This window comes from Pseudoalteromonas sp. MTN2-4, assembly GCF_042848605.1.
In the GTDB taxonomy this organism is placed as follows: Bacteria; Pseudomonadota; Gammaproteobacteria; order Enterobacterales; family Alteromonadaceae; genus Pseudoalteromonas.
In genome coordinates, this window is sequence record NZ_BTGK01000010.1 from 57672 (window position 1) to 115342 (window position 57671).

The 57671-nt window shown below is 41.9% G+C and carries 53 protein-coding genes and 1 riboswitch (2 of these 54 cut by a window edge); of the genes, 39 read left to right on the top strand and 14 right to left on the bottom strand.

Annotated features, from left to right (window positions below; all coding sequences use genetic code 11):
* Positions 1-1631, bottom strand: partial view of a penicillin-binding protein 1A gene (locus ACGHEH_RS18445; RefSeq protein WP_390448314.1) — the 5' portion only. 820 nt of this gene lie to the left of the window's left edge; 1631 of the gene's 2451 nt are visible here — the first part of the coding sequence; it begins with the start codon at positions 1629-1631; its stop codon lies off the left edge, out of view.
* Positions 1632-1762: 131 nt separating this feature from the next.
* Here ACGHEH_RS18445 and ACGHEH_RS18450 point away from each other — a divergent pair, with 131 nt between their 5' ends.
* The 9 genes from ACGHEH_RS18450 to ACGHEH_RS18490 all read left to right on the top strand — a co-directional run bounded on the left by ACGHEH_RS18450 (position 1763) and on the right by ACGHEH_RS18490 (position 10903).
* Positions 1763-2842, top strand: a complete 1080-nt coding sequence (locus ACGHEH_RS18450) for a pilus assembly protein PilM (protein WP_390448317.1) — start codon at positions 1763-1765, stop codon at positions 2840-2842.
* Positions 2830-3402, top strand: a complete 573-nt coding sequence (locus ACGHEH_RS18455; protein WP_390448319.1) for a PilN domain-containing protein — start codon at positions 2830-2832, stop codon at positions 3400-3402. Before ACGHEH_RS18450 ends, ACGHEH_RS18455 begins: the two co-directional genes overlap by 13 nt.
* 12 nt (positions 3403-3414) lie before the next feature.
* On the top strand, positions 3415-4017 hold the full coding sequence (locus ACGHEH_RS18460; RefSeq protein WP_138478279.1) for a type 4a pilus biogenesis protein PilO: 603 nt from the start codon (positions 3415-3417) through the stop codon (positions 4015-4017).
* The gene (locus ACGHEH_RS18465; protein WP_390448322.1) at positions 4018-4560 is read left to right on the top strand and encodes a pilus assembly protein PilP; all 543 of its coding nucleotides are present in this window, start codon (positions 4018-4020) and stop codon (positions 4558-4560) included.
* An 18-nt stretch (positions 4561-4578) separates the two neighbouring features.
* Complete coding sequence (gene pilQ / locus ACGHEH_RS18470) at positions 4579-6630, top strand: type IV pilus secretin PilQ (RefSeq protein ID WP_390448325.1); 2052 nt, start codon at positions 4579-4581, stop codon at positions 6628-6630.
* Positions 6631-6792: 162 nt separating this feature from the next.
* A complete protein-coding gene (gene aroK, locus ACGHEH_RS18475; protein WP_390448328.1) occupies positions 6793-7311 on the top strand; it encodes a shikimate kinase AroK in 519 nt (172 codons plus the stop codon).
* A gap of 19 nt (positions 7312-7330) precedes the next feature.
* Positions 7331-8401, top strand: a complete 1071-nt coding sequence (gene aroB / locus ACGHEH_RS18480) for a 3-dehydroquinate synthase (protein ID WP_390448331.1) — start codon at positions 7331-7333, stop codon at positions 8399-8401.
* The gene (locus tag ACGHEH_RS18485; protein ID WP_390448334.1) at positions 8401-9873 is read left to right on the top strand and encodes an AAA family ATPase; all 1473 of its coding nucleotides are present in this window, start codon (positions 8401-8403) and stop codon (positions 9871-9873) included. Before aroB ends, ACGHEH_RS18485 begins: the two co-directional genes overlap by 1 nt.
* Positions 9874-10063: 190 nt before the next feature.
* Positions 10064-10903, top strand: a complete 840-nt coding sequence (locus tag ACGHEH_RS18490; RefSeq protein ID WP_390448337.1) for a Dam family site-specific DNA-(adenine-N6)-methyltransferase — start codon at positions 10064-10066, stop codon at positions 10901-10903.
* A 117-nt stretch (positions 10904-11020) separates the two neighbouring features.
* On the opposite strand, the gene ACGHEH_RS18495 is transcribed toward ACGHEH_RS18490, so the two are convergent.
* Both ACGHEH_RS18495 and ACGHEH_RS18500 read right to left on the bottom strand, forming a co-directional pair.
* Positions 11021-11188, bottom strand: a complete 168-nt coding sequence (locus ACGHEH_RS18495) for a DUF2970 domain-containing protein (RefSeq protein ID WP_390448340.1) — start codon at positions 11186-11188, stop codon at positions 11021-11023.
* A 20-nt stretch (positions 11189-11208) separates the two neighbouring features.
* On the bottom strand, positions 11209-11511 hold the full coding sequence (locus ACGHEH_RS18500; RefSeq protein ID WP_390448343.1) for a hypothetical protein: 303 nt from the start codon (positions 11509-11511) through the stop codon (positions 11209-11211).
* A gap of 228 nt (positions 11512-11739) precedes the next feature.
* Here ACGHEH_RS18500 and rpe point away from each other — a divergent pair, with 228 nt between their 5' ends.
* The 11 genes from rpe (at position 11740) to speD (ending at position 21933) form a co-directional block, all read left to right on the top strand.
* On the top strand, positions 11740-12423 hold the full coding sequence (gene rpe / locus ACGHEH_RS18505; RefSeq protein WP_390448347.1) for a ribulose-phosphate 3-epimerase: 684 nt from the start codon (positions 11740-11742) through the stop codon (positions 12421-12423).
* Positions 12420-13085, top strand: coding sequence for an HAD family hydrolase (locus ACGHEH_RS18510; protein ID WP_390448351.1), 666 nt, complete (start codon positions 12420-12422; stop codon positions 13083-13085). Before rpe ends, ACGHEH_RS18510 begins: the two co-directional genes overlap by 4 nt.
* 26 nt (positions 13086-13111) lie before the next feature.
* A complete protein-coding gene (gene trpS, locus ACGHEH_RS18515) occupies positions 13112-14116 on the top strand; it encodes a tryptophan--tRNA ligase (RefSeq protein WP_390448354.1) in 1005 nt (334 codons plus the stop codon).
* Positions 14117-14172: 56 nt separating this feature from the next.
* Complete coding sequence (locus tag ACGHEH_RS18520) at positions 14173-14760, top strand: anthranilate synthase component II (RefSeq protein ID WP_390448357.1); 588 nt, start codon at positions 14173-14175, stop codon at positions 14758-14760.
* A gap of 34 nt (positions 14761-14794) precedes the next feature.
* Positions 14795-15970 (top strand): HDOD domain-containing protein, encoded by a 1176-nt coding sequence (locus ACGHEH_RS18525; RefSeq protein WP_390448360.1) that lies wholly within the window; start codon positions 14795-14797, stop codon positions 15968-15970.
* Positions 15971-16269: 299 nt separating this feature from the next.
* Positions 16270-17481, top strand: a complete 1212-nt coding sequence (locus tag ACGHEH_RS18530) for an aspartate aminotransferase family protein (RefSeq protein WP_138478307.1) — start codon at positions 16270-16272, stop codon at positions 17479-17481.
* Positions 17482-17550: 69 nt separating this feature from the next.
* Positions 17551-18567, top strand: a complete 1017-nt coding sequence (gene astA / locus ACGHEH_RS18535) for an arginine N-succinyltransferase (RefSeq protein WP_390448364.1) — start codon at positions 17551-17553, stop codon at positions 18565-18567.
* Positions 18568-18582: 15 nt separating this feature from the next.
* Positions 18583-20055 (top strand): succinylglutamate-semialdehyde dehydrogenase, encoded by a 1473-nt coding sequence (gene astD / locus ACGHEH_RS18540; protein WP_390448367.1) that lies wholly within the window; start codon positions 18583-18585, stop codon positions 20053-20055.
* A 153-nt stretch (positions 20056-20208) separates the two neighbouring features.
* Positions 20209-20544 carry a DUF3802 family protein gene (locus ACGHEH_RS18545; protein WP_390448579.1) on the top strand — a complete coding sequence of 112 codons (336 nt, stop codon included), beginning with the start codon at positions 20209-20211 and terminating at the stop codon, positions 20542-20544.
* Positions 20545-20625: 81 nt separating this feature from the next.
* Positions 20626-21024, top strand: a complete 399-nt coding sequence (locus ACGHEH_RS18550) for an OsmC family protein (protein ID WP_390448370.1) — start codon at positions 20626-20628, stop codon at positions 21022-21024.
* 99 nt (positions 21025-21123) lie between these two features.
* Positions 21124-21933 carry an adenosylmethionine decarboxylase gene (gene speD, locus ACGHEH_RS18555; protein ID WP_058031119.1) on the top strand — a complete coding sequence of 270 codons (810 nt, stop codon included), beginning with the start codon at positions 21124-21126 and terminating at the stop codon, positions 21931-21933.
* Positions 21934-22041: 108 nt separating this feature from the next.
* Here speD and ACGHEH_RS18560 read toward each other — a convergent pair whose 3' ends face one another.
* A complete protein-coding gene (locus ACGHEH_RS18560) occupies positions 22042-24123 on the bottom strand; it encodes a TonB-dependent receptor (protein ID WP_390448374.1) in 2082 nt (693 codons plus the stop codon).
* Positions 24124-24310: 187 nt separating this feature from the next.
* Here ACGHEH_RS18560 and ACGHEH_RS18565 point away from each other — a divergent pair, with 187 nt between their 5' ends.
* The 8 genes from ACGHEH_RS18565 (at position 24311) to ACGHEH_RS18600 (ending at position 31768) form a co-directional block, all read left to right on the top strand.
* On the top strand, positions 24311-24700 hold the full coding sequence (locus tag ACGHEH_RS18565; RefSeq protein ID WP_390448377.1) for an acyl-CoA thioesterase: 390 nt from the start codon (positions 24311-24313) through the stop codon (positions 24698-24700).
* Positions 24701-24731: 31 nt separating this feature from the next.
* Entirely contained in the window at positions 24732-25178 is a 447-nt protein-coding gene (locus ACGHEH_RS18570; protein ID WP_390448380.1) for an META domain-containing protein, read from the top strand.
* Between the two features lie 32 nt (positions 25179-25210).
* Positions 25211-25311: riboswitch (TPP riboswitch) on the top strand.
* Positions 25312-25442: 131 nt separating this feature from the next.
* Entirely contained in the window at positions 25443-27392 is a 1950-nt protein-coding gene (gene thiC / locus ACGHEH_RS18575; RefSeq protein WP_390448382.1) for a phosphomethylpyrimidine synthase ThiC, read from the top strand.
* A gap of 71 nt (positions 27393-27463) precedes the next feature.
* Positions 27464-28474 (top strand): FAD-dependent oxidoreductase, encoded by a 1011-nt coding sequence (locus tag ACGHEH_RS18580; RefSeq protein ID WP_390448384.1) that lies wholly within the window; start codon positions 27464-27466, stop codon positions 28472-28474.
* Positions 28471-28665 (top strand): sulfur carrier protein ThiS, encoded by a 195-nt coding sequence (gene thiS, locus ACGHEH_RS18585; RefSeq protein ID WP_058031113.1) that lies wholly within the window; start codon positions 28471-28473, stop codon positions 28663-28665. The genes ACGHEH_RS18580 and thiS overlap by 4 nt, the downstream gene beginning before the upstream one ends.
* Position 28666: 1 nt before the next feature.
* Positions 28667-29452: a thiazole synthase gene (locus ACGHEH_RS18590; protein WP_390448388.1), complete on the top strand. Its 786-nt coding sequence runs from the start codon at positions 28667-28669 to the stop codon at positions 29450-29452.
* 34 nt (positions 29453-29486) lie between these two features.
* Positions 29487-31022 carry a thiamine phosphate synthase gene (gene thiE / locus ACGHEH_RS18595; protein WP_390448391.1) on the top strand — a complete coding sequence of 512 codons (1536 nt, stop codon included), beginning with the start codon at positions 29487-29489 and terminating at the stop codon, positions 31020-31022.
* Positions 31022-31768, top strand: coding sequence for a HesA/MoeB/ThiF family protein (locus ACGHEH_RS18600; protein WP_390448394.1), 747 nt, complete (start codon positions 31022-31024; stop codon positions 31766-31768). Before thiE ends, ACGHEH_RS18600 begins: the two co-directional genes overlap by 1 nt.
* 4 nt (positions 31769-31772) lie before the next feature.
* On the opposite strand, the gene ACGHEH_RS18605 is transcribed toward ACGHEH_RS18600, so the two are convergent.
* Complete coding sequence (locus tag ACGHEH_RS18605; protein ID WP_390448398.1) at positions 31773-33806, bottom strand: winged helix-turn-helix domain-containing protein; 2034 nt, start codon at positions 33804-33806, stop codon at positions 31773-31775.
* A 122-nt stretch (positions 33807-33928) separates the two neighbouring features.
* Here ACGHEH_RS18605 and ACGHEH_RS18610 point away from each other — a divergent pair, with 122 nt between their 5' ends.
* From ACGHEH_RS18610 to ACGHEH_RS18620, 3 genes are all read left to right on the top strand, one after another.
* A complete protein-coding gene (locus ACGHEH_RS18610) occupies positions 33929-35749 on the top strand; it encodes an alpha/beta hydrolase (RefSeq protein WP_390448401.1) in 1821 nt (606 codons plus the stop codon).
* A gap of 498 nt (positions 35750-36247) precedes the next feature.
* Positions 36248-36964 carry a substrate-binding periplasmic protein gene (locus ACGHEH_RS18615; protein WP_390448404.1) on the top strand — a complete coding sequence of 239 codons (717 nt, stop codon included), beginning with the start codon at positions 36248-36250 and terminating at the stop codon, positions 36962-36964.
* A 335-nt stretch (positions 36965-37299) separates the two neighbouring features.
* The gene (locus tag ACGHEH_RS18620; RefSeq protein WP_390448407.1) at positions 37300-37737 is read left to right on the top strand and encodes a hypothetical protein; all 438 of its coding nucleotides are present in this window, start codon (positions 37300-37302) and stop codon (positions 37735-37737) included.
* A 314-nt stretch (positions 37738-38051) separates the two neighbouring features.
* On the opposite strand, the gene ACGHEH_RS18625 is transcribed toward ACGHEH_RS18620, so the two are convergent.
* On the bottom strand, positions 38052-38774 hold the full coding sequence (locus ACGHEH_RS18625) for a helix-turn-helix transcriptional regulator (RefSeq protein WP_390448410.1): 723 nt from the start codon (positions 38772-38774) through the stop codon (positions 38052-38054).
* A gap of 74 nt (positions 38775-38848) precedes the next feature.
* A complete protein-coding gene (locus tag ACGHEH_RS18630; RefSeq protein ID WP_390448413.1) occupies positions 38849-39769 on the bottom strand; it encodes a manganese-dependent inorganic pyrophosphatase in 921 nt (306 codons plus the stop codon).
* A 198-nt stretch (positions 39770-39967) separates the two neighbouring features.
* Here ACGHEH_RS18630 and ACGHEH_RS18635 point away from each other — a divergent pair, with 198 nt between their 5' ends.
* Both ACGHEH_RS18635 and mutM read left to right on the top strand, forming a co-directional pair.
* Positions 39968-40453, top strand: coding sequence for a hypothetical protein (locus tag ACGHEH_RS18635; protein WP_390448416.1), 486 nt, complete (start codon positions 39968-39970; stop codon positions 40451-40453).
* 201 nt (positions 40454-40654) lie between these two features.
* Complete coding sequence (gene mutM, locus ACGHEH_RS18640; RefSeq protein ID WP_390448419.1) at positions 40655-41464, top strand: bifunctional DNA-formamidopyrimidine glycosylase/DNA-(apurinic or apyrimidinic site) lyase; 810 nt, start codon at positions 40655-40657, stop codon at positions 41462-41464.
* 63 nt (positions 41465-41527) lie between these two features.
* Here the strand turns inward: mutM and ACGHEH_RS18645 are convergent, their stop codons facing one another.
* The gene (locus tag ACGHEH_RS18645) at positions 41528-41713 is read right to left on the bottom strand and encodes a hypothetical protein (protein WP_390448421.1); all 186 of its coding nucleotides are present in this window, start codon (positions 41711-41713) and stop codon (positions 41528-41530) included.
* Positions 41714-41909: 196 nt separating this feature from the next.
* On the bottom strand, positions 41910-43046 hold the full coding sequence (locus ACGHEH_RS18650) for a M20 family metallopeptidase (protein ID WP_390448423.1): 1137 nt from the start codon (positions 43044-43046) through the stop codon (positions 41910-41912).
* A 188-nt stretch (positions 43047-43234) separates the two neighbouring features.
* Between ACGHEH_RS18650 and ACGHEH_RS18655 the strand changes: the two genes are divergently transcribed.
* Genes ACGHEH_RS18655 through ACGHEH_RS18665 form a run of 3 tightly spaced genes read left to right on the top strand, consistent with a single transcriptional unit; the run spans position 43235 to position 48139 of the window.
* Positions 43235-44170, top strand: a complete 936-nt coding sequence (locus ACGHEH_RS18655; protein WP_349285069.1) for an ATP-grasp domain-containing protein — start codon at positions 43235-43237, stop codon at positions 44168-44170.
* 3 nt (positions 44171-44173) lie between these two features.
* Positions 44174-45547 (top strand): RimK family alpha-L-glutamate ligase, encoded by a 1374-nt coding sequence (locus tag ACGHEH_RS18660; protein WP_390448426.1) that lies wholly within the window; start codon positions 44174-44176, stop codon positions 45545-45547.
* A gap of 12 nt (positions 45548-45559) precedes the next feature.
* Entirely contained in the window at positions 45560-48139 is a 2580-nt protein-coding gene (locus ACGHEH_RS18665) for a M14 family zinc carboxypeptidase (protein WP_390448429.1), read from the top strand.
* Positions 48140-48358: 219 nt separating this feature from the next.
* On the opposite strand, the gene ACGHEH_RS18670 is transcribed toward ACGHEH_RS18665, so the two are convergent.
* From ACGHEH_RS18670 to ACGHEH_RS18685, 4 genes are all read right to left on the bottom strand, one after another.
* Positions 48359-48955 (bottom strand): hypothetical protein, encoded by a 597-nt coding sequence (locus tag ACGHEH_RS18670; RefSeq protein ID WP_390448432.1) that lies wholly within the window; start codon positions 48953-48955, stop codon positions 48359-48361.
* Between the two features lie 363 nt (positions 48956-49318).
* Positions 49319-49798 (bottom strand): DUF3299 domain-containing protein, encoded by a 480-nt coding sequence (locus ACGHEH_RS18675; protein WP_390448434.1) that lies wholly within the window; start codon positions 49796-49798, stop codon positions 49319-49321.
* Between the two features lie 56 nt (positions 49799-49854).
* Positions 49855-51264 (bottom strand): ABC transporter permease, encoded by a 1410-nt coding sequence (locus ACGHEH_RS18680; protein WP_390448436.1) that lies wholly within the window; start codon positions 51262-51264, stop codon positions 49855-49857.
* On the bottom strand, positions 51261-51938 hold the full coding sequence (locus ACGHEH_RS18685) for an ABC transporter ATP-binding protein (protein ID WP_390448439.1): 678 nt from the start codon (positions 51936-51938) through the stop codon (positions 51261-51263). The genes ACGHEH_RS18680 and ACGHEH_RS18685 overlap by 4 nt, the downstream gene beginning before the upstream one ends.
* Before the next feature lie 224 nt (positions 51939-52162).
* Between ACGHEH_RS18685 and ACGHEH_RS18690 the strand changes: the two genes are divergently transcribed.
* Both ACGHEH_RS18690 and ACGHEH_RS18695 read left to right on the top strand, forming a co-directional pair.
* Entirely contained in the window at positions 52163-53263 is a 1101-nt protein-coding gene (locus tag ACGHEH_RS18690) for a phosphoribosylaminoimidazolesuccinocarboxamide synthase (protein WP_390448441.1), read from the top strand.
* 258 nt (positions 53264-53521) lie between these two features.
* Positions 53522-55837: an EAL domain-containing protein gene (locus ACGHEH_RS18695; RefSeq protein WP_390448444.1), complete on the top strand. Its 2316-nt coding sequence runs from the start codon at positions 53522-53524 to the stop codon at positions 55835-55837.
* A gap of 48 nt (positions 55838-55885) precedes the next feature.
* On the opposite strand, the gene ACGHEH_RS18700 is transcribed toward ACGHEH_RS18695, so the two are convergent.
* Complete coding sequence (locus ACGHEH_RS18700; RefSeq protein ID WP_390448447.1) at positions 55886-57049, bottom strand: capsular biosynthesis protein; 1164 nt, start codon at positions 57047-57049, stop codon at positions 55886-55888.
* Between the two features lie 243 nt (positions 57050-57292).
* Between ACGHEH_RS18700 and ACGHEH_RS18705 the strand changes: the two genes are divergently transcribed.
* Positions 57293-57671, top strand: the start of a protein-coding gene (locus tag ACGHEH_RS18705) for a sulfurtransferase (protein WP_390448450.1). It continues 455 nt past the right edge of the window; only the first 379 of its 834 coding nucleotides appear in the window; it begins with the start codon at positions 57293-57295; its stop codon lies beyond the right edge, outside the window.

Consider the following 57671-nt stretch of genomic DNA (forward strand, 5'->3'; position numbering starts at 1 on the left):
TCGGCAGAGCGCTGTAAACCAACACCTCTGAGCAATCTAACTGAGACGACGTTTTTTGATTGCGCTAATGCACGACGAATTCGAATCGGGCCACTATAAACTTCAGGACTATTTTTAGGTCGCCATGCCACACCTAAGCTTTTATCCCAGTGGTTGATAGGAGCATCATTTATAATTGAAGCAAGTGTGTAACCGTCTTCTAATGCCGCTGAATAAATAAAGGGTTTAATGTTTGAACCAACCTGACGCTTCGCTTGCACTGCACGGTTATATTGGCTTTGTGCGAAACTATAACCACCGACTAAGGCTTTGATGCGGCCATCTTTTGGATCTAAAGATACAATGGCACTCGATGCTTGCGGATACTGACTTAATTGCCAGCCATTATTTTCTCGTAACCAAATCTGCATACCAGGCGAAACTACATCGGCCGCAGTTTTAGGGGCATTACCTTGTCGTTTTTCGTTGATGTATGCGCGAGCCCATTTAAGGCCATCCCACTCAATGACTACAGATTGACCTGATTTTAATAGCACCTCAGCGCTTTGTTCATAAACATGCGTGACAATACCTGCGACGAGAGGAGCTATTTCATTAACGCTATTGAGTGTTTTAAGTAGCTCAGCTCGGGTAGGGGTTGGGTCTGTGTCGTGTTGCCATAACACGGCTTCAGGCCCTCGATAACCGTGGCGCATGTCGTAATCATGTAGGTTGTTAATGAGTGCTTGCTGTGCGGCAAGTTGAATTTCAGATTCAACACTCGTGTAAACTCTAAAGCCAGTGTTGTATGCTTTGTCAGCGCCGTAGCGCTCTACCATATACGCACGGACCATTTCAGAAATATAAGGTGCATAAAGCTCTATTTCAGCGCCGTGGCGTTTTGCAGTGATAGGGGCTTGTGTTGCCTCGTTATATTCACTGCGAGAGATGTATTTTTCTGTCAGCATTCGACCTAAAACCACATTCCTGCGAGATTTAGCGCGAGTCGGGTTACTGATAGGGTTTAGCGCTGAAGGAGCCTTTGGTAAGCCTGCGATCATGGCCATTTGCGCTAATGTAAGCTCGTGTAACTCTTTACCGTAATATACCTGTGCTGCAGCACCAATGCCAAATGAACGGTGGCCTAATTCAATCTTATTTAAATACAGTTCTAAAATTTCATCTTTTGATAGTAATTGCTCTATGTGAAGCGCAATGAATATTTCTTTTACCTTACGAATATAAGCCTTTTCGCGGGTTAAAAAGAAGTTTCTAGCCAGCTGCATAGTGATTGTACTGGCACCTTGTTTCTTTTGACCAGTGCTGATCAATACAATTGCTGAACGCACTATGCCTATTGGGTCGATACCAAAGTGTTCATAAAAGCGATTATCTTCTGTCGCTAAAAATGCATTGAGTAGTGGTTGAGGAATTTCATCTATTTTGACGGGAATGCGTCGCTTTTCACCAAATTGATTGATTAATTTTCCATCTTTGGTAAAAACTTGCATAGGTGTTTGAAGTTGAACTTCTTTTAAAACTTCAACACTAGGGATATCAGATTTTACGTAGTAATATAGTGCTAGTAACGTGAGTATGCCTAAAAGCCCGCAGACGATAATAAACTGTAAAAATCTTTTTAATAAAGTCACGTAATATTCCCTAGTTAGACTCCCAATTGTGGGTAGAGGCTGCTAGTATAGCTTGAACAAAATTCGATTAGTATTTTTTGTTCATAAATAATAACCTGTTTAAATTAAAATAAAGGATAAAAACACAGGGTATGTTAAGTAAATTGTTCAAAGCACACGCCCCCCTCATGGTTGGCATAGATATAGGCTCTCACTGTGTTAAAGCTGTTTTGCTTTCGCAAACTCACAGCGGTTATCGCGTTGAAGCTGTTGCTATTGAACCTATCCCTAAAGGTGCAATTACTGAACGAGCCGTACAAGATATTGAGGCGGTTGGTCGTGCTATCAGTAAACTAAAAAAACGCTTTCCAAAACATGCCCCTTTCGCAGCAGTTGCTGTATCAGGTCAAACGGTTATCACCAAAGTGATCTTTATGGATGTTTCATTAACCGATGCTGAACTAGAGTCACAGATCGCTATTGAAGCCGACAGCTTAATTCCATACCCATTAGACGAAGTTAGTCTAGACTTTGAGAAAATATCGGTCAATGAAGCCGACCCTTCGAAAGTGAATGTACTGCTTTCTGCTGCTAGAACAGAGAGTGTACTAGCAAGAGTGAGTGCATTAGAAGAGGCAGGCTACAAAGCTAAAGTGGTTGACGTTGAGAGTTACGCCTTGAGTCGTTCACTTGATACTTTATATGGTCAGCTTCCTTCCGATGCATTTGATAAAATCGTTGCGATTGTTGATATTGGTGCGGTGATTTCATTGATGAGCGTGGCTCAATCAGGCAAGACTATTTATACCCGAGATCAGGTCTTTGGTGGTGAGCAATATACCAATAGTATCGTTGCTTACTACAACAAAACGTTCGATGAAGCCGAGTTGGCAAAAACAACTGGGGACTTACCGCCAAATTATACTTTTGAAGTACTAGCGCCATTCCAAACGGCTTTATTGCAACAGATCCGCCGAGCAGTGCAGATGTTTATGACCACCAGTGGTAAAGACCATGTCGATTATCTAGTGCTATCCGGTGGCACGGCTTTGGTTGAAGGTCTCGATAGACTATTGGTCGATGAATTGGGGATCCACACGATTATTGCCGATCCGTTTTCAGATATGGAAATTGCACCTAAAGTAGACAGAAACGTACTGTTAAGGCACAAACCTCAGTTTACCCTTGCCACAGGTCTAGCGCTTAGGAGTTTCACCACATGCCACATATAAACCTCCTACCTTGGCGCGAGCAGCAAAGACAAGCTTCACAACAAAAGTTCCTAATTCTGATTGGCAGCATTGTGGGTGTTTCTTTATTTGTGATGTATTTGATCGGTAGCTTTTACGATAGCCTTCGCACAGGGCAAGAAATAAAAAATAACTACCTACAGTCTGAGATCCGAAAATTAGATACACGGATCCGAGAAATCAATGATCTAAATAAGCAAAAGGGTAATTTACAACGTCGTATTCGCTTAATTGAAGAGTTACAAGGTAATCGTAATCTTGGCACACAAATTATAGATGAAGTGGCGCGTGTTGTTCCATCGGGTGTTTACCTCACCAGTCTCCAGCGTGATGGCAACATGATAAAAGTGGTAGGTCGTAGTGAATCAAATAATCGTTTGTCGCAAATGCTAAGGCAGGTTGAGTCTTCTTATCTATTAGAAAAGCCTACGATTCAGGGGATTATTGCAGGTGAACAAACTAATCGTTTGTTGAGCGATTTTACCATGCACTTTTACGTCAAGTCTTATCAAGATCTTGAAGATGCCAAAGAGAAAAAGTGAGGGAATGGTTAGATGAACTTTGATCTTAAAGCGTTACAAGACATCGATTGGAATGAGATTGAGCTAGATAATATTGGTGAATGGCCAAAGCCTGTCAAAGCCATGTGCGTCGTTCTGGTTACTGTGATCATGTTGTTTATTGGCTATTCAATTTTAGTATCTTCAGCAATTGATGAGTATGACTTTGCAGTAAATAAAGAGCAAGAACTGAGAAATTCGTATCGCTTCAAGTATGCAAGGGCGAACAATTTAGATTTATACAAGCAGCAAATGCAAGATATGGAAGCGCAATTTTCTCAACTCTTACAACGACTCCCTACCTCTAACGAAACACCTGGCTTATTAGATGACTTGACCTATGTGGGCACCTCAAGTGGCCTAACATTTTTAAAGATTGGTTGGATGCCAGAGATAAAGAAAGAGTTTTATACAGAATTACCGATTAATCTTGAGGTGGTCGGCACTTACCATGAGTTTGGTGAGTTTGTTGGCAAGGTTGCTCAATTACCACGAATTGTCAGTTTGCATGATTTTAGAATAGAACGAGCTAATGACCGTGACTTAGTATTTAGTGTTGTTGCAAGAACGTATCGCTATGAACAAGGAGCTAAATAAATGCACCTTAAAAGTGTAGCTATCAGTTTAAGCCTAATTTTTTTGGCTGCTTGTAATGATGATACGGCGCAGCAGAAAGAGTTTATTGATCAAGTGCAAGCCAGTGCAACACCGAAGGTTGAGCCGATCCCTAATATGAAAGAGTTTGAATACTTTCCATATAGCGCCGGTACATTGCGTAGCCCATTTGATGCGCCTCAACCTGAAGTGATTGAAAGCAGGTTAGTTCAGGTTAAAAACTGTTTGCAGCCAGACCAAAATCGTGCTCGAGATCCTCTAGAAAAGTATCCTATTGATAATCTTGTGATGAAAGGCACAATAGCGTTATCTGGCGTTACTTGGGCGTTGATCCGAGCTGCTGATCAGGGCCTTTTTCGAGTGAAGCAGGGGGAGTATATGGGCCTGTATCATGGTGAAGTAGTTGGTATATACGATGACCATGTAGAATTATTAGAGCTGATCCCCGATGGAACAGGTTGTTGGAAAGAACGATTAACTAAAGTTGAGATTATTGAATCGACTCAACTTTCAGCAAGCGAATAACAATAAAGGTACACTACTATGACTCGCATGGTTGCGAATTTGCTTAAAACTACCATTTTCTCAAGCCTTTTACTTGTGTTATCTGGCTCAGTTAATGCATTACCCATGTTATATGATGTGCGCTATAACCCGATTTCTAATTCAGAAACAGAATTGCAGTTGGTGTTTGATGAGCAATTAAATTTAGAACCCAAAGTCTCAGTGCTGAATGAGCCTGCTCGTTTAGAGTTATTCTTCTCGGGCGCTGAGTTTGAAGAGAGCTTGCAGCAACTGAAAGTGAATAAAGCGGGAATTAAACAGATCAAAAGTACCATGGTCAAAGATGGCTTTATTGTTACAATCGAAATGGACCAGCTTAAGCTTTATAAAACTAAAGTTAAAAACAATTTGGTATATCTGCAAATTTCTGAAAATCCAATTTATGACGTTTCAGAGTCTTCAGAGCAAGGTACAGGTCAGCTCACTCATCATATAAATCGAATTCAATCAATTGACTTCCGCCGCGGTGAAAAAGGCGAAGCTAAAGTATTCGTGTTTTTAGAAACATCACAAGCTGCAATAGATGTGCAGGAGCGTGGTGGAAAAATCATTGCGGACTTCCATCATATAGATATTTTAGACGAGTTACTTTACGAATTAGATGTGGTTGATTTTGGTACTGTGGTCAGCAAAATCGAGACCTTTTCAGAAGGTAATAAAAGCCGCTTGGTGATTGAGCCAAACAGCGCGTTTTCGTTTAAGTATGAGCAACTCGATAATATCTTCACACTCACCATCGAAAAAGATAATAAGACTAAAAAGTTTGGTGAAGAAAAAGTATATCAAGGTGAGCCAATTACCTTAAACTTCCAAGATATTCCAATCCGCTCGGTTTTGCAGATCATTGCCGATACCAACAATTTCAATTTGGTCACCAGTGACTCCGTATCAGGTAACATCACTTTGCGTTTAGAAGGTACGCCATGGGATCAAGCGCTAGATGTTGTACTGCGAATCAAAGGGTTAGATAAGCGCACTGAGGGCTCAATTTTAATGGTTGCACCCGCAGAGGAGCTAGCAGCAAGGGAAGCGAAAGAATTGCAAGCAATGCGGCAGGTAGAAGAGTTAGAGCCGCTGTACAGTGAGTATATGCAATTAAACTACGCCAAGGCAGAAGAGTTTGCAGACTTACTAAAAACTGAAATTAACAGCATTATCAGTAATCGCGGTAATGTCTCAGTGGATGTTAGAACCAATACATTGATCATCAAAGATACTGCGAAAAGTATTGAGAATGTGCGTCGCATGGTCGAAACACTTGACGTACCAGTGAAGCAAGTTCGCATTGAATCTCGTATGGTTACGGTCAGCGATAACGTTTCAGATGACCTAGGTATTCGTTGGGGCTTTAGCGATCAGCAAGGATCAGACGCAATCTCTGGTAAATTGTCTAGTGCAGATCAATTATCAGGTGGTGTTATTCCAGCCTTTACTGACCGTTTAAATGTGAATTTACCGGTCACTAACCCAGCAGGCAGCATAGGGGTTCATCTTGCTAAATTAGCGGATGGCACGCTGATTGACTTAGAGCTATCGGCGTTAGAGCAAGAAAACAAAGGCGAAATTATTGCTACACCAAGCATTACGACTGCTAACCAGAAAAAAGCACGTATTGAGCAAGGTACAGAAATCCCTTATGTTGAATCGGCTGGCGCGAGCGGTGCGACCTCTGTTACGTTCAAAAAGGCGGTGTTAAGCATGGAAGTCACGCCACAGATCACACCTGACAACAAAATTATCTTGGACCTAGTTATCACACAAGATACGCGTGGTGATAATGTGCAAACGCCGACCGGGCCAGCTGTTGCTATCAATACCCAGCAAATAGAAACACAGGTATTGGTCGAAAATGGTCAAACTATCGTACTGGGTGGTATCTATCAGCAAGAAATCACCAGTGCTGTGACTAAAGTGCCGCTTTTAGGTGATGTACCTTACCTAGGTGCTTTATTTAGGAACACGCGTCACATTAATGAAAAAAGAGAGTTGCTGATATTTGTGACCCCGAAAATCATGTTAGACGGCCAGTAACAGCGCATTAATGATTATATTCTGCGTGGTTTACGGTAAATTAAATGATTTGACTTGAAATTGCGCACGGATTACTGAGATAATCCCCTCCTTAATTTTTGGGGCCAGGTCGTGAGGCGGGGTTTATTTTCAAATTTTAGAGTTCGTTAGTACTAAATAGATATGGCTGAGAAACGTAATATATTTCTAGTAGGCCCAATGGGGGCTGGTAAAAGCACAATTGGTCGTCATTTGGCAGACCAATTACACCTTGAATTCTTCGACTCAGATCAAGAAATCGAACGTCGTACTGGCGCAGACATTGCGTGGGTGTTTGATCTTGAAGGTGAAGAAGGTTTCCGTCGTCGTGAAGAGGGCGTGATCTCTGACCTAACTGAGATGCAAGGTATTGTATTAGCTACTGGCGGTGGTTCAGTTATGAGCAAAGACGTTCGTAACAAACTGTCAGCGCGTGGCATTGTTGTTTACCTAGAAACACCAATTGAAAAACAAGTTGCTCGCACTCAAAGAGATAAGCGTCGCCCACTTCTACAGACTGAAGAAGCGCCGCGTGATGTACTAGAGCGCTTAGCTGAAGAGCGTGAGCCTTTATACCAAGAAGTTGCTGATTTTGTTGTTCGCACTGATGAGCAGAGCGCAAAAGTAGTAGCAAATCAAATTATTGAGAAGTTAGATTTCTAAATTATAAAAGGAGTAGCCAATGCTTGAACTTAATGTCGATTTAAACGAGCGCAGCTACCCCATTTATATTGGTGAAGACCTTCTTAACGACAGTGGGCGATTATTATCACATATAGGTAAATGTCGCCCAGTGATCATCAGCAACGAAACCGTTGCTCCTCTGTACCTAGACCCACTTTTGACTCAACTCAACGAGTTAGATCCTCTGCATTTTATTCTCCCTGATGGTGAGCAATTTAAGACCCTAGAGTGGTTTGAAAAAGTTTCAGCATTTTTACTTGAGCACAATTGTGGTCGAGATACCTGCTTAATCGCGCTTGGCGGTGGGGTAATTGGAGATTTAACCGGATTTGTTGCAGCGTGTTATCAACGTGGTGTGCCATTCATTCAAATTCCAACAACATTGCTATCACAAGTTGATTCTTCTGTAGGCGGAAAAACAGCGGTGAACCACCCGCTAGGTAAAAACATGATTGGTGCTTTTTATCAGCCAAAAGCAGTTTTTATCGATATCAACAGCATGAAAACTCTACCTAGTAGAGAATTTGCTGCGGGCATGGCCGAAGTCATCAAATACGGTTTAATTTACGATCTAGCACTTCTGAGCTTGTTAGAAGAGCAACATGAAGCGCTCAGTAATTTACAAAACCATGTATTGCAAAAAGTGATTTACCGTTGCTGTGAAATCAAAGCCGAAATCGTTTCTCAAGATGAGAAAGAAGCTGGCTTGAGAGCGCTTCTTAATTTGGGTCACACATTTGGCCATGCCATTGAAGCACAAATGGGCTATGGTAACTGGTTACATGGTGAAGCGGTTGCTGCGGGTATGATGTTAGCAATGAAGCTTGCGCACATGCGAGGCTCTGTTAGTGAGTCTGACGTTTCTCGAGTTGAAGCGCTGATTTCAAGTTATAACCTACCAGTAAGTGCTCCAGAAACCATGACTAGTGAGCAGTTTATTGGTCATATGCGTAAAGATAAAAAGAACCAACAAGGCAAGATCAGATTTATTGTCCCTACACAACTAGGGCAATGTGCACTCGTTGATGATGTGTCTGATGAAGCCGTGAGTCAGCTAATAGGGCGCTAATGCAATCGCAAATATTGCCGAGTCGAGCTGCCTTGGTTGATAGAATTGCGATGCAATTCGAATATGGGCAAAACCTCATTGCTTTAGTTGGTCCTTCAGGGTTAGGAAAAAGCTATTTAGCAGAAACCTTAATAACTGAAAAGTATCCTGAATTTAACAAAGCTTATATTCAAGTAACGGCACAGATGAAAGATACTGAGTTGATGACTCAGTTACTACAAAATAGCTTTAGAGCGCCGTTGGTCGATCAAACACAAACGCTTTCAGAAAACTTTTTCCAACTTTATCAAACACAATCTTGTGGCCCTTGTTTTTGGGTATTAGATGGTGCAAGGCATCTTTCAGATGAAATCATTGAACAGTTGAGAATATTGTCAGCAAAAAGCCCTGTTGAGCTGTTTATTTTGGTAACAGCACAAGCACCTAGAATGTTGCTTAGTGCACTTGATATTCACTTAGAACGTTTGTCACTGTCCGAGTCTAAACAATTGATGGCGATGTTTTTCAAAGACTTACCAATGGAAGAAGACCCTATTTTTCAGGCGTTCTTGCAAGAGTCGCATGGTAACCCCGCGTTACTGCTGAATTGGCAGGCATCTCAACAGAGCCAGTTGAGAACACAGCAACCTAAAAAGCGCTATCGTTGGCATTTAATTGCTTTGACAGTGCTCTTGGCTTTGTTGCTTGTCGCATTTATGTATCAAAAGCAAATTCAGTTCTATTTTAGTAACCAAGTGGATGATGCTGAACCCCTAGCAACTGTGCTACCTGCAGAGCAGGTGTTAAATTTGGGTAGTACCGAAATACAAACAGATAAAATATTGCAGCAACAAGGCACTATAGTAGCTCAGCCTTCGCTACAAGCTAAGGAAGCTATGGATGAAGTGCCTAAAGAAACTTTAGTAGATGCATCTAAAGTTTCGACTTCAGATACCGTCTCTGCCGTTTTAACTGCGCTTGAAACTCCAAGGGCAAGTAAAGATGCTGAGGTTGTTAGACCGCAAAATAACTCACTGTCAATTAAAAATGGAGAGGCTGATACGGTTGCTGAGACATTAAATTCAGCAAGTATTGACGTTGAACAAGGTGTAGCCGCTTCAGAATTGACAAGATTGCCACTTAAATCAGAGCCTGTAAAAGAATCTGTGGAAGCAGAAAGTCGTGAATTGGATTTATCGCCAACAGAATGGTTACTGACGCAAAATGACAGCGTATGGGCTATTCAGTTACTTGCAGTGAAAGACAAAGCAATAGCAAATAGCTTTGTTTTAACAAATGAGTTAAAAGACGTGTATGTCTATCAAACGGTGAGAAACAGTACGCCTTGGTGGGTTGTCATTCAAGCGCCGTTTGCAAATATTGATGAAGCAAGAAATGCGCGTCAACAGCTGCCTAAAAATGTGCTGGCAGGGCAGCCTTTTTTTAAAAAATTCGAGCGTATCAAGCAGGAAATTCAGCTTGTTGCTCGGTAATTAGCGTGAATTAGTGTAGAATCGCCCAACTTTAAATGCATCGCAACTAAAATGGTTTTTATGTCGCTATCTGTGGTTAAATATGACGTTACTTTATTTACAGTGTCGCATCACTGTGAATGTTTTAAGCTGTCGTTTTTTACTAATGGCGCTGTGTATGCAAAGAATAAAAAGAATGTAAGGGTCTAAAGTGGCAAACGGCTCATCGGTCATTAATCGTCGTTCTCCATTGAAGTGGGCGGGCGGAAAAAAGCGGATAATAGAAGAAATTAAAGCGAATTTACCTTTAAAGGGTAAACAGCGTTTAATTGAACCTTTTGTCGGTGGTGGCTCTGTATTTTTAAATATTGATTTTGAAGAATATTTGCTACTTGATGTAAATAAAGACCTAATTAACCTATTTAATATTCTTAAAGACTCACCAAAAGAGTTTATTCGTGAAGCCGAGTATTTGTTCATTGGTGATCATAACGAAGAAGCCCGTTATTATCAGCTGAGAGAAGAGTTTAACGATACCTTAGATCCATACAAGCGTTCATTATTGTTCATTTATCTTAATCGCCATGGTTACAACGGCTTATGCCGCTACAATCAAAAAGGTGGCTTTAATGTACCATTTGGTCGTTACAAACACCCATATTACCCGCGAGAAGAGCTGCTGCAATTTGCTAATGTGGCCAAGCGCGCGACATTTGTTTGTAATGATTTTGAACATGCCTTTAGCAAAGCGGGTCAACACGACGTTGTTTATTGTGATCCGCCATATTCTCCGATAAATCGCACTTCAAGCTTTACGGCTTATGCGGGCAATAAATTTACGGATGAAGATCAAACTCGTTTAGTTGACTGTGCCATTGCAGCTAAACAGCGGGGGGTATCGACACTTATTTCAAACCATTATGTTGATTTTACAAAACAGCTTTACCGAAGTGCTGATAAAATAAGTACCTTACAAGTTCAACGTAATATAAGCTGTAAAGGTAGTGTGCGCAGTAAGATAGAAGAAGTCATGGCGTTGTATAAAGCGTAAAACTTAGAACAACGTTCAACCGCGAGAATTATTTTCAAGGACTCGGGCTACCGGCTGAATTGAAATTTCCACTCTGAGAAAATCATCTTCGCTCATCTATAAAAAAATATTAAATATTTAGTTGGTGATAATACCTACCAGCCAAACAAGTAAAAGCACTAAAAGAAATACAAATACAATTGAAATCAGTATGAATGAGATAAAGAGGTGCTTGTTTGAAAAGTCTTGATAACGCTTGTCTTGGCTCTGGACACCAAACATAGCTGCTAAAACACTTTGGATCATGCTTAGCAGCTGCACTTTAATTAAAAGTGTGAAGTGAAACTTTCAGTGTTACTTTCGGTTTCATCAGACCCTAAAAGTAACTCAAGTAAATCTAAATAATGAAACTGTGCACTGCTACTCTCGCCTGTTAACCAAGCGTACCAGCTTGTATGTGCTTCAAGTTTGCATTGTTCAAGAAAATTGATATTAACTTGAATTGTATTTGTACTACATGAACATGTGCTACTGGCAACTTCTTCACTGTAATCAACAGAGTAAACTCCTGCTGATAATGTAACAACAGCTGTCACCGCAAGCATCCGTGTTTTAAGCCGACTAAACATGTGTAACTCCACCCAACAGTTATCTCAATATAATACACCGTCACTGTTCAGAAAACAAACATAGATAACGTAAAAATTTGTGCGTTAATCGCCATAAAGGGAAGTAATGTGATTGGAGTTTTTAGTCTATTTTCCATGTAGGAAGGAGTAGAATAAAACTTGGGTACAAGGCATGAATTGCGGTAAAGTAACGCTGACAACTGATGTATCATTTAAAGAGAGTTTACCGTGCAAAAACAACCTCAATACCTTATTGCTCCTTCTATTTTATCTGCTGATTTCGCAAGACTCGGCGAAGACGTTGAGCGTGTCATAAAATCAGGCGCTGATGTTGTACATTTTGATGTGATGGACAATCATTATGTACCAAACCTGACATTTGGTCCTATGATCTGTAAGGCATTACGTGATTATGGTATTGAGGCACCGATTGATGTGCATTTAATGGTAAAGCCGGTTGATGCGCTAATTCCAGAGTTTGCTAAAGCGGGCGCGAGTATCATCACTTTTCATCCAGAAGCCAGCGAACACATTGATAGAACCATTTCATTGATCAAAGAACATGGCTGTCAGGCGGGTTTAGTATTTAACCCTGCCACTCCATTACATTACCTAGATTATGTGATGGATAAATTAGATGTCATTTTATTGATGTCAGTGAACCCTGGGTTTGGTGGGCAAAGCTTCATTCCTCAGACTTTAAATAAATTAAAGCAAGTTCGTGAGCGTATTGATGCATCTGGTCGAGATATCCGCCTAGAAATCGACGGTGGTGTGAAGGTCGAAAATATCGCAGAAATTGCAGCTGCAGGCGCTGATATGTTTGTGGCGGGCTCAGCTATTTTCAATCAGCCTGATTATGCGCAAGTCATTACGCAAATGCGTGACGAACTAGCGAAGGTTTCACGATGAAATACCAAGGTGTGCTATTTGATTTAGATGGTACCTTAGTCGACAGCGCCCAAGATATGTACATGGCGCTGAATCTGACTTTGACAGAAGTGGCGTTTCCGGTAGTGAGCTATGCGCAAGTAACGACTTGGGTTGGTAATGGTATTGAAATGCTCGTGAAGCGAGCATTGAGTGGGGAGATGGTAGTCAATCCTGAGTTACCTCCACATCTAGTCGTCGATGCGGTCGCGAGATTCAAAAATCATTACCAGCAACTTGCGGGTGATTATGTTGCGCTTTATCAACATGTTGAAACAGGCTTAGCAGCAACAGCGCATTTACCAAAAGCCATTGTGACCAATAAAGATCGCGTTTTTACTGAGCAACTTTTAGAAAAGTTAAACCTAACGTCACATTTTAAAGTATTAGTGTGTGGTGATGATGGTGAGAAAAAGCCGTCACCATCGCCACTTTTAAAAGCCTGTGAGGCACTTAATATTTCGCCAGAAAAGGCAATCATGATTGGAGACTCAAAGAGCGATGTTATCGCGGCTAAAAGCGCAGAAATTGATGTACTCGCGCTTACTTATGGTTACAATCAAGGATTCGACTTAAAAGAGCTTGAACCCGAGTACCTATGCGACGGGTTCTTAGATATAATCCCAATCATTAATCAGCAATAAATCAGTAAATTTAATAAAGGAACAACATGACTAAACCAGTAGTGTTAAGTGGCATTCAGCCAACCGGTGGTATGACGATAGGCAATTATGTAGGCGCCATAAACCAGTGGCTTAAGTTACAACAAGATCATGATTGTTTCTTTATGCTAGTAGATTTACACGCAATCACAGTTCGCCAAGATCCTAAAATGCTACGCGAGCGCGTGTTAGACGGCGTTGCATTGTACGCTGCATGTGGTATTGACCCTGAGAAATCAGCGTTATTTGTACAATCTCAAGTGCCTGAACATGCACAGTTGTCATGGGTACTTAATTGCTACGCGCAAATGGGCGAACTAAACCGCATGACGCAGTTTAAGGATAAGTCTTCAAAGCATTCTAACAATGTAAATGTGGGTCTATTCTCATATCCAGTGTTACAAGCTGCAGACATCCTATTATATCAAGCTGACCAAGTACCAGTCGGTGAAGATCAGAAGCAACACCTTGAGTTAACTCGTGATATCGCAACACGTTTTAATAATTTATACGGTGATGTTTTCAAAGTACCAGAACCTTATATCCCTGAACTTGGCGCGCGCGTGATGAGCTTGCAAGATCCACTGAAGAAAATGTCTAAGTCGGATGAAAACCCAAATGCGTACATCATGCTGTTAGACGAGCCTAAGAAAATCGAGAAGAAGCTGAAAAAAGCCGTCACTGATTCAGATGAGCAAGCGCGTATTTATTTCGATCGCGATGAAAAGCCGGGTGTATCAAACCTTCTAACTTTACTCTCAGTGGCAACTAAGCGTTCGATTGAAGATTTAGTGCCAGAATATGCTGACAAAATGTATGGTCATTTGAAGAAAGATACTGCTGCGGCTGTGGTGAATATGATCGAACCAATTCAAGCACGTTTCAAAGAAATTCGTGAAGATCAAACGCTGTTAGATAACATCATGCGTAATGGTGCTGAAAAAGCAGGTGCTCGTGCTGAGAAAACGCTAAAAGCGGTTTATGATGCGGTAGGTTTCATACCTCGTCCATAATTTGGTTTTATAATTTAGGCCAGGCTTTATCGCCTGGCTTTTTTATGGAAATTTCTATGTTATTAATGATCGATAATTACGACTCGTTTACCTATAACCTAGTGCAGTATTTCCAACGCTTAGATCAAGACGTTGTAGTAAAACGCAACGATGAGTTGAGTATTGCTGATATACGAGCGCTTAACCCTGAGCATATTGTGATCTCTCCTGGACCTTGTAGTCCCAATGAGGCAGGCATTTCTTTGTCTGTTGTTGAGCAATTAAAAGGGCAGTTTCCAATACTGGGGATTTGCCTTGGCCACCAGACGATTGCACAAGCTTTGGGCGCCCAAGTGATAAGAGCCAGAGAAGTTATGCATGGTAAAACTTCGCAAATTCGCCATATAAATAAAGGCGTTTTTCAAGGCTTACCTGACCCTTTAACAGTATGCCGCTACCATTCACTGATTGTTGTTAAAGAGCGTTTGCCCGAAGACCTTGAGATTACTGCATGGACAGAGAATGACAGGCAACAAGTGGATGAAATAATGGGCTTATGCCATACTGAAATGGCTTTAGAAGGTGTGCAATTTCATCCTGAAGCGATACTCACAGAGCAAGGGTTAGCTTTACTAAATAATTTTATTCGCCGCTTTTCTAAGTAAAAGAAACGCTAAAATAGGAACATAAGAACGTTCAATGACTGACTTATCCCGGCAACTCAGGACTTCAATCGCACTCAATGAACGTGCGCATGATCTGTTTATTAGTCATAACTTTGCGCAGCAACAGTTAGGGTATATTCATACCCTAGATCTAAATTATGGTGAGAAAATACCGCAACGTACTATGCTTGAGGTTGAAATTGCTGCCGCTGCAAAACGTAAAGAGAGTAGCACCAGTCACCATAAATATATTGCGAAAGCCAGTAATCACCTGCATCAGATTATTGAGTCATCAATTCAAAAGCAAATAGATGATATAGATAATATCTATCATGAGATTGTTGGTATTCAGGATGCGTTGCCTACTATTTTAGATATATTGGGCGTAAAGTCAGCGTCGGTTGGGCGTATTGAGCCCTTGGTTAATGAATTAACTTGGTTAGGCAGAGATCTGGTTTCCTTAGTTAACTTACCGCAATATCGTAAGCAAAGCTCAAAAGGTGTCACAGTCAAAGTTGATACACCTGCACTGGCACTTCGTTATCTTGGGCTTGAAAACTTACAAATGGTCATCCCGACTTTTGCAATGCGTCATTGGATGCCTCACGATACATCGCCATTTCCTTTATTAAAGCGCAAACTCCGTGATCATAGTATGACAACGGGAATTGCAGCAAAGCATTTAGCTGAATTGAACGGTGTAAAAGAGCAGCATGCTTTTACGCTAGGTGTGTTATTAGATGTGGGTAAAGTCGCTTTAACGCGCTTGTATCTAAGAACGTTTGAAAAGGTCTGGCAGGAAAAGGTGCACATCGCTCGTGATAAAAACCATAAAGACCTTCACTCTGCACTATTGGAGCTATCACCAGATCCGCTTTTCTTAAGGGGGCTTTTGCTCAATCACTCTGCAAACTTATCGGCTAAACTAATAGAAAAGATGGCGTTTAGGTATTTGCCATTTATGGCACCGATGGAAGAGTTCGCAGCTAATTATTTACCTCAATCGCATAGTCAGTCAGCCGATTATTTACCTCTAAGTCAGGTATTGCGTAAGGCACATGGTTATAGTTTGTATATGATCCTCAAAGACAATCAGTTTATCGAAAAGGATGAAGCAGCTCATTGGTTTGCTCACCTGGGGTTATCAAATGAGGAACTCACTACGCTAGCAAAATGTAACTTTAATAGTTTACAGCTAACAATTTTGTAAAATTTAAGATTTTTTTTGCGACTATTCATTCAAGCCACTAATTAACTCGATTAGTGGCTTTTCCTTCTCTTAACAGTCAAATCTATCGAGTGCACCTAAATAGTTATTCACTCACTATGAAAAACTATCCCAAACCCTTGAATATCAAGGGCTCTATGAAAGTTTTAAATGAGACTTTAAGGTTTTTTTCTGAAATAATGGGTGAATGAAATTTGTGCCATACGGCTATTTTTAGCCGCGAACTAACTACACTCAATACTAGTTTTAGCGCACCTAACTCAACTTTATGGGGATAGAAAATGACTATTAATCGTGAATTATTCGATCAGGTAATGGTACCTAATTATGCACCTTCAGCAGTTATTCCAGTTCGAGGCGAAGGTTCTCGCGTTTGGGACCAAGAAGGCCGCGAGTTTATCGACTTTGCAGGTGGTATCGCTGTTAACTGTTTAGGTCACTGTCACCCAGCATTAGTCAATGCGCTTAAAGAGCAAGGTGAAAAAATCTGGCACCTATCAAATGTAATGACAAACGAGCCTGCATTGCGTTTAGCGAAAAAATTAACAGACGCAACATTTGCAGAAAAAGTTTACTTTGCAAATTCAGGTGCAGAAGCGAACGAAGCAGCACTTAAACTGGCACGTCGTTTTGCACTTGATAAGTTCGGCGCTGACAAATCACAAATCATTTCGTTCAACAAAGGCTTCCACGGCCGTACTTTCTTCACTGTAACTGTGGGCGGCCAAGCTGCGTATTCTGATGGTTTCGGTCCTAAGCCAGGTGATGTTGTTCACTGTGACTATAACGACCTAGCTGCATTTGAAGCGCTAATCTCTGACAACACATGTGCTGTGATGATGGAGCCACTGCAAGGTGAAGGCGGTATCGTATCTCCAGAAGCTGACTTTGTTAAAGGTGTCCGCGAGTTATGTACTAAGCACAATGCGTTGCTTATTTTTGATGAAGTACAAACAGGTGTTGGTCGTACTGGTGACCTATACGCTTACCAAGGTTTAGATGTTATTCCTGACATTCTAACAACTGCAAAAGCGCTAGGCGGTGGTTTCCCAATCGGTGCGATGATCACAACGACTGAAATCGCGAAGCATTTAAAAATTGGTACACACGGTTCAACCTACGGTGGTAACCCGCTAGCTTGTGCTGTTGCAGAAGCGGCGTTCGATACGGTAAATGACGAAGCTGTTTTAAACGGTGTTAAAGAGAAAGAAGCACTATTCCGTGAACTACTTACTGCAATTAATGACAAATACAACGTATTCAGCGAAATTCGTGGTAAAGGTCTATTATTAGGTGGTGTTGTAAACGAAACATACAAAGGCCGCGCGAAAGAGTTTTTAGTCGCAGGCGTGAAAGAAGGTGTGATGTCACTTGTGGCAGGCGCTGATGTTGTTCGCTTCACGCCATCATTGGTTATTCCTGAAGCGGATATCCGTGAAGGTATGGCTCGTTTCGAAAAAGCAGTTGCTGCAGTTGTAGCTGCAAACGCTTAATTCCTTGAGTGGCCAAGCTTGCTTGGCCTTGTCTACCGTCAAGTTAACTTTTTAGGAGTAAGCGGACTCATGATGATCCTTCGCCCAATCCAGCAAAGCGACTATCCAGCGCTTTTAAAAATTGCCCATGAATCAGGTCATGGCTTTACTTCATTACCTAATAATGAAGCGCTATTACAAAGCAAAATCGAACGCTCTGAAGCGTCTTTCAAAAAAGAAACGGATGTCCCTTTTGATGAAGGTTATTTGTTTGTTTTAGAAGACACTAAAACTGGCGAAGTAGTGGGTACCAGTGCGATTGAAGCCGCTGTTGGTTTAGATGATGCGTTCTATCATTACCACCTGAGTAAGGTGATCCACTCATCGCGTACCTTGAATGTTTATAAAGCGGTTGATATTCTGACTCTATGTAACGACTACACAGGCGCAACTGAGTTATGTACTTTGTTCTTGAAAGAGGGGCATCGTAGGGGCTTTAATGGCAAGCTATTGTCAAAGTCGCGTTTTATGTTTATCAAACAACACCAGCAGCGCTTTGCAGATACGGTTATCGCTGAAATGCGTGGTGTATCGGATGAAAATGGTCAAAGCCCATTCTGGCAATGGCTTGAAGAGCACTTCTTCTCAATGGATTTCCCAACGGCAGACTACCTAACGGGTATCGGTCAGAAAGTGTTCATTGCTGAGCTTATGCCAAAATACCCAATTTATGTGAATCTGCTGAGTAAAGAAGCACAAGAAGTGATTGGCCAAGTGCACGATAATACGCGTCCAGCGATTGAGCTACTTAAGAGTGAAGGTTTCACCTTTAACGGTTATGTTGATATTTTCGACGCAGGTCCGACGGTTGAAGCAAAAGTAGATAACATTCGTACTGTACGTTCATCAAGCTTTAAAACAGTGTCAATTGGTGATAACCCAGGTGGTTCACCTGTGATGATTGCAAATGATAAACTGGAAGGGTATCGTGCAACCGTTGCTGAGCTTCAGATTGATGACAATTCTGATAACGTCATTATCTCAGCAGAGTTGGCAAACGCATTGAATTTAGTGGATGGTGACAAAGTCAGCATCGCAACTATATAAAAATAGAGATTTATTATGACAACACATGCCGCACAATTTATTAATGGTGAATGGTTAGCAGGTCAAGGTGAGGCATTCTCATCACTGAACCCAGCAAATAACGAAGTTATTTGGCAAGCAAACTCAGCAACGGCTGAGCAAGTTGATTCAGCTGTAAAGTCAGCGCGTGAAGCTTTTTATAGCTGGAGCGACATGGCATTTGAAGCGCGTTTAGAGGTTGTTAAACGTTTTGCTGAGCAGTTAAAAGAAAATAGTGAAGAGCTGGCAATTGCGATTGCGAAAGAAACCGGTAAGCCACTATGGGAAACGCGTACTGAAGCGGGTGCTATGGTTGGTAAAATTGCCATTTCAGAAAAAGCATACCATGAGCGTACAGGTGTGGTTGAAAACGCAATGCCAGTTGGCCGCGCGGTTATTCGCCACAAAGCACATGGTGTTGTAGCTGTATTTGGCCCATATAACTTCCCTGGTCACTTACCAAATGGTCACATCGTGCCTGCATTGTTAGCGGGTAACACGGTTATCTTTAAGCCATCAGAACTAACACCTTATGTTGCTGAGCTTACACTTAAACTTTGGGAAAAAGCAGGCCTTCCAGCAGGTGTGATCAACCTAGTACAAGGTGAAGTAGAAACAGGTAAAGCACTTGCTTCTCACCGTGGTATCGATGGCTTGTTCTTTACTGGCTCTTCTCGTACAGGTCATATCCTTCATGAGCAGTTTGCTGGTCAGCCAGGTAAAATTCTTGCGCTAGAAATGGGTGGTAATAACCCATTAATCGTAAAAAATGCGTCTGATACGAAAGCGGTTGTTCACGACATTATTCAATCTGCATTTATCTCAAGCGGTCAACGTTGTACTTGTGCGCGTAAGTTATTCTTACCTGCAGGCGAGCAGGGTGATGCGATCCTTGAGCACCTAGTACGTGCAACAAAAGCAATCAAAGTCGGTAACTTCGATGATGAAGATCAGCCATTTATGGGTTCTATGATCTCAAATCAAGCAGCAGCAGGTATGGTTGCAGCGCAACAGCAACTAATTGACTTAGGTGCTGAGGCTATCATCGAATTGACACATAAAGAAGGCACAGGTTTTGTAACACCAGGTATCCTTGAGTGTTCAAATGTCACTGACTTCCCAGATGATGAGCACTTCGGTCCATTACTAAAAGTATTCCGTTACACAGACTTCGATGCCGCAATCGAAAAAGCGAACGATACAAGCTTTGGCCTATCTGCAGGTCTATTAAGTGACAATGCTGAAGATTACGACTACTTCTTACGTCGTATTCGTGCAGGTATTGTTAACTTTAACCGCCCAATTACAGGTGCATCAAGTGCTGCACCATTCGGTGGTATTGGCGCGTCAGGTAACCACAGAGCAAGTGCATACTATGCAGCAGATTACTGTGCTTACCCAGTAGCGTCTGTTGAGTTAGAAAAAGTGACATTACCAGGTGCATTAAGCCCAGGTTTATCAATCGACTAATTCACAGTCTCTATCTATTTAGGTAGAATAAAAGTATTAAAAAAAGCAGCTTAGGCTGCTTTTTTTTCATCCGTTAGCTGTAAAAGTAGCAATGCAGGTGAGTTTCTGCTTAAATCAATAGGAGATGCTTTGAGAGTTTCAGGTGGACAAACTATGGTATTAGATAAACAGGGCTATGATGAGTTAGTAATGTACTTAACCCACAATTTAACCTTGTTTGAAAAGCCTGGTGAGATTGAACCGGGTGCACCAAGGGTGATGGAGTTAATTGAAGATGTCATCGCTGAGTATGTAATTAAAATCTGTGAGCAAAACACAGAGTTATCAACTGAGCAACGCAGCTTAATTGTCCGTGAGGTAGATGGTATCGTCTATGACTTGCAAGAAGTGCTGTCTAGCGTGACAGAGCAACGAGTGACCAAAGAGCAACGAGAGTTTATTGAAGAGTTTGCAGGTTTGGTTAAAAACTTATTCGACGCCGCGCTCTAAAATAATTGCAGTCTCAAACAGTTTATAGCATTTTATAACACCGCCGCTTGAAGGCGGTGTTTGTATTTATAGAGGTAAAAAATGGAAGCAAATATTAAGTGGGTTGATGGCGATACTTTCATTGGCCGCTCACAGTCTGGCCATAATGTGGTATTTGACACAGGCGCTGATGGTACTGCGCCAAGCCCAATGGAAATGGTCTTAATGTCGACGGGTTGCTGTTCATCGGTGGATGTGGTGAGCATTCTAAAAAAAGCAAAACAACAGGTTGAGAATGTTGAAGTTAAGCTAACAGCTGAGCGCGCTGAAAGTGCGCCTAGAGTATTTACCAAAATAAATCTACACTTTGTAGTTACCGGTAAAAATGTTTCTGAAAAGCACCTTGCACGCGCGGTTCAGCTGTCTGCTGAGAAGTACTGTTCTGTGGCCTTAATGCTTGATAAAACAGTAGAAATTACTCACAGTCATGAGGTTGTTTAAAGCGTTGCAAAATAACGCTTTTTCAGTGCGGATTTTTCGTATAAAATCCGCCCTCTTTGAGTTCTGCGTTGCAGATTTATTGTTTAAAGGTTGAGTATAGTGAACAAGCCCTTTGATAAAATTAAGCTCCATGGCTTTAATAACTTAACGAAAAGTTTAAGCTTTAGTATCTATGACATTTGTTACGCTAAAACGGAGCAACAGCGTAAAGAATATTTAGAATACATTGATGAGCAATATAGCGCTGATCGCCTAACGGATATTCTAAAAGAAGTAGTAGATATCATTGGTGCAAATGTTCTGAACATTGCTCGCCAAGACTATGATCCGCAAGGTGCAAGTGTTACTATTCTTGTGTCTGAAGAACCTGTAGAGCAGCAGACATTTGATAGTAACGAAACACCTGGACCACTTCCTGAGTCAGTGGTTGCACATTTAGATAAGAGTCACATCTGTGTTCACACTTATCCTGAAGCGCACCCTAACGATGGTATTTGTACATTCCGTGCAGACATCGAAGTATCAACCTGTGGCGTAATCTCTCCACTTAAAGCGTTGAACTTCTTAATCCATTCTCTAGAGTCGGATGTGGTGACAATCGATTACCGTGTACGTGGTTTTACGCGTGATATCACAGGGGTAAAACACTACATTGATCATGCAATTCATTCAATCCAGAATTACATGACTGAAGATACCAAAGAAGCGTATCACATGGTGGACGTGAATGTTTTCCAAGAAAACTTATTCCACACTAAAATGATGTTAAAAGAGACTGATTTAAATACTTATCTATTCGGCTTAAGCACAGATGATTTAAGTGCAGAAGAAGAAAAAGAAATCCGCGCGAAAGTAGAGCGTGAGATCCAAGAAGTATTCTATGGTCGTAACCTGCCTGAATTAGGTTAATCTCTCAGAAAAAAGAAAAGCGCGCATTTTAATTGCGCGCTTTTTTGTGCCTAAAATTTTATTGGCGAGATAAAAATACCCCGTGCTTTATGCCACAAGGTATTTCATTTATAACTCGTATTTAAACGTCAAACCGACGAGGCGAGGCTCGCCATACTGGTAGTAATTTTCAGTCGCGTACTCTTTAAGTGGGTTATTACCGAACTCAAAGCCGCGAACAGGCACATCTCTATCAGCTAGGTTTCTACCCCAAGCGGTCAGTGACCAGTTTTCATTGTAGTAGCTTACACTTGCATTAATTAGATTTTGATTAGGTGCTTGGTCGTTATGACTGTCTGAGAAGTAATAACTATCTTTGCCCTCAAAGCCAAGTTGCGCTTCTAAGTTATCTGTTAGCGCATAGTTAAAGCTGAACGCATATTGATATTTAGGTGCTTGGGCTTGATCTCTACCGTGTTGGTCGATGCCATTAGAAGTGGTGAAGCCTTTAATTTTCGAACGTAAATAGCCAAAACTATAGTTAAGTGCAAGGCGCTCTGTATATTGTTTAGTGCCTTCTACTTCAAAGCCATAGTTTTTACCTGAGCTGGCATTATCTAAATATCCAGCGAATTGTTGGTCTTGAACTTGCCATTGCTTTAATTGCATATCGTCACGCTTCATGTAGAAAGCAGTTACACGCAAGGTATGGCTTTTATCTTCAGATTGGCCTTTTACACCGAACTCTGCATTCCATAAATATTCAGGATCAAAGGTGTAGTTCTCTGGCTGAATATTTAGGTTTTCATCTTTCGCTTTCGCAAGTGCCTCGCCGTTTACCCCCCCGATTTTGTAGCCACGAGATAGGCTGGTGTAGATCATTGTACGTGGTACAACTTGATACTCTAGCGCAACCTTGCCGCCTAGCATGGTTTTATCGGTTGTTTCTGAAAAGCCATTGTTGTCTTTGTAGTCAGCTTCATAGCTTTCTGCACGTAATCCGGTGATCAGCTCAACATCTTTTGCGATTGATGTTACTTTTTGGCCATACACAGAGGTGTTAGTGATATCAAAACTAGAATTGAAAGGGTTGCTAGGGTCATTATAGATACGAGTTAAGTCTACATCACGACGCTCAGAATAAAGGCCAACAACCCAGTCATTTTGTTTCGAGCTTACTTGTAGGTCGAAAGTGCCTTTTTCAGTATCGCGTGAATAAATATCAGTAGAGCTGTAACCCCAAGGGTGAAGACCTGCTGCACATAAACTTGCTTGGTTGGCGTTTTTACATACCCAGTCTTCATCATAGCTGTACAGTGAATCTGCTTGCAAGCCAGTTGCCGTTGCTGTGATATTGACTGTTTCAAAGCCGGTGTAATTTGCAGTTAAAGAGAAAGCATCGCTTTCTAAGTTATCCTGACCCGGCTCATCAGCAACACTATTGCGGCTATTATCAAGTGTGAATGCATCATAACCGTTTTCGATATTGATGTGATGTACAGCAAGTGAAGTATTAAAGCTATCGCTCCATTCATTGCTTAGCTTTAATCGTAAAGCTTGTTCATCTTGCTCTTGGGTTGGGCGGTCCAGATATAAGTTATCAGTATAACCATCTGACTTACGTTGGAACGCGCTCACTCTAATGGCTGAGCTGTCGGTTAAACCTGTGCCTGCAGCAATACCTGCTTCATAACTATTATAGTTGCCGACACCTAACTTCACCTTCAATGCCTTATCTTGGCTAGGCGCAGTGGTTTGCATGTCAATCATACCAGCCATGGCATCAGCACCATAACGTGTACCTTGCGGGCCGCGATAAACGGCAACTTGCTCAACATCGAATAACAATGCACTGCCACCAAGGCCTGAGTAGTTAATGCCATCGATGAGTAAACCCACACTTGGCTGGATTGGGTCTTGGAATTGAGAGCGAAGACCAACGCCACGAATTTGTACAAAGCGACCACGAGATGCGCCTGCAGTGAAGTTGACGTTAGCCGCTGAATTTAAAATCTCATCTATGTAGCTGGCACCACGTTGTGTAATTTCAAGCTCGCCTAATACGCTGGCACTGGCGCTTAAGGTTTGAATGCTTTCTTTTTTGAAGTCACCGGTGACTTCAATCACTTCAAGGCTATTTTGCTCAGCAACCGCATTAGTGGCAAATAAAGGCAGCATGGCTGCGCATAACAGAGAGATTTTTGCTTTCATTTTCAGGCTATTCCGTTTTGATAGTGAGGCGTGCATACGTTCTGAATGTCAGTTTTGTTCAATTCAAAATAAGCTGTTAAGTTCGGCACGCGCTGGCTATTCTAACAAATCAGACCATACAGAGAAGTGAAACTATGTTTAATTGTGTTATAACTGCGGCAAAGACTACCGAGTTTATGAGGATTAAATGAGTTTCAAAGTTGAGTTTAAAGTGCGTGACTACGAGTGCGACTTGCAAGGTATCGTCAACAACAGCGTCTATTTCAATTATCTAGAGCATGCACGCCATGAGTTTTTGGCAGCTAAAAATATCGATTTTGCGCAACTTGCACGTGATAAGGTCAATTTAGTGGTGATCCGCTCAGAAATGAACTACAAAGACTCATTAAAGCCGTGCGATGCTTTTTACGTAGAAGTCGAAGTAGAGCGTTTAAGCCGTTTGAAATTCGCCTTTAATCAAAAGGTGATCCGCGCAACAGACAATAAATTGATGCTGGATGCAGTTGTGACAGGTACATCGGTGAATGCAAAAGGTCGCCCATTTGTGCCTGAGCAACTTGAGCAGTTATTTACATAAAAACTATAGCCCTAAACATAGGAAGCCATGCATGAAAAATAAGTTATCTACTTTAGCCATTGTTTTGGGCTTATCGGGCTCTGCTGTTTTATCTGGTTGCACCATGGTGTGGGACGACCCAAATAGCCTTAACCCTTTCTCTGAAAAGACGTTACCGCAAGGACATTGGGAGTTAAGTCATATTGATGAAGTTGAGCAGCGCAGCAGTGAAATGCGCCTACAGCTCGTTGAAGACAATCAGATCATGGGCCACACAGGATGCAACCGTTTCTTTGGTAAAACCCGTATTGAAGGCAATCAGCTATATGTTGAGCAAATCGGCATGACAAAAATGCTCTGCTCCGATGAGCTCGATAAACAAGAGCGTATGCTACTGAATATGTTAGAAATCGGAGTGCCTTTTACGGTTTCAGATAAGGTCCTAATACTAAATGGTAAGCCAATCCTGACCTTTAAACGTTTAGATGGTCTTGAATAAGCTATTGTTTATGAAGTAGACTGCACTCAATTCGTTACTTGTCGGAGTGCCTTCGGGCTGAGATCGCATTATTTGCGGGATCCGTGAACCTGATCAGGTTAAAACCTGCGTAGGGAACAAGCTGCCTTGCAAGCAAATATCTTTGCTGGCTGCAAAAAGCTAATATGCGTCGTGCATGCATTTAGCTCGGACCAATTGGGCTAACCCCCATCTCTCTCCATCTGGAGATCTGGCAAGACACCTTAACTAACCATGAGGCAAGTCATGTCAAACAATAGTAGCAAGCCAAGCCGTCGCGAAACCCGTGCCGCGGCATCAGAATATATTTATAACCTTACTGGCCAACCGTTTCCGAACTCACAAAAAGTGTATGTAGAAGGTGAGCAGGCGGGTGTACGTGTAGGTATGCGCGAAATCACTCTAAGCGACAGCTTTATTGGTGGCACAGAAGAAAACCCTGTTTTTGAGAAAAATGACCCAATCCGTGTGTACGATACATCAGGCCCTTACACAGAGTCGGGCTTTGAGCTAAATGTACGTAAAGGCTTACCTAAATACCGTGAGCAGTGGATCTTAAATCGTGACGACACAGAAGAGCTTGAGTCTGTAACCTCACAGTTCTCTCAGCAACGTATGGCTGATGAAGGCCTTGATCACATCCGTTTTGAGCACTTACCTAAAATTCGTCGTGCTAAAAAAGGCAAAAATGTGACGCAAATGCACTATGCGCGTCAGGGCATTATCACCCCAGAAATGGAATTCGTAGCCATTCGTGAAAACATGGGTCGTGAAAAAATTCGTGAAGAATTATTAGCGCAACAGCACAAAGGCGAGTCGTTTGGTGCTGAAATTCCAGAGTTCATCACACCAGAATTCGTTCGCTCAGAAGTGGCACGTGGTCGAGCTATCATTCCTAACAACATCAACCACCCAGAATCAGAGCCAATGATTGTTGGCCGTAACTTCTTAGTAAAAGTGAACGCCAACATTGGTAATTCATCAGTCACTTCTTCAATTGAAGAAGAAGTTGAGAAGCTAGTATGGTCAACGCGTTGGGGTGCAGATACGGTAATGGACCTGTCTACAGGCCGTTATATTCACGAAACGCGTGAATGGGTTGTACGTAACTCACCTGTGCCAATCGGCACTGTACCAATCTACCAAGCCCTTGAAAAAGTAAACGGTGTTGCTGAAGACCTAACATGGGAAATCTTCCGTGATACACTGATTGAACAAGCAGAGCAGGGTGTGGATTACTTCACGATTCACGCTGGTGTATTACTTCGCTACGTACCAATGACAGCAAAACGTGTCACCGGTATTGTATCGCGTGGTGGTTCAATCATGGCGAAGTGGTGCTTAGCGCACCATAAAGAAAACTTTTTATACACACACTTCGAAGACATCTGTGAGATCATGAAGCAGTATGACGTATGTTTCTCACTGGGTGATGGCTTACGTCCGGGCTCAATTGCGGATGCCAACGATGAAGCACAATTATCAGAGCTTCGTACTTTAGGTGAGCTGACGAAGATTGCGTGGGAGCATGACGTTCAGGTGTTTATCGAAGGTCCAGGTCACGTGCCAATGCATATGATCAAAGAAAATATGGACGAGCAATTAGAGCACTGCCATGAAGCACCTTTCTATACACTTGGTCCATTAACGACCGATATCGCACCGGGTTATGATCATATTACTTCTGGTATCGGTGCTGCGCAGATCGCTTGGTATGGTACGGCTATGCTGTGTTATGTAACACCAAAAGAGCACTTAGGTCTACCAAACAAAGAAGACGTGAAAGAAGGTCTTATCACATACAAAATCGCCGCTCACGCAGCGGATTTAGCGAAAGGTCACCCAGGTGCACAAATTCGTGATAACGCATTATCGAAAGCGCGTTTCGAGTTCCGTTGGCACGACCAATTCAATCTAGGTCTAGATCCTGAGCGTGCGCTTGAGTATCACGACGAAACGCTACCACAAGAGTCAGGCAAAGTGGCGCATTTCTGCTCTATGTGTGGTCCTAAATTCTGTTCAATGAAGATCACCCAAGAAGTACGTGACTACGCGAAAGACCTAGAAGCACAAGGTGTTGATATCTCTGATAACAACGCAATTAAGATCAAGATGATCGATGTTGAAGCTGAAATGAAAGCCAAGTCTGAAGAGTTTAAACAAACAGGCTCTGAGCTTTATCACAAAGCAATCTAGTCACGCTAGATGATTATGCCATGCGCACAGCATGGCATTGTTTTATAACCTTCGGGTTTTTAGGGGCAGAAATGAGTAAACCAAAAGTTGCGATCTTAGGGTTTGGTTTGTTAGGGCGTGTTGCAGCATTGATGCTGATGGAGCACTATCAACTAAGCATCTTTGAAAAAGACGACGCACAAGCAAATAGCAGCGCCGGTGTGTTAGCAGCAGCCATGTTAGCGCCGTTGGCAGAGTCGGTAATTTGTGAAGCAGACTTAGCCGAAGATGGCTTAAAAGCCATGGCACTTTGGCCTGAACTTTTGGCAAAACTTTCTTCCCCAGTATTTTTTCAACAAGCAGGTACCCTAGTTGTTGCACATCAGCAAGACAAGGGTGACTTACAAAGCTTTTCACAACGTTTGAAACCCCTCGCTGGACACCAAGCACACATAGCCAATAGTCAAGATATTTCTCAGTTAGAGCCAGAGCTTGCTGGGCGTTTTCATCAAGGCATATTTTTACCATGTGAAGGCCAGCTCGATAACTTGGCTTTTTACCGCGCCAGTTTTGAGGCGCTAAAACAGCAAGATGTTGAGTTTCATTTTGGGCAGTCTGTGTATTGCGAACAAGGGCAAGTAAACGGTGAAGCATTCGATTGGATCATCGATTGTCGCGGCTTAGGTGCCAAAAATGAAATGTCGGGGCTGCGTGGCGTACGTGGTGAAGTCGCCCGCGTGTATGCACCAGAAGTGACGTTAACTCGCCCTGTGCGTTTAATGCATCCCCGCTACCCAATTTACATTGCGCCTAAACCCAATCATGAGTTTGTCATTGGTGCGACTGAAATTGAGTCGCAAGATAATGGCCCGATCACGGTGCGCTCTACCCTAGAGTTGTTGTCAGCTGCCTACACGGTACACAGCGGCTTTAGTGAGGGCCGAGTAATGTCGATTAATTCTGGGCTAAGACCTGCATTTGTTGATAATCGTCCAAATATTGAGGTAAAAGACAACCTCATCCAAATTAATGGTTTATATCGCCATGGTTATTTACTTGCACCTTTTGTGGTGCAGCAAGCACTGAGCAAGGGGTTACTTTGAACGTCGTATTCAATGGTCAACAAGTCGCGCTAACCGACACTAATTTACAAGCATTTATTGAATCGCAAGGCGCAGTGCCGCCATTTGCAGTGGCTGTGAATGGGCAGTTTGTACCGCGCAGCCAATGTGCTGTGGCTGAATTAAAAGAGGGCGATCAAATCGAGTTATTGTCGCCTATTCAAGGGGGATAGAATGCGTAAACCACTTACCATTTATGGCGAAACTTTTGATAGCCGTTTATTGATAGGCTCCGCGCTTTATCCGTCTCCGCAAATTATGCAGCAATCGCTGGTGGTATCACAGTCGCAAATTGTGACTGTGTCGTTGCGACGTCAAAATTCAGTTGAAGCAGGGCAAGATTTTTGGCAATTAATCAAAGACACTGGGCTGCGTGTATTGCCTAATACAGCAGGGTGCCACAGTGTGAAAGAAGTGGTGACCTTGGCGCAAATGTGTCGCGAAGTCTTCGATACTGATTGGATTAAACTAGAGCTGATTGGTGATGAGTATAATTTGCAGCCTGATCCCGTGGCTTTATTAGAAGCGACTGACATTTTGATCAAAGATGGCTTTAAAGTACTGCCTTATTGCACCGATGACCTAGTGATCTGTCAGCGACTGGCCGATTTAGGCTGTGAGGTATTGATGCCTTGGGGCGCACCAATTGGCACAGGCAAAGGGTTAATAAATCCTTATAACTTAAAAACCATTCGTGAGCGCCTGCCAGAGCATACTTTAATTGTGGATGCAGGCTTAGGCTTACCGTCGCATGCTTGCCAAGCGCTTGAGCTAGGTTATGATGCGGTACTATTAAATTCGGCCATTGCTGGTGCGGGTTGCCCGGTGACCATGGCCAAAGCGTTTAAATCTGCAGTAGAAGCAGGGCGCTTTAGTTATGAAGCCAAAGCCATGCCTGAAAAAGAGGTGGCAGCACCTTCTACGCCGACCATGGGCATGCCGTTTTGGCACCAAGATTAAAAATAGAAATAGATAAATAATTTAGGAGTCTGACATGTCAGAAGTTGTTTGGAGTATTGCAGGCTCAGACAGTGGCGGTGGCGCAGGTATTCAAGCCGACCTAAAGGCCATGCACAGTTTTGGTGTACACGGCTGTACGGTTATTACGGCACTGACTGCGCAAAATAGCCTTGGTGTTGACGCCATAAACCCTGTTAGTAATGCCGTGATTGAATCTCAGCTCAATGCACTTGCGCAAGATATGCCTGCAAAAGTGATAAAAATAGGCTTGCTTGCCAATATCGCGCAAGTAGAGCTAATTGCAGAGCACATTGCTCACTACAAAAAAACGTGGGCGGTGCCGCCTGTGGTGGTGTATGACCCGGTTGCGATTGCAACCAGTGGTGACACCTTAACTGAAGAAGACACGGTTGACGCACTGAAAAAGTATCTTTTCCCGCTGGTGGATGTGATCACCCCAAATACACACGAGACACAATTACTCACAGGTATTTATCTTATTGGCCCAAGTTCAGTGGTTGAAGCGGCCGAAAAGTTACAGGCTTTTGGTGCAGGCTCTGCGGTGATCAAAGGCGGTCACTGGGATTTCCCGAAAGGCTACTGTATAGATTATTGTCGCAGTGACAGTAAAGAAGAATACTGGCTAGGAAACGAGGCGGTAGTCACTCCTCATACTCATGGCACTGGTTGCAGCCTATCGTCATGTATCGCGGCTTGTCTTGCCAAAGGCTACCCGTTAAAAGATGCATTTATTTTAGGCAAAGCGTATATTAATCAAGGTTTAGCAGCTGCCGTAAGGTATGGCGAAGGTATTGGTCCAGTAGCGCACACCGGCTTCCCAGAAGACTTAACTCACTTCCCGCAAGTGATTGAACCGGGTAGTTGGTTAGCCGATGAATTAGAACTGGCTGCACCGGATGATTTTAATTTTGCGGCAGGTTTTGCCGACACTGACGGTGAACTGGAGCTTTATGCGGTTGTTGATACTGCCGATTGGGTTGAAAAATGTTTAGCCGCAGGCGTACCGACCGTTCAACTGCGCATTAAAGATCCAAATGATCCAAACCTAGAAGCGGAGATCAAAATTGCCATCATGCTGGGTGAGAAATATCAAGGCCGAGTATTTATTAACGATTACTGGCAGTTAGCCATCGAGCATGGTGCGTATGGTGTGCATCTTGGTCAAGAAGATTTAAGTGAAGCTAACCTATCGGCAATTCAAAATGCGGGTTTACGTTTAGGCGTATCGACACACGGCTTTTACGAAATGGTGCGTGCGCACAATTACCGCCCAAGTTACTTAGCCTTCGGCGCGATTTACCCAACCACAACCAAAGACATGACAGGACAAATTCAAGGTCTTGAAAAGCTAAAGCATTTTGTTCCGTTAATGAAAGCACATTACCCGACTGTGGCCATAGGCGGTATTGATATAGCGCGTACTGAGCAGGTTGCCAGTACTGGTGTGGGCAGTGTCGCGGTTGTTCGTGCTATCACCCTAGCTGATGACCACCAAAATGCGGTTCTTGAGCTCAAAGCAGCAATTCGCAAAGGACGAGGTGAAGCTTAATGGCATTGGATGACAAAGAGCGGCTACGTTACAGCCGCCACTTGTTACTCAAAGAAGTCGGTGAAGCAGGTCAAAATAAGCTGAAAAGTGCCAATGTAGCCGTAGTCGGCTGTGGCGGTTTAGGCAGCCCAGCTTTATTGTATTTGGCGGCTTCAGGCATAGGGAAACTGACATTCATTGATGATGACGAAGTTGAGCTGTCTAACCTTCAACGTCAGATTATGTATAAGGTAAATCACCTTGGTCAAAGCAAGGCTAAAGCTGCGGGTAAGGTGCTGACCAGTCTAAATAATCAAATTTCACTAAACCCTGTGCACGCACGTTTAAGCGCAGAAAATTTAGATATGTTATTGGCTGATGCCGACTTTATCCTAGATTGTAGCGATAACTTTAGAACTCGTTATCTACTGAATGAATACTGTCTTGCGAAGCAAAAAGTCTTGATCTCAGGTGCAGCCATCGCAACCCAAGGCCAGGTGATGGTATTTGATTTTAGAAGTGAAGGCCCTTGTTATGCCTGCTTATTCCCAGAGGGGGACGGACAAGTGGCACAAAACTGCGATAATTTTGGAGTAATCAGCCCGTTATTAGGCATTATAGGCTCAATGCAGGCGCTTTATACCGTAAACATGATTTTAGGTCATCATAGTGGTAGCGCTTTTAAGCAAGTTGATGGTTTAACGTTAGAGCAAAAATCATTTGGGCTATACAAAGACCCAGAATGCGAACACTGCACGAGCGGTTAGTTAATCAGTGCATGTCTTGAATCAATAAGCCTTGCACATCACCTTGAATAGGTTTGAGCTCTGCAAACAATATTGCATTTTGTGCTGCATTAACATTGAATTGGTTGATGAAGTGTTGATTAGTTGCCATGACTTTTTCAGCTTCTTTGGTTGTTAAGTTATAACGCCAAATGCCCGAGGCCTTACGATAAAAGTAAACCTTGTCCTCTATTAGTTGAAAGTTGAGCCAGTTTATATTGCTAAAATCTTTAATAAGTAAAGTCTCTTCCCCCTCAAACAAGCGCCATAGTCCAGCTTGGGTTCTTTTTGAGTAAACCAGTCCACCTTGATATTGATAGCCACTATAGCCACCATATTGTGTTAATTGAGTATGGGTTAAAGTCACTTTGTTAAATAGCCATAATTGCCACTCACCACTTTTTTGACTGCTATAAATGATGTTTTTATCGTCCTCGCTATAGTTAGCAACATACGCCTTGTGCTCAGCAGTTATGAGTTTATTCTTTTCATTGGTGAGTAAATTAAGCTCATATAAAGCGCCCTGTTTTTCAAAAAGTACATGCTCTTTTTGGCTATCAATTTGAAAGCGTCTAAAGCCAAATTCAAATGGCAGCGAGATTTTGTTTAACGCTTCGCCTTTAAGTTGCCATAAATCATGCGTGCCCATCATATCTGAGAGAAACAACAATGACTGATCATCAGTTTGTCTTGGTAGACGGTTGAGTGCTGCATTGTTAAGCATGGTCTGGGTGTTTTGTGTATTAAAGTTATATTTTTTTATACGACTACTGGGGTGGTATTGAGTTGCCAGTAATACCTTGCCGTTAGAAGAGAATGTACTGGCAATGGACTCGATCGGATAACTCAACTGTTTGGTTACGTGTTCAGAACCGCTTTGAGCATCAATTTGTAGTAAAGTCTTGTCTGCAGAGAAAAACAGTACATCACCCTCTACGTCCCACGCTAAAGCGCCAACCACATACGGTACAGGATAAGTTGCCAGCTTTTCCAATGTATGGGTGTTAAGTACATGAATTTCACTGCGATCAGACTCAAGATATCGAGCAAATGCTAAACGAGGCTGAGAGGGGTGAGTGGCCAATCGAAAGTCACCATTTAAAGCGGCATGTTTTTGTGGCAAAGATATTTGCTCTAGTACCTGAGTTGCTATTTTAAATTGATATATTTTATAGGGCGTAGCGTTATTTTTTCGTGCTTGAATAAAGAGCCTTTGCATATCGTAGTGCCATGCAATTTTTACATCCGAAAACTGACTACAATTAAACAGTGTCTTTTTATCAAAAGAGGCGAGAGATACTTGTTCTATTAAGCAGCTTTCTCCATTTTGAGAGACTAATCCTATGACCTTTCCATTTGGAGCAAGTCGAATATCTCGAACGTCAGTGAGGTTTATGGGCAATACTTTTGGGATGTTTTTATTTACCTTCAAGTAAAGTGATGCTTGACCATTGAAATCAGTATTTATAAATAACACTTTCCCGTCTTTTGCACTGCTAAGCTTGGTTTCGACTCCCTCTAATGCAGTAAATCTAAACTGGCTAAACTCAGTTTGTTTGGTTTTCTCTACCGTGCTTTGCACAGCGCTATCTATGTATAAGAAAAAGAGCGAGACAAGCAAGACAGTGCTAATGACGATGATTAGCCATCTATTTTGAAGATTGAGAGAGGGCTTTACTCCTGCAGAGCCCAATGTGCTATTAGGCTCAGGCACTATTTTTACTGGTGCGCAAAATTGATACCCAAACTTAGGTTTGGTGAGAATAAATTCGACATCTGGTGATAACTGTTCCAGATGGTTTCTAAGTTTAGATATCGCTTTGTTTACCGCACCGTCAGAGACGACTTGTTGTGGCCAGGCTAACTCAATTAATTTGTCTCTCGATAGAACTGGTTCGTCACTTTGAATAAAGGCTAATAATAGGTGATAAGACTTGGCTTCCAATAAAACGCTTTCTTCATTATGAAAAAGCGCTTTTTCTTGAGTATCAAAGATGATGTCGTGGATTTGATATTTCATACCTAGCCTAATGTTTTTTATACTTATTTTTTAGGTAAGCAAAAGGTAACGATAAATTCGATTAAAGGTTGTGACAATAATGTAGCAGCAAATTTAGTCTCTTGGCAAAACAGGAGAGACAAATGAAAAAGTTATTATTACCCCTTGTATTATCTGGTTTGCTACAAGCTTGTGGAAGTCAGGACCACTCGACAGAACACGTTGAACTTAATGAAACACAAGAAGAAACTTCAAGTGATTTACACTTAAGTTTAGGAGATCGTTTTTATACCTTGGCCTTCCCTGCAGGTGGACTTAAAGAAGGAAAAGCATACAAGCTATTATTTGCTTTTCATGGCTCAGGGGGAACAGAACAGGGCATGCAACGCATGACGAGATTTGAGTTATTAAGCGATGATTATCTTGTGATTTACCCTAAATCTAAGGAGGTCGAGTGGGATGAAGGGTGTGAGTGCAACATTGCACATCGTTTAGGCGCTAAAGATGTCGAATTTATCGTTCAGCTGATTGATAAAATGCATGCTGAATATAATTTGTTGGAAGGCGAAAACTATGCAGTGGGCTTTTCTCAAGGAGGGCTGTTCAGTCAAAATATGCTCTGTAAGTTCAGTGAAAAGTTTCAAGCTGTCGCAAGTGTTGCTTCGCCTATGTCAGACAGGTTATCGATTATGTGTAGTATTACCGATCCAACAAGTTATATGTTAGTTCAAGGTACCGCTGATAGGGTGCTACCTTATCGAGGTTTGGTGCATCTTAACTTTGGGCTTATATCGGCGCCAAAAGCTGTCGAGTTGATTTCTAGCCAGACCATACCTGATGCCATAGTGTCTGAAAATATGCCCAGTGAGCACGTTACTGAGAAACTATATCGTTCTTCGACTGACACTAAATTATTAAGTAAATTAGTCAGTATTGACGGGGGGGGGCATGCTTGGTCTTTTGAAAACTATTCAACCTCAAACCAGCTATTAGACTTTTTTAATCAAAGCAGTATGTACGCTTTACCTGAATATTCTGCTTTGTATACGGTGAATACTAAAAACTACCATGTTAGGAGTATGGGTAAACAAACTGACAAGGGAGATGTGGTGATACTCTCAGGTGCGAACAAGTTTTTTCACAGTGACTCCGCTTGGGCTTCACTGATTCAACCATTACTTTCAAAGCATGCAAGGGTGCATGTAATAGACAGGTTGGGGAATGCCTGGAGCTCCGATGTAGAAGAGCCTTCATTCAAACAATTGGCGGATGATCTACCTGAACTACTTAGCTTGTTAGGTACTAAAAAAGTGACATTCTTGAGCTTCGCTAACAGTAATTTAGCGACCCTTATGTATTTACATAATCCCAACCCTGAGATTAAGGTGAATGGTGTAGTGTGGGCTGATCCTGATATTTTACTGCCTCACTCAATAGCTCAATATCAAAGTGGATCGGTTGCAGCCCTACGAAAATATAAAACAGAATATATTGAGCATGTACGTGGTGGTAATTGGACTGAAAAGAGCCGCGAGCGCATTGCCATAGAACGTGAAGAGCTTGTTAAGCTCATCTCTTCAAATCATCAAGAGACAATGGACTGGGTCTACTATGACCAAGTAACAGAGCAGCGGTTAAAAGTCGAAAATCAAGTAACACGTATAAAAGAAATGATGAACTATCATGATGATCTGAATATTGCTGAGCCATTACAGCACAATATTAGTGTGCCTATTAGTGTCATTGACAGCGACTTTGAGCGCTTAGATATTGCTAATGCTAACGAGGATGAAAAACCGAGTTTAGTTCAATGGCAACAAGAGGGTACGCAATGGAGCAAAGATATTGCTTACAAAACCCAAGGGAATTACTACGAGTTAAAAAATGCTAGTCATCAAGTGTTTTTTGAGCACCCTGATACTGTCGTTAAAGCGGTACTAGAGAGATTAGAGCGTAATGATTAGGGCGTGTTGACCTTTGCTGTTTGTTTTTGCAGCAGTGAGTTGGGTATTTAGGCCAGGCAGAGGCTGCGTAGCAAGGGTTGCCCCGCATAGTTATTCTATGTAAATCAGCCGATAACGCCGAATAAATGACCAACTCGCGCTGCTCGAAGAGTTCAACCAAAGGCTTCCACTACTTTGTCATTCGCCACTCACATAACCCATTATGCTTCGTAGCTCATTTCGTGTATTGAAAGCCTTTGATTTGAACAAAATTCATACCTCAAAGGTCAACACGCCCTAATTACTTTTCTAATTCTTAATGGCCTGCGATCTTACTAGAGATTACGTGGGCTAATTTGAGACTTTTATCAGTACAGCACTTTACCTCCTCGTGATTACTCCTAAGATTAAAGGTGATTAAATCAGGCTTACATAGCATGGAATTAAGATGCACAGTTATTTTCATAAACGAAATAGAAAAAAGGGTCGTTTCTAAAATACTGTGCTTTTTTATTTTCATTGTGCTTTTCTCATATTACCCACGCCCTAAACTTAGTTACCAGTGAAGGTCCGCCTCATACCATAAATCATCAACTCTACAGCGGCATAGATTTAGATGTGACCAAAGCCGTGCTCAGGCAGCTCGGCTATTCTGTTAATTTGCACTTTGTCGCGCTAGGCCGTGCTGAAAAGTTAGTTCGCTCGGGCCAGTACGATCTAATGGCACCAATATTCTTTGCAAAAGGCAGCGATAACTTTTATAGCAGCGACCCTATTGTTACCTATAAGCCCATGGTGTTTTCTTTATCTGAGCGTAATTTATCGCCCGACTCTATCAGTGATTTTGCAAAATATTCTGTGATTACCTTTCAAGGTGCGCCGGGCTATTTTGGCAATGAATTTAAAACCATATCGGAGCAAGCGAGATATAAAGAGTCGGCAGATATGTCGGTGATCCCCGAGATTCTGGCTAAATCCCGTTACGATTTTGCACTATTAGACCAATATATTTTTTATTACTTCTACCGCTTGAACGACAAACAAAGACCTGTAGATATCTTTAAACATTATTATCTAATTCCGCCTGTCACCGCCAGTGTCGCTTTTAAAGATAAAATGCTCAGAGATAGGTTTAATTATGAATTGAAGAAGTTTAAACAGGGTGAAGGCTATGCCAAAATCGTTGAAGCTTACCTAGGGCGAATGGAGCAAGTGGCATTAACAGGTGTGCCTTAATAATATGTCGCGAAAATTACATTTGCCAAAATTCATCTATCTTAAATTAAAGGAAATGATAAAAGTTTCAGTTAGTTAAAAAGTTAGTTGTTGCTTTAATATTTTATTCTAATGTATCATTTTTAGGTATTTAGCGTTGAGGTTGAAGGAGCAACTGAAACTAGTTCAGCATATCTCATTAACTACTCTCAAAGTAAAAGATACCTATCTAACGACATTCTTTATGACTTCAGCTATCGACCTTAGGTGGGGTTGTGACTCCCACACAACAACAGTTAACTTTTAGTATTTGACGATGAAGTTTCAAAACTATTTAAAGTTGGTTAGGAGATTAAATGACAGCTTTAAAACTACACCAACTAGTCGAAAGGGTAGCTTGCAGCTATGGTGAGAAGGGGCAAAAGATAAGGCGTTATAGCTTTAAAATTCTTAATTTTATGTTGTTTCTTCTGCTTTTTCTTAATGCGATACTTATATATTGTGTCGAAGTGAAAGACTTACCTAGTTGGTTTGTAACAATAGCAGACATTGTGTATCAGTCAGTTCCCGGGGCTGAAAAAAATGTTATGCATTCAATTCGGCTAAGAGATAAGTTTAAGTTTATTTATGCCATCAATTTCATTTTCTTTGTGTTAATTTTTTTGTTCTCTTTGTTCTTTTCAAATATGGAAGGCAGGTTAAAGAAAAAGCATAGAACTAAAACAAGCAAAAATGCTCTTTCATTTTATGTTATTCATTTATTTTTTTCTCTTTGTTTTTTTTCTGTAGTTTGATCTTTCTGTTTGGTCTTTTCATAGTTGAAGATAAGACATTTTCAAGTGTACCAAATGACTTAGCCAAAGGCGCTTCATTGGCTTTTAAAATGTATGAAACTAAATTTGGAGCATTAGTTTTGTATTCACTAGTTAATGGTTGGTGTGTCCCATTTTTAATGGGCCTAATCTTACATGCTCTAACACGCTTCCTCTTTTTCTTTTTTTTCAATTGCTTATATTTTATTTAAAAGGAAACTTTTATGTACTTATTAAACCCGTAGGAGCCCCCGGTTAAAATTGATAATAATCTGTGGTTAAACCCACTTCAGCCTTTATCCTGTCTTATTGTATTCCCTCAAACTCAACCCAAAATGCTTTTTAAAAGTGCGGCTCAAATGCGCACTGTCTGAGAAACCTGCAATATACGCCGCTTCAGTAGCGGTTTTTCCTTGTTGTAATGTCTGTACTGCACATATTAGACGTCGCCATAATAAATAAGGTCGCCACGGGATCTGCATGGTGTCTTTAAATAAATGCAAAAAGCGACTTTCTGAGAGATTGAGCTCAAGCGCAATGTCTGCTGCGCGCCACTGTTGTGGTTTCACACACTCCTTACCAATACAGCAATTCAGTTTATCGAGTAGGCGAGCTATCCGTGCATCAAGTGTGGTTTGAAGTGCTGGGGTTAAACCACACAAGTCGAGCAACTCACTGAGGCATTGAGTGCTGTCTAAGTTCTTATTAATTTCGATTTCAATAAAGGCTTTATCAGCCAGTTTCGCCATGAGTTGCATGCCAAGGTTGCAGCTTGGCTCGATTAAGATCACCCACCCAGCTTGCATGGTGAGTTGATGGCTGATTGTTTGGTTAATGATGCTTGCACCAGTGAGCTGTATTTCATCGTGATTTGGCAGAGTAAGGCGCATATCCGCGTCACCCATAGGTAAGGTGATCTGAATAAGCGTGTGTTGATGTGTAGCCGTTTTTGGCACTGCGCCAAAAATAGCTAGTATGCCGGGCTCGATGAGTAATTGGCTAGGTGCGTGCTGCGTCATAGATTATGGGCAATAAAAAACCGAAGACATTGCTTCGGTTTTATCAGCTATTTACATAACTTGCTAGTTATTACTTATGCAAATGCATCTTGTAGTGGTGGTACTACTTGCTTCTTACGGCTTAGTACGCCATCTAACCATACGCGGCTTTGCTCAGGCGTAACACCATAAGCACGCTCAACAATGCCTTCGTCATCAGACGCGATTAGCATTTGTGAACCTTCTTTCATGATGTCTGTAAGTAGTAAGAATACAGAGTGACGGCCGCCTTCTTCTTTCAGCTTCGCAATGTCAGCTTCAAGATCAGCTTTGATGTCGTCAAATACAGCTAGGTCGATAACTTCTAATTGACCGATACCTACTAGGTTACCGTTCATGTTGAAGTCTTTAAAGTCACGCATAACTAAGTCGCGAGCAGGTGTGCCTTCAACCGCTGATTTAACTTTAAACATTTCCATACCGAATGCTTTGTAGTCTTCGATACCAGCGATTTCAGCCAGTACTTCAACACACTTGATGTCAGCAGTCGTGCAAGTTGGTGACTTGAAGATTACGGTGTCAGATAAGATTGCACCTAACATAAGACCTGCGATGTTCTTTGGAATTTCAACACCGTAGAAGTCATACATCATCTTGATGATGGTGTTTGAACAACCAACAGGGCGGATCCAACACTCAAGCGGTGTAGATGTCGTTAAGTCGCCAAGTTTGTGGTGGTCAACTACACCTACAACCGTTGCTTCATCAATGTCATCTGGCGCTTGTGTTTTTTCTGTGTGGTCTACGATGTAAACCTCTTCACCTGCGTAGCTCATTTTAAGCTCAGGTGCTTCAAAACCAAACGTGTCTAGAATGAACTGTGTTTCAGGCGATACATCGCCTAAACGCGTTGCGATTGCTGCTTCACCAATTTGATTTTTTAAATATGCAAGTGCAATTGCACCACAAATAGAATCTGAATCAGGGATCTTATGACCCACTACATACATTGCCATGGACGGAACTCCTTAAATTTTGCGAAATATTCTAGCAAACAATCACGACAGTTTAATAGCAAGTCGATGCATTTTTAGACCTAAATCTAAGCTTAACCTAAGCAAAACAGGGTAAAAGCATGCTCCACAGTGAAGATGTTTTTCGATACACTGCAAAACGACTATTTAATAAAAACAATAAAGCACAGAGGCAAGCGCATGGGATTGAGTCGTAAAGCATGGAATAACGTGGTGATCTTCGCCATGCTGATCATGATCTTCTTTTTAAATGGTCTGCATCATAAGCTCAACCCGAATGAGCAAGTGTCTGCCCCTCAGCGACTCCTACCCGAGCAAACATTTGTACTGACATTGGCTTTTCCTGGCTACAAAATTGAACGCATCGGCACAGCTTGGCGTAGTGAAGGGCCGTGGCAAGTAAATCCAAATCAATTACCTTTGTTGATTGATGCATGGCAACAAGTTGAGTTAGAGCTGACAGATATTTCTTTGCCGAGCAGCAAAGCCATCAGTGTGGCGCAGTTTTGGTTAGCAGGTGAGGAGTTACCTTGGAGCTTTCAACTCTATCAAGACGACGAGCAATACTATATTTTTGATAAGCAGCAGCAATCTTGGCTGATCTTAGAATCAGAGCTAGCGTATCAACTGTTTGAACCGCTTAACTTAGCGCAAGCAGCACAATAATACCAATCCGCAATAACACTTAATCATTTTGAGGGATTAAACCTGATGATAGCTGCGTTAAAGATTTCACATTTAGAATAACTAAATAACGAAATATTTGCCTTGCTACCAACAAGGTTTTCTTGTCTCAAAATGGACCACTTAGTTAAGCGGATTGGTATAATCTCAACATATTTAAAGAAATAGACATTAGAGAACCTCATGCCTGAATTACCAGAAGTCGAAGTCAGCCGTTTAGGCATTAGCCCACACATTGAAAAACAAACAGTCAGTAAAGTATTTGTACGCAATGCAAGCCTGCGTTGGCCTGTGCCAGATGAAGTGAAAGACATTGAAGGGCTGACGATCAACAGTGTACGCCGTAGAGCAAAATACTTAATGCTCGATACTGATATTGGCAGTGTGATTTTACACTTGGGTATGTCGGGACATTTGCGCATTGTGCCAATCAGTGAGCCGCTAAAAAAACACGATCATATTGAGATCCACTTCGATAATGGCAAAGCGTTACGTCTAAACGATGCCCGTCGTTTTGGTGCGTGTTTATGGCAAGCGCCTGATGAGTCTCATGCGTTGTTCGCAAAGCTAGGGCCTGAGCCTCTTACCGATGATTTTACTGCCGAGCATTTGTTTGACTGTTCTCGCAACAAGAAGGTGCCTATAAAGCAATTTATTATGGATAACCATGTGGTTGTGGGCGTCGGTAATATTTACGCCAACGAATCGCTGTTCAAAGCGGGTATTCATCCAAAACGCGAAGCGGGCAAGGTATCGTTAAAGCGCTATAAATTACTCACGCCAATCATCAAAGACACTTTAGCTGCGGCCATCACCCAAGGTGGTACTACGCTAAAAGACTTCGCACAGTCTGACGGTAAACCGGGTTATTTTGCCCAGCAATTACTGGTTTATGGACGCAAAGGCGAAGAGTGTGTGACCTGTAAAACTGTGCTTAAAGAAATTCGCTTAGGCCAGCGAAGTACTGTGTATTGCCCTAAGTGCCAGAACTAGAGGTTGAAAGCTACAATTTAATAACTGCCAATAAGCTATTGGCAGTTAAGCACTGAGTAAAACTTAGCAGGCCATAACAGCCTTACTAAATGCTGAACATCTATAAAGTGGGCAGTCAGTTAAACAAGAGATACAACTAAGCGCTGGGTTGGTGTAAGTACCACCTGCGACCGCTGCAGTTTGCTCGTTATTCATCTTACTCTGACTTAAGTTTTTAAGTTGTTGCTTTTTAATCTTATTTAATTTCATTTTATGCTCCTTATATTTGTTGTACTTATCGGTAAATAAGCACAATAAAAGTTGCACAAAAATCAATCAAATTAAATTGAAGAAATTTAAACTTACAGCTAACTAAGCGTGAAATCGATATTTGTTTGAGAAACGTTCAATAACTGGCCTTCAAAAGCTATTTTTTCGTTTAAAATAGCCTAAAGTATGAATATTTTTAAACTTCGAGCGCATCTTGTTTAGATTCTTCACTGTCTGATTGATAACACCACGCCGACAATATCTGTGTCACTTGCTTTATTCGCAACTCAAAACTGCTTTTTAATGCGCGCTCGTGAATGGTGTGGTCGCCGTCACCATAAGGGCCAAATCCATCTAAGGTTGGCACACCTGCTGCGCTGATTACGTTCGCATCTGACACACCACCGCGTTGTTCGGTTTTTAGCGGCTCATCTAAGATCATGGCAATCTCGTCAAGAAGCTGCTGTTGCAATGCATCTGGGCTCATCACGCCGCGTTGTAAGCCACCGTTCACGTTAATTTGCACACCGGTGATCTCCATGGCAAAACAGATATTTTCTATGCCTTTGAGCAATCGCTGTTGCTCTTTTAAAGTTTTAAAACGGGCTTCGACCATCATATTGGCTTTTGGCGAAATGGTATTGGTGCTTAAACCGCCTGAGATTTTACCGACATTCACGGTACTGCCTTTTTTTAAATCGGTCAGAGCGGTCATCTCAGTGAGCATATTTGCCAGCGCATAGTTGGCGTCGATGCCATCGGCGTAGTGATTGCCAGCGTGGGCGGCTTTGCCAATTATTTCAATATCGAAGGTGGCAATGCCTTTTCTACCAATAACGACTTCGTGATCTTTACCCGCCGCTTCAAATACCAAACACGCGTCGTAGTCTTTGGCGAGTTTTGCGGTTAAATATTTACTGTCATCGCTGCCTGTTTCTTCATCACTGACCAATAAAAAGTCGATGTTGTAGAGTGGGCCAAATTCCGCTTTTAAGTTACGAAGTGCATTCAGGGCGACAAAGTTACCGCCTTTCATATCGCACACACCAGGGCCATACACCCAGTCGTCATCTTGCTTAAACTCGGTAAAGGTATTGGGCGGAAAAACGGTATCTAGGTGGCCGAGCAATAAGATTTTTTTGCCCGCTCTTTTAGGGGTATGGAAAAGCAAGTGGTCACCAATATTTTCTCTTTGGTAACGGGTCATAGCAAAACCCAAAGGCGCAAGCAGCGCTATCATTTGCTCGCCATGTTCATCAATCCCTACTTTGTTTTTACTATGAGAATTACAACGAATAAGGGTTGCTAATTCTGCAAAATCTATCTGTGTCATAACGGATTTCCCTGTATTTATTTGCCGCCAGTTTCTCGACACTATGTTTCAAGGAGGTGAATGTTTTATGAACAAATTTTGTTCGCTGCAATTGGTCAAAAAAGTGTCATCTTGATCCGTTTAAATTGCGGCCAACAGCGCAAATAACCCTTTTGTGCTATACCCGTTTTGAAAACAAGGAGCATATTGTGACAGCACCTCATGTAGGCATTTGGATGTACGAAAATGGTGGCGGTAAAGCCATCGAGCAAAAACTAGTTCACGCTTTGGCTGAGCGAGGCATTCAAACCTCAACAGGATTAAATTTAAGAGATGCCAGAGCGCAAGGCGGCTCAATTATTTGCAATGGCATTGCCATGGAAAAGCTAGATACGTTTTTAAGCTACAACGCCGGACAGCAAACTCAGTATCAGCTTTACTTGTACCAAACATTGAGCGAAACCATTCCAACGTTGAATAATTACAATGCTTTCTCAATTGCTGAAGATAAATTCCGTACCTCTCACTTACTTAGCTCGCAAGGCATCGTGACACCAGATTACCGCTTATGCCACAAGAACGACATGGACGGCTTAAAGTCAGCGATCCGCGACTTCGGCGGCAAGCTGGTTTACAAACCAACCGACGGCTGGGGCGGCGTTGGCATAGTAAAAATTGACTCTGAGCAGGCGCTTGACATGTTAATGCCCTTTTTAAGCCGCACCGACTTACGTTATTTCTACGTAGAGCGCTTTATCAACTATGACAACACTGACTATCGTATTGATATTGTAGATGGTAAATGTGTGGGCTGTTATGGCCGTAAGGCTCCAAAAGACGATTGGAAAACCAACATCACCAGCGGCGGCTCTGTATTTGTGCGCGAGCCAAATGATGAAGTGGTCGATATTGCAGTTAAAGCCACAGAAACTCTCGGTTTAGAAATCGCAGGAGTTGACCTTATTTACGACCGTGAGCGAGAAGAATACGTGGTGCTCGAAGTCAATACTATCCCTGCTTTTGCCACACCAGAGCAAGAAGCGCTGGGGATTAACTTTAATCAAAGCAAAATCTCGGCCATGGTCGAGTTGATAGACAAAACTGTACAACGCAAACTTTCACTGCAATCTGCCAAGGTGGCTTAAATCATGACGAAGAAAACCTCACTGCCTAAAATCGGTCTACTTTACTTAGACTATGTACTGCGCTTTTTTGATAAATCGAACTTTAAAGGTTGGCCCGATAAAATTGAGCAAGTGACTTATCATTGGGGCAATGACAAAGCCCGCTTTATTGCAGAAGTGAAGCGTAAAAAAATCGACGTGTTGATTGGGAATATTCCAGCTACGGCTTACGAGACATTTCGTGACATTGCCCGAGCTCTACCCAATGTGCGTTTTTTACCGTCACTAGATAGTCAGTTTTCTAATAAATCAAAAGAAAATGTCACACACTTTTGCCGTAAATACGACTTGCCTATCCCGCATACAGAAATTTTTTATATTCCTGAAAAAGCGCAGTCTTATCTTGCGTCGGCGACTTATCCGAAAATAATTAAACGCTCTTACGGCCCATCTAATTATGGTGGTTACTTTGTCCATAAGGTAGACAGCTACGAAGAAGCGCAGAGCCTGCTGAGTGAAAAGCGTTATTACCCAGTGTACGTACAAGATTTTGTGCCGATGGAAGCAGATATTCGCGTCATGCTAATTGGTCATAAACCTGTTTGTGCGTTTTGGCGACGCCCGCCTGAAGGGGAGTGGCTCACTAACACCAGTCAGGGCGGCAGTATGGATTATCAAGGTATTCCAAAGTCAGTGCTAGATTTAGCGACTAAGACTTCCAAAGCGGCGAATGCAGAATATTGGGCTTGTGATATCGCATTGGGTAAAGACGGCAAGCTACGTATTTTAGAGTGTGCGACGGCGTTTGCAGCCTTCCCTTATATCCGTGATTGGATAGGTCAATACTTGATGTGGCTATTGGGTGAAGGGCGTTTTCGCAAACCAAATATTCCTATTTATAACTGGGAAGAGTTGGGCAAAATCGATGCGCGTTTTCTTCGTACCATGCGCCATATTGGTTTTTCTAAATATACCCCAAGCCAAGACTGCGGCGAATTATTTACCGATATGACAGAGCAAAGATATCCAATCTTTGATACCCAGTACCGCGCGGGTGAAGAGTGGCCGAGTGAGATCTGGAATCTACAAGATAACTTTAAACTGCCAGCCAAAGTGGTGCCAGCATCAGCCATGCAACCGGTACCAGGCAGTGATGAAGTCATGTCTGAAACCGATTTACCGAATGTGGCATTTGATGAGTCACAAATTCGCGCCATGTTGGGTGAAGTAAAAGGTGTGGGTGACAAGATGATTGATGACATCTTAGCGACGTTTGGCGCAACTGGCGTGGTTGAGGCCTTAAATACTGAGCCTGAGCAGCTGTGTGTTGTAAAAAATCTCAAAGCGAAAAAGCTAGAGAAAATCGTCGATCACTGGCACGCCTTTACAAAAGCATAACGGGAAGTAGGCATGAAAATACAATACGCGTCGTATCAAGACACCATCGACTTTTTACAAAAAGCGATGAGTGAACATCCGCATTTAATTCGTCTGCAAAGTATCGGTGAAACCTGGGAGGGCAGGCCCATTATGCTGGTTACTTTGTCATTAGATGTAACCTATGCGGATGACAAACCCGCGTTATTGTATACTGGCACCATTCACGCACGGGAGTGGATAGGGAATGAGTTAGCGATCAAGTTTATTCAGTATGTCATAGACAATTATCGCTTTAACCCTAAGTTACAAACAGCGTTAACACGGAACACGCTGTATATGGTGCCTTGCCTAAACCCTGACGGCTTTGAATACTCGCGGAATCACTTTTCATTTTGGCGTAAAAACCGCCGTAATAATGGTGATGGCACTTTTGGTGTGGATCTTAACCGCAACTTTGACGCTAAATTCATGCGTAACAGCAATACGCAGTCGAACACTTATGGTGGTCCGCATGCGTTTTCAGAGCCTGAAACCTGCGCCATTCGTGACTTCGTCGAAAAGCGCAGCAATATTTGTATTGCCCTTGATTACCATTCTCAAGGAAATGTGTTCTTTCCGGCGCATAAGTTTAATCACGAAGTTGAGATTGAAGGCACAGATTTAAATGTGTTGTGTGCCAACATGAACAACGAGATTAAAAAGGTTACGGGGCGTCAGTATGGCATTCACCGTGGTAAGCCACCGGCACAACTTATTCAGGGCAGCGGTCGCGAGTATTATTATCGCAAGGGTATTATTGCCACTGTGGTCGAGGTGGGTACCCGTAATATTCCTGATTATATGAAGAATATGGCGCAGAGTGTTGCCGAAAATATTCCTGCGGTTGCGTATGCTTTGGGTGAGGCGATCAACTATTCAAACCTTGCGCCTGCAAGAGTACCAGACTTCACCATTAAACAGGTGGGTCATGATAGCGTGGAGTTAGAGTGGGAATATGAACAGCGCGAAGATATTTATTTTGAATTGTACCGTGCAGAACATAATAAAAGCCCTTGTAATGAAGCCAACCTAGTGGCAATTACTAAATCTTTATCGTTCACTGATACACAATTAGAAAGTGGGCAGTTTTATTTTTACAACATTCGTGCCGTCGATAAAGTCACTAAAATTAAGTCGCCATTTAGCCCGGAACTGCGTTTAAAAACCTTATTGGCAGAGCATCAATGTAGTCGAACTTTATTCCCAGCCAAAGAGCAAGTAGGGTATCTAAGTGCTAACTATCAGCAAAAATCACGTGAACGCTTTGGTTATAATTCGATGTTTATTGGCGTCGATAAAAAACGCGGCACGAGCGTGGGAGTAGTCGTATTTGATTTGGCGAATATCCCAGAAGGCTCACATATTGATCGGGCTGAGTTTTTCTTATACCCGATGAATCGGGTGAATGCGAAAATAGAAAAGTATGGTGAATGGTCGATATCGGTACTCGATCCAAATCAAATCGATAATATCTATGACTACAATGCCATTTGTGAAGCACCTGCTTTACATACGCTTGGGCAAACGATTGAGTCTGATAAAATGACCCAAGGTATTTGGCTTAAATGGTCGTTTAATGGTGTCGAGCGAGATTTGATCTCTCAGTTGTTAGACGACCAAAAACTGATCTTACGCTTGCAAGGGCCCACCAGTTTACCACTAGGTAATGACTCGCAAGTCATGCAATTCGACATAGGCTATGGGCCATTTGGTAGCGGCTTACACTATCGCCCTAACTTAGAATTGGTTTACCAATTACCTGAACAAAGCTTAAAGCTAACGCCAAACAGCTATAACACTATTTACCAAGAGAAAGTGATTGTTGATAGTTTATGCTCAGGTTTCGATGACCAAGGTGAGATCGTATACGGGCAAATGGCATTTGAGCACCAGCATGAGTTAGAGCCAGAGAAAACCGTGTTTACTCAAGCTTGCTTAACCTTGTACAGCCAAAACTCACTGCCATCGAGCAAAGACGTACGTTTTACCGTCGAGCTGGTAGAGTTAAAAGACGTTGATTTTAAGCACGTTAAGCAGCGTCAGAAAATCGAATATATCGGCTATGAAGTGAGTAATGCCCAACTTAAAGAGCGCACCGCACACGACTTTATTTTCGACAGCTACAGCTTGAAAGAGCTGGCGCGCTTACATCAAACACAAACCCCATATTATTTCGTTATTCGAGCTACAGCTGAGTCACAGGCTAAAAATGCGCTAATTGAGTGGAGTAATGCAGAGCTGAATATTCGCTACATAGACCGTCGAAATCAAGCTTTACCCGCACCTACAGAGTTACAGGCACAGATTGAAAATGGAGTAGTAAAACTGACTTGGCAAAACCCAGAAAGCGATGATTTTGTCGGCTGTTTTGTGGTGCGAAATTGCTTCCACCCACCGCGTTCTCCGTTTGATGGCGTAAAGCTATACGGTGGGCCAGATGAATATACGCTCGATAATTTCGGTAACCCAGATATCGCTAAATATTATGCGGTATTTAGCTACGATCATGCGCCAAATTATTCAGAGCCAGCGGCGGTCTATTATTTGGGTAAAAATATGATTGGGGAGTAGACTCGAACTCCAATAATGAGTGCAACATTCAGGGTTAAAAATTAACAGTATACTGATTCTTTGCAATTGCTAAAATCTCTTTGCATACAGTAATGAAGGTTTAGTCACAGCTTTATGGGTTAAACCTACAGTATATTTATGGCGGAAAACACTAATCAGCAAAGGAAGATTATGAGTTACTCTTTTTAAAAGAGTGACTCATAAATAAGTCATGAATTATTAATCAGCTATGGGACAGGCTTCCACAGGTTCAACAACTCCTTTTTTCTCAGTTATATAACATTCGTCTAGTAAAGAGCAGTAGCAAACCTGTACAGTTAAATATTTTCTTTCAGTATTTAGCTTTGACCACAAGGAGTCATTCAATTCACCTCGGTAGAGTTTGTAAAATTCAAGTTTGTCTTGAGCGGGCACAACGACATTATACGTTGGCGAGGTGACGTAGCCACCTTTCGTAATATTTAAATCTTTAGATAGGTTACTATTAAATTCTTTTAACTCATTTGAGCAACAATCTTTTAAATAATCGAAAAAGTTTAATGTAGACTTTCCTTTGTACTTATAGATAACAGTTTTAACTATGGCAGGCCCAACACCGCCATTCGTTAAATTAAATGATATAACCGACTTATTAGTCCCGAGTTCAAAATTGCCAGTGCCATATTGTAATAAAGGTAAAGTCATAGCTTTCACTTGTTGCTCGGCAGACTTGGCTTGTAAATAGGTTGCATAAAAAGACGCAGCAGAAATAAACATGGCACAAAGTGCCAAAGTAAGGTTGAGTTTTTGAGAGGAGAACCTTATACCAGACATCACTATCCCTTAGTTGTTATTTTTATTCAGATAAAGTTTCTTAATTAGCTAACTTTGTTCGACAAAAATTAGCATATTTAGCAAGTACCCACAATGAACTATCAACTGCGAGTATGCGCATTTTAATGGCATGAAGTCTTGAATAGCTCTATCTTTTTCTTCCTGAGAATGCAGGCTTAACCTTGTGAGTAAAAATATTTTTAAATGAGATGAGTTTGAATAAAACTGGGGAAGGGGGCTTGATTTGCAAGCAAGGCTTTATTTAGGCTGAGAGGGTAGTGAGGTTTATGGAGTTAAAAACAATAACAGTCGGTTACTTAGTCACAAAATGCGCAGCATAAAGCTGCGCTTTCGTTTAGTTTTAAATTAAAGCTCAAAAGGAGCCACACCCACTGCTTGCATGGTGTAACCGGTTTGCGCTAATTCGCCACTCCAAGTCTCAACTTTGATGATCCCTGTGACTGTGATTGCATCGTACAAACTTTCGATTGGCACACCGTTTTTGATTTTTACATGGACGATCTGATTTGGCGGCGGTGGTGGCACGTGAATACATGCGCCGAAATAAGGCACCAATAAAAACTCGGTGATCACTTCGCTATCACCTTCAAGGGGCACAACAAAGCCCGGTAAACTCACTGACTGACCGTCTAATGCTTTTACTACTGGAGCATCTAAATCTGGTTGCACCCAGTTTTGGTCTGAGCCATCGTGACTGGCTGCATCTTGATTGCTAATTTGCACATGACCTTGTGGGATTAAGTCTTCCCAAAAAATTTCTTTCGGTGCTTGGGCAAAACTCAGTGCACTAAAGCACAAAGCAAAGCAGAGTGAAAATAATTTCATATTTTAAAAATCCTCTTATACCAATACTCTTAATCACGTATTAATGTAAATTGGTATTAAACCTTAATACTCATGCCGTCGCTGAGTGAATAATAATAGGCGCGCAGTGCAGGGAACAGTCCCATAACAGTGCCCGCGAGCATAATAGCGCCCAATAGCTTAACTTCATAGCTGCTGAGCAGAGAAAGCGACAAGCTAATACCAAACTGTGCCTGCAACACAGGTTGCGCTAGCAAGATTGCCACAAAGAATAATGCCGTTCCGACTAGGCAGCCAAGTAGTGTGATGATCACAGCTTCACTGGTTAGCAAACTGAAAATATGCCAAGGGCGTGCGCCAACTGAGCGAAGAATGGCCAGCTCACGACGCCTTTGATTGAGCGTTGCGAGTAAGGTTGTCAGCATACCGAGCAAGCTGATGATTACCACCACGATTGAAAACAGCAATAAGATCTTTTCAACAATATCTAACATGCTCCAGAGTTCTCGTAAGGTGACGCCTGGCATAATGGCTAGCAGTGGCTCACCTTGATATTGGTTGATATTGCGACGTACTTGTAAAGTATAAAGAGGTGAATCAAAACCCATTAGAAACGCAGTTATTTGCTTTGGCTCACCAATTAAATCGCCCGGTTCACTCTCAACTGGCTGGTGGGTTTTATGCTGATGTTCCCCATGACTATGGTCGTCATGCTCGTGGTGTTCATCGTAATGTTTTTCATGTGAGTGATGATCATGCTCTTCATGTTTATGCTCATCATGAGAATGCACTGCTTCATTTGTTGGTTTGTTAATGGCCTTACCAATCATGCGTGGCGATTTGTTATGACCGGAGCCATGCATTTCATCAATGGCGATGAGTGGCACATGCACGGTGCGATCAACAGGCGTGCCGGTCGGTTTTAAAATACCGACTATGGTCACTGGGTTATCATCATGATGATGAAAGCTGGTGTTACCCATACCGTGAGAGATAACGATTTGTTCTCCGAGATGATAGTTGAGCTTTTTTGCTACATCGCTGCCCAGAACCACTTCGCGACCATTATGAAATGCGCGGCCATGTTCAAATGCCAGCATTTGCTTTCTACCGTAACGGAAATGTGTAAAGTAGCTGCTATCTGTGCCTAATACCGCATGTCCTTTGTGACTGTCACCAAGGCTTATCGGGATGCTCCATGCCACACCTCGTTGCTGTTTAATATATTCATAGCTTTGCCACTGCACGGCATTATTAGCATGACCTATGCGAAATACACTTGAGAGCAAAAGCTGTATATCGCCCGTGCGTGCACCGACAATTAAATCGGTGCCAGAAATGGTATTGGCGAAGCTGCTTTTTGCTTCTTGTCTTACCCGTTCAATCGAAAGTAGCAGCATCACACTGATGGCGATGGTGAACAAAGTGAGTAGTACGCTCGATTTACGATTCCAACTACTTTTAAATGCCAGAGATGCTAGGTTCATTGTGCCGCTCCGTTAATCTCATTCAAACTCACTTTTCTATCAAATAGCTGCGCCAAGCTATGGTCGTGACTGACGAATAAAATAGTGGCTTGGTATTTTTCTGCTTGGTCAAACAGGGTTTCGATAAATGCTTCACGGCTGTCTGTGTCAAGTGCAGAGGTAGGTTCATCGGCAATGATAAGCTCTGGCTGACCAATGAATGCCCGTGCTGCCGCTACTCGCTGCTGTTGGCCGATACTTAATTCACTGACAGATTTAGCTTGTAGAGTGTGGTCTATCCCTAAATTTTCTAGCAAGCTAATAGCGCTTTGCTGTAAAGACTGGGTAAGTTTGCTTTTTCGCATTTTAGAGTATTGGCAGCCAAGCATGACGTTCTCAATGGGGTCTAAAAATGGCAGCAAATTAAAGTTTTGAAAAATAGTCCCAATATGATCTGCCCTAAATTGATCTCGTTTTGCGGCTGAGAGCTGGCGCATTTGCGTATCTAAAATTTTAATATCACCCGCTTGAATGGCATTAATACCTGCTAATAATCCGAGCAGGGTCGATTTACCACTGCCACTTGGGCCGTGTAAAAATATTCGCTCGCCTTGGCTAATTGTCAGAGCAGCAATATCTAGGGTAGGTGCGGGGTATTTAGGCCAGCTAAATACGAGGTTGTTTATCTCAATCATAATGGGCTCAATAAACTAAAAACACTGTGATGGTATAACAGTTTTCTCATCGGCTAAACTCTGCTCGGTTTAATTACCAAAATTCAACGATAAACCCCACATTTAACAACATAAGAGTTCGGGTTTAGTTTGTGATTTAAGGGTCTTGCGATTATTATATGCACTTCTAACCCCCTCATATTTTTTGCACCCCTTAGCAAGGTGCATCCGGCCTTGGAGTAATAATGAGTAGCTACAAAGTTTTAGAAGTGAATGATGATCTACCGATCCGCACAAAAGGTGCCGTTCACAGTGGTAAAGTTCGTTCAGTTTATTGGTTAACCGACGAAGACAGTGCGCGTTTAATTGAAGAAAAAGGCTACGATGTACCTAAAGGTACAGAGCTGGCGATCATGGTAATTTCTGATCGTATTTCTGCGTTTGACTGTATTTGGCAGGGCGAAAATGGCTTAAATGGTGTACCAGGTAAGGGTATTGCACTTAACAGCGTGGCATCACACTGGTTTAAGTTATTCGATCAAGCAGGTCTTGCGGGCAACCACATTGTAGACATTCCACACCCTTATGTGTGGATCGTGCGTAAAGCAAGCACGGTGCGTGTTGAAGCGATTGCGCGTCAGTACATTACAGGTAGCATGTGGCGTGATTATAGCAAAGGTGTGCGCAACTTCTGTGGTATTGAGTTACCAGAAGGGCTTGAAGCGAACCAGAAGTTAGACGAAGTACTGATCACTCCGTCTACAAAAGGCATTATCACTGACGTACCAGAAGTACCACCAGTGGATGATGTAAACATCACGCGTAAAAACATCACGGATAATCTAGCGGCATTTAACTTCAAATCAGAAGCGGATGTGGCTCAGTACGAAAAGCTTTTAACTGAAGGTTTTGCATTGATCAGCAAAGAACTTGCTAAGCTTGATCAGATCTTTGTTGATACCAAATTTGAGTTTGGTTACGTAGAGCAAACTGATGGCACTGAGCAGCTTATCTACATTGATGAAGTTGGTACACCTGATTCATCTCGTATTTGGGATGGCCCTGCATTCCGTGATGGTAAAGTAATTGAAAACTCTAAAGAAGGTTTCCGTCAGTTACTGATCAATAACGTGCCAGACAGCGATGTATTGCTTAATAAAGACAGAATGCCTGAGCGTGAGCAACTGGCACAAGATTACAAGCTACCAGTCGATGTGATGATGTCAGTATCTGACACTTATGTAGGTATCGCGAGTAAGATTGTAGGCAAAGAATTAACGATCCCTTCCGACCCTCGTGCAGAAGTGATTGCTATCCTTGATAGTGAATATGGTCTGATCGACTAAGCGTTTCGCTAAAGTGATTTAATAGGTCATACCTAAAGCTATTAAATCTTTAGCCTGATAATACTAAAAACTTGTATTATCAGGCTTTATTCTCAAAATCCTTGCAATTAACAAGGTTATCCCTTTATCTTTACTAAGATCTCGGTCAATGAATTTAAGGCAATATTGGTCTATATTCATAACCAACTCTGAATTCTAATTTTCACTGCGTAAATTGTTGTGGCTAATGTTTAGTAAGCACCGTGCAAAAGGAACATCATGAGCACCACTTTAAAACAACGTATTATTTTACTGTGTGTCGGGCTTGTATTGCTTACGGCAATCACAAGCTTAGCGAGCTTTTGGTGGTCGACCAATCAATATAATGACAAACAAGTACAACAGGGTATTAAAGTTGCGCAAAATGTTTATCAACAATACCTGAAAGCCAAAGAGCGTCTATTAGTAACCGCATCTACGGTACTGACTGCAGACTTCGGCTTCAAGCAAGCTGTGGCGAGTCGAGATCAAGACACCATTCAAAGCGCGTTGTTTAATCATAGTAACCGAATAGACGCCGATATCATGCTGTTGATGGATCTAAAAGGCAATGTCATTGCGTCTAACAAAGAGGGCTTGGTATTACCTAAAAACAGCCAACAACTCATGAAACAATTACTAGGTAATGGTAAAGAGTCGACGTTTATAGTGATTGATAACCAACTTTACCAAGCAATCATTTTGCCAGTAAAAGCACCACGCACCATTGCATTGAGTGTGGTTGGTTTTGCTGTCGATGAGAAGATAGCAACAGAGCTTAAAGAATTAACGGGTGTCGAGATGAGCTTCATTTCTCACGCTACGGGGTTAAAAGCCAGTTCCATAGAGCTACCAAATGAACAAAGCGACCTTCTAGCCTTCATTCATGGTCAGACAACAACACGCTGGCTTTCTGATTACCCTGTTTTTATTAGTGCCGAAGTGCCTTTGCCTGCTTTATCGAGCAATCCCATCAGCGTTATCCTCAGTGCAAACCTAACAGAGCAATATGATGAATTTGATCAGCTAGTATTAAGCATCATTTTATTGTCGTGCGGTACTATAGTGCTTGGTTTCTTAACCAGCGGCTTCTTAGCAAATAACTTGACGACTCCACTTCAGCATTTGACTGAGATGGCAAAGCGCTTCTCAAAAGGGGACTATAGTGCGGGTTTAACGGATCACAGCCCAAGTAAGGAGATCTGTGAGCTAGTAGATGCTTTTCAAGAAATGGGTGAAGACATTCAAGCTCGTGAGAAGCAAATTCGCTTTCAAGCACGGCACGACCATTTAACGGGCTTTTATAATCGCTCTGCGGCCCTAGAGCGTCTTGCAAAGAAACTAACAAACAATCCTACCTTATATTTGATTGCGATTGATATACGAGGCCTACGTCACATCAATGACAAGTTAGGTCCTAGAGTTGGTGATGATTGTATTCGCGCAGTTGCTAAGCGAATTGAAGAAGTCACCAAAGATTCTAATGGCTTACATGCACGAATTGGTGGCGATGAGTTTTTAGTGGTTATGGAGCCAACAGTGGGTAGTACTGTTGCAGCTTGTGTCGCTAAGCTTAATCAAGCGTTGGTAAAAAGTTACATGATCCGTAATTTAGATATCTCATTGCGCTTTAGTATGGGGGTGGTGATTTATCCCGAGCAAGCTGATAATCCAGAAGACTTGGTGCGTAGAACTTTGATAGCAGTCGATACTGCAGCGCAAGATAGTCATGAGATTTACTATTATCAAGATGGTGAAGATGAAGAACACTTAGCTCGACTTAAATTGATTGATGAATTAAAGCAGGCTCTTACGAATGATGATGGGCAATTATTTATGGCCTATCAACCTAAGTTAAACTTAAAAACACAGCAAATTGATAAAGTTGAAGCACTGATCCGTTGGCACAAACCGGACGGACAATGGGTCTCTCCAGAGCTATTTATTGACCTCGCTGAGCAATCTGGTTTGATTGTCGAGTTAACCCAATGGGTTGTGTCTACTGTTGTTAAGCAAGTCGCTGAGTGGCAACAACAAGGCATTACCATGAAAGCGGCGATTAATGTGTCAGCACAGGATATTGCCCATGATGACTTTTTCCCACATTTAGAGTCTCAATTAGCTTTATTTAAAGTACCTCCCGCACTCATTACGATTGAGCTCACAGAGCGTGACATGATAGAAAATGAAGAGAAAGGTATCGCCGCGCTCAAGGCTTTGAAAGCGTTAGGTGTGATGATTTCCCTAGACGACTATGGTGTAGGGCAAACGTCTCTCGGACGTCTTAAGATGTTGCCTATTGATGAGTTAAAATTAGATAAAGTGTTTATTCTAAAACTTGATGAATCGCAGCAAGATCAACACATTGTGCAGTCAACAATCACGCTTGGTCATCAATTAGGCTTTTCTGTGGTTGCAGAGGGGGTAGAAAACCTAGCCTCTCTAAAATTACTTGACCAAATGCAGTGTGATTATGCGCAAGGATATTATTTAAGCAAGCCGCTTCCATCGACTGAGTTTTTGAACTGGTTAGTTGACTATCATCAGGCTGGTTAAATTAGCAAATAAAAAAAAGAAAAGCCGCATCATGCGGCTTTTCTTTTTCTATGGCGTATATGGATTCTCAAGCCTTTCTTTTACAGCATTAAAGTGAGCCGTTTCATCACTTAGATTGCCCCATGCTTGAGGTAGCAGGTATTCAGATTTCAAATAACTTAAAAATTTATCTACGAGTAAATGGTTAACTTCCTGCTCTTCAATCTTTTTTAAAGTTTGGGTCAGTTCAGTCACGTTTTTACAATGATGGACTAAACCGTCAATATTGAAAAATGCATTGCCAAGAGTAATGACATTTTTCCCAAGTAATAAAGATTCCATACCCACAGTAGAGTTAATTGTTATAACAGCGAGCGAGTCTTCGATCAGTTCTTGTGTGTTGTTACCATTTGCAAAAATAATATCTGGGTGCTTATTGTGTAACTCAGAGAAGCTTCTTGGCCAACTCGGGTGCTCTTTGATTACAAACTTAAATGGTTGCCAAGAAGGTATTTTCTTTAGCTCTTCTAAAGAGTCTTCTAAAGTTGCGTAAAACGCTTCCATATTTGGCACCCAAGGAGAGTGACAGACTATTTGAGTGTCATTAGGCACTTGAAATGGCACGAATACATATCTGCTTGGTAGTTTTGTCTCATTAATGTCTTTTTTGCGTTGCTTGTGGGGGGCTCTTGCGACAAGCTGAGTTTGTCTTTGTTCAACATCGCCTTGCCAATTGAGATAGAATTCTTTGTTTCTAGGCACTGAATTAAGTGCATTGACGCCTTTAGGATCTAGAGTCGTTGTATTGGGTAACAAGCCATTTTCGAATAGCATAGTCTCTTTCCCTAATACTTTTGCAACAATATAGGGTGTTCTGTTTGGTTGCTTCATACCATTCCAAAGGATAACCGTCGTGCATGGATGTTGCTCTAAAAAATTATAGTAGTAATTAGCACGTGCTTTCTCAATTTTTGTATAACAGAAGCGAAAAAGCTTGTTGATTAATTTAGATTTCTTTAAAACAGGGTAACGAACTTCTTTCCTTTTCATGTGCACATCTACTAAGTCATCCAAATCTATTGAATTCAACTCTGGTCGATACTTAAGTGACGGTAAGCATAATTGTTTTAAAGCGTGAAGCTGCGCATTATTACCTAGAAAGTGCACGAGCTTTTCGTAATATCTGTAATGGGAAGATTTACGTGATATGAATAAGTAGTTTTTTTCAGTCATTTAATTCAAGTGCCTGATTAAGTAATAGTTGAAATGATTGGGTTGGCCAATGAAATTAGTTTTGATGTTACCTTTATTATTGTAATAGTGTCGTGACTAAGGGTAATTAGCATCAAAATATAGCCCAATAGTTATGTATGGCAAATTTTAACAACTGAATGCGAAGCTGCAAAGATAATAATAACAAGAAGCTAAATTAGGTTGTTTAGGGACTCATTACTTAGAATATTTTTGGAGAATAATTTGAAAAATATTAGGTCTTGCCAGTGGTTGAATGAAAACCTCGAGCGCGTTCATATTTTCGATGCGGGCATAGTAAATGCTGGTGAACAGGGAGTATATCGCCCTCAAGCAGTCATTCAGGGGGCAAAACGATTTGATATCAAAGGCGCGCTTTGTGAACCCGATGCAGTGCTTTCTAGCACTATGTGTGGTGCGCAGCAGTTTCAGGCAGAAATGCGCCAGTTAGGCGTGAATAACACTGATACAGTGATTGTTTATGATGACAAAGGCCTTTTCAGTGCCGCACGCGCTTGGTGGATGTTCAAAAGCATGGGCTTTGACGAGGTGTATGTGCTCGATGGGGGCTTAGTGCGTTGGCTTGAATTAGGCTTGCCTACTC

Excerpts from the sequence above, each read along its gene's own strand:
- ACGHEH_RS18450 (WP_390448317.1), top strand. The coding sequence starts at position 1,763 with ATGTTAAGTAAATTGTTCAAAGCACACGCCCCCCTCATGGTTGGCATA.
- ACGHEH_RS18455 (WP_390448319.1), top strand. The coding sequence starts at position 2,830 with ATGCCACATATAAACCTCCTACCTTGGCGCGAGCAGCAAAGACAAGCT.
- ACGHEH_RS18460 (WP_138478279.1), top strand. The coding sequence starts at position 3,415 with ATGAACTTTGATCTTAAAGCGTTACAAGACATCGATTGGAATGAGATT.
- ACGHEH_RS18465 (WP_390448322.1), top strand. The coding sequence starts at position 4,018 with ATGCACCTTAAAAGTGTAGCTATCAGTTTAAGCCTAATTTTTTTGGCT.
- pilQ (WP_390448325.1), top strand. The coding sequence starts at position 4,579 with ATGACTCGCATGGTTGCGAATTTGCTTAAAACTACCATTTTCTCAAGC.
- aroK (WP_390448328.1), top strand. The coding sequence starts at position 6,793 with ATGGCTGAGAAACGTAATATATTTCTAGTAGGCCCAATGGGGGCTGGT.
- aroB (WP_390448331.1), top strand. The coding sequence starts at position 7,331 with ATGCTTGAACTTAATGTCGATTTAAACGAGCGCAGCTACCCCATTTAT.
- ACGHEH_RS18485 (WP_390448334.1), top strand. The coding sequence starts at position 8,401 with ATGCAATCGCAAATATTGCCGAGTCGAGCTGCCTTGGTTGATAGAATT.
- ACGHEH_RS18495 (WP_390448340.1), bottom strand. The coding sequence starts at position 11,188 with ATGATCCAAAGTGTTTTAGCAGCTATGTTTGGTGTCCAGAGCCAAGAC.
- ACGHEH_RS18500 (WP_390448343.1), bottom strand. The coding sequence starts at position 11,511 with ATGTTTAGTCGGCTTAAAACACGGATGCTTGCGGTGACAGCTGTTGTT.
- ACGHEH_RS18510 (WP_390448351.1), top strand. The coding sequence starts at position 12,420 with ATGAAATACCAAGGTGTGCTATTTGATTTAGATGGTACCTTAGTCGAC.
- trpS (WP_390448354.1), top strand. The coding sequence starts at position 13,112 with ATGACTAAACCAGTAGTGTTAAGTGGCATTCAGCCAACCGGTGGTATG.
- ACGHEH_RS18520 (WP_390448357.1), top strand. The coding sequence starts at position 14,173 with ATGTTATTAATGATCGATAATTACGACTCGTTTACCTATAACCTAGTG.
- ACGHEH_RS18525 (WP_390448360.1), top strand. The coding sequence starts at position 14,795 with ATGACTGACTTATCCCGGCAACTCAGGACTTCAATCGCACTCAATGAA.
- ACGHEH_RS18530 (WP_138478307.1), top strand. The coding sequence starts at position 16,270 with ATGACTATTAATCGTGAATTATTCGATCAGGTAATGGTACCTAATTAT.
- astA (WP_390448364.1), top strand. The coding sequence starts at position 17,551 with ATGATGATCCTTCGCCCAATCCAGCAAAGCGACTATCCAGCGCTTTTA.
- astD (WP_390448367.1), top strand. The coding sequence starts at position 18,583 with ATGACAACACATGCCGCACAATTTATTAATGGTGAATGGTTAGCAGGT.
- ACGHEH_RS18545 (WP_390448579.1), top strand. The coding sequence starts at position 20,209 with ATGGTATTAGATAAACAGGGCTATGATGAGTTAGTAATGTACTTAACC.
- ACGHEH_RS18550 (WP_390448370.1), top strand. The coding sequence starts at position 20,626 with ATGGAAGCAAATATTAAGTGGGTTGATGGCGATACTTTCATTGGCCGC.
- ACGHEH_RS18560 (WP_390448374.1), bottom strand. The coding sequence starts at position 24,123 with ATGAAAGCAAAAATCTCTCTGTTATGCGCAGCCATGCTGCCTTTATTT.
- ACGHEH_RS18565 (WP_390448377.1), top strand. The coding sequence starts at position 24,311 with ATGAGTTTCAAAGTTGAGTTTAAAGTGCGTGACTACGAGTGCGACTTG.
- ACGHEH_RS18570 (WP_390448380.1), top strand. The coding sequence starts at position 24,732 with ATGAAAAATAAGTTATCTACTTTAGCCATTGTTTTGGGCTTATCGGGC.
- thiC (WP_390448382.1), top strand. The coding sequence starts at position 25,443 with ATGTCAAACAATAGTAGCAAGCCAAGCCGTCGCGAAACCCGTGCCGCG.
- ACGHEH_RS18580 (WP_390448384.1), top strand. The coding sequence starts at position 27,464 with ATGAGTAAACCAAAAGTTGCGATCTTAGGGTTTGGTTTGTTAGGGCGT.
- ACGHEH_RS18590 (WP_390448388.1), top strand. The coding sequence starts at position 28,667 with ATGCGTAAACCACTTACCATTTATGGCGAAACTTTTGATAGCCGTTTA.
- thiE (WP_390448391.1), top strand. The coding sequence starts at position 29,487 with ATGTCAGAAGTTGTTTGGAGTATTGCAGGCTCAGACAGTGGCGGTGGC.
- ACGHEH_RS18600 (WP_390448394.1), top strand. The coding sequence starts at position 31,022 with ATGGCATTGGATGACAAAGAGCGGCTACGTTACAGCCGCCACTTGTTA.
- ACGHEH_RS18605 (WP_390448398.1), bottom strand. The coding sequence starts at position 33,806 with ATGAAATATCAAATCCACGACATCATCTTTGATACTCAAGAAAAAGCG.
- ACGHEH_RS18610 (WP_390448401.1), top strand. The coding sequence starts at position 33,929 with ATGAAAAAGTTATTATTACCCCTTGTATTATCTGGTTTGCTACAAGCT.
- ACGHEH_RS18620 (WP_390448407.1), top strand. The coding sequence starts at position 37,300 with ATGACAGCTTTAAAACTACACCAACTAGTCGAAAGGGTAGCTTGCAGC.
- ACGHEH_RS18625 (WP_390448410.1), bottom strand. The coding sequence starts at position 38,774 with ATGACGCAGCACGCACCTAGCCAATTACTCATCGAGCCCGGCATACTA.
- ACGHEH_RS18630 (WP_390448413.1), bottom strand. The coding sequence starts at position 39,769 with ATGGCAATGTATGTAGTGGGTCATAAGATCCCTGATTCAGATTCTATT.
- ACGHEH_RS18635 (WP_390448416.1), top strand. The coding sequence starts at position 39,968 with ATGGGATTGAGTCGTAAAGCATGGAATAACGTGGTGATCTTCGCCATG.
- mutM (WP_390448419.1), top strand. The coding sequence starts at position 40,655 with ATGCCTGAATTACCAGAAGTCGAAGTCAGCCGTTTAGGCATTAGCCCA.
- ACGHEH_RS18645 (WP_390448421.1), bottom strand. The coding sequence starts at position 41,713 with ATGAAATTAAATAAGATTAAAAAGCAACAACTTAAAAACTTAAGTCAG.
- ACGHEH_RS18650 (WP_390448423.1), bottom strand. The coding sequence starts at position 43,046 with ATGACACAGATAGATTTTGCAGAATTAGCAACCCTTATTCGTTGTAAT.
- ACGHEH_RS18660 (WP_390448426.1), top strand. The coding sequence starts at position 44,174 with ATGACGAAGAAAACCTCACTGCCTAAAATCGGTCTACTTTACTTAGAC.
- ACGHEH_RS18665 (WP_390448429.1), top strand. The coding sequence starts at position 45,560 with ATGAAAATACAATACGCGTCGTATCAAGACACCATCGACTTTTTACAA.
- ACGHEH_RS18675 (WP_390448434.1), bottom strand. The coding sequence starts at position 49,798 with ATGAAATTATTTTCACTCTGCTTTGCTTTGTGCTTTAGTGCACTGAGT.
- ACGHEH_RS18680 (WP_390448436.1), bottom strand. The coding sequence starts at position 51,264 with ATGAACCTAGCATCTCTGGCATTTAAAAGTAGTTGGAATCGTAAATCG.
- ACGHEH_RS18685 (WP_390448439.1), bottom strand. The coding sequence starts at position 51,938 with ATGATTGAGATAAACAACCTCGTATTTAGCTGGCCTAAATACCCCGCA.
- ACGHEH_RS18690 (WP_390448441.1), top strand. The coding sequence starts at position 52,163 with ATGAGTAGCTACAAAGTTTTAGAAGTGAATGATGATCTACCGATCCGC.
- ACGHEH_RS18695 (WP_390448444.1), top strand. The coding sequence starts at position 53,522 with ATGAGCACCACTTTAAAACAACGTATTATTTTACTGTGTGTCGGGCTT.
- ACGHEH_RS18700 (WP_390448447.1), bottom strand. The coding sequence starts at position 57,049 with ATGACTGAAAAAAACTACTTATTCATATCACGTAAATCTTCCCATTAC.